This is a genomic window from Frankia sp. ACN1ag (assembly GCF_001414035.1).
GTDB classification, from domain to species: Bacteria; Actinomycetota; Actinomycetes; order Frankiales; family Frankiaceae; genus Frankia; species Frankia torreyi.
In genome coordinates, this window is the sequence record NZ_LJPA01000003.1 from 203545 (window position 1) to 261215 (window position 57671).

The 57671-nt window shown below is 73.0% G+C and carries 39 protein-coding genes, 1 tRNA gene and 12 pseudogenes (2 of these 52 only partly in view); 31 read left to right on the plus strand and 21 right to left on the minus strand.

Features of this window, described 5'->3' with window-relative positions; all coding sequences use genetic code 11:
- The coding region annotated (locus UK82_RS03530) for a hypothetical protein (protein ID WP_236705462.1) crosses the window boundary (this coding region is incomplete at its 5' end): on the minus strand, nucleotides 1-588 show 588 of its 1118 nt. Its footprint begins 530 nt before the window's first position.
- Nucleotides 589-1310: 722 nt separating this feature from the next.
- On the opposite strand from UK82_RS03530, the gene UK82_RS03535 reads away from it, so the two are divergent.
- Nucleotides 1311-2255, plus strand: a 945-nt coding sequence (locus UK82_RS03535; RefSeq protein WP_236705463.1) for a beta-mannanase, incomplete at its 3' end; no start/stop codon positions are given.
- A 1-nt stretch (nucleotide 2256) separates the two neighbouring features.
- A pseudogene (locus UK82_RS35425) lies at nucleotides 2257-2699 on the plus strand (beta-mannanase); the annotation flags it as partial.
- 121 nt (nucleotides 2700-2820) lie between these two features.
- On the opposite strand, the pseudogene UK82_RS35430 reads toward UK82_RS35425, so the two are convergent.
- From UK82_RS35430 to UK82_RS03560, 6 genes and pseudogenes are all read right to left on the minus strand, one after another.
- Nucleotides 2821-3061, minus strand: a pseudogene (locus UK82_RS35430) (short-chain dehydrogenase); the annotation flags it as partial.
- A gap of 1 nt (nucleotide 3062) precedes the next feature.
- Nucleotides 3063-3594: pseudogene (locus UK82_RS03540) on the minus strand (SDR family oxidoreductase); the annotation flags it as partial.
- A complete protein-coding gene (locus UK82_RS03545) occupies nucleotides 3591-4517 on the minus strand; it encodes a hypothetical protein (protein ID WP_044883389.1) in 927 nt (308 codons plus the stop codon). The pseudogene UK82_RS03540 and the gene UK82_RS03545, both read right to left, overlap by 4 nt.
- Nucleotides 4480-5304 (minus strand): 2-C-methyl-D-erythritol 4-phosphate cytidylyltransferase (locus UK82_RS03550; protein ID WP_396230441.1); only part of this gene is annotated, 825 nt, incomplete at its 5' end. The genes UK82_RS03550 and UK82_RS03545, both read right to left, overlap by 38 nt.
- A 31-nt stretch (nucleotides 5305-5335) precedes the next feature.
- Nucleotides 5336-6721, minus strand: coding sequence for a DUF4910 domain-containing protein (locus UK82_RS03555; protein ID WP_055406286.1), 1386 nt, complete (start codon nucleotides 6719-6721; stop codon nucleotides 5336-5338).
- Nucleotides 6722-6744: 23 nt separating this feature from the next.
- On the minus strand, nucleotides 6745-7575 hold the full coding sequence (locus UK82_RS03560; RefSeq protein ID WP_044883391.1) for a sugar phosphate nucleotidyltransferase: 831 nt from the start codon (nucleotides 7573-7575) through the stop codon (nucleotides 6745-6747).
- Between the two features lie 2628 nt (nucleotides 7576-10203).
- Here UK82_RS03560 and UK82_RS35435 point away from each other — a divergent pair.
- A complete protein-coding gene (locus UK82_RS35435; protein WP_236705464.1) occupies nucleotides 10204-11661 on the plus strand; it encodes a glycoside hydrolase family 26 protein in 1458 nt (485 codons plus the stop codon).
- Nucleotides 11662-11725: 64 nt separating this feature from the next.
- Here the strand turns inward: UK82_RS35435 and UK82_RS03570 are convergent, their stop codons facing one another.
- Nucleotides 11726-12163 (minus strand): MerR family transcriptional regulator, encoded by a 438-nt coding sequence (locus UK82_RS03570; RefSeq protein WP_055406287.1) that lies wholly within the window; start codon nucleotides 12161-12163, stop codon nucleotides 11726-11728.
- 528 nt (nucleotides 12164-12691) lie between these two features.
- Here UK82_RS03570 and UK82_RS35440 point away from each other — a divergent pair.
- The 16 genes and pseudogenes from UK82_RS35440 to UK82_RS35460 all read left to right on the plus strand — a co-directional run.
- A pseudogene (locus tag UK82_RS35440) lies at nucleotides 12692-14110 on the plus strand (transcription-repair coupling factor); the annotation flags it as partial.
- 1 nt (nucleotide 14111) lies between these two features.
- A pseudogene (gene mfd / locus UK82_RS35445) lies at nucleotides 14112-16309 on the plus strand (transcription-repair coupling factor); the annotation flags it as partial.
- A gap of 104 nt (nucleotides 16310-16413) precedes the next feature.
- Complete coding sequence (locus tag UK82_RS03580; protein WP_055406289.1) at nucleotides 16414-17181, plus strand: SurA N-terminal domain-containing protein; 768 nt, start codon at nucleotides 16414-16416, stop codon at nucleotides 17179-17181.
- A 45-nt stretch (nucleotides 17182-17226) separates the two neighbouring features.
- A complete protein-coding gene (locus UK82_RS03585) occupies nucleotides 17227-18579 on the plus strand; it encodes a nucleoside triphosphate pyrophosphohydrolase (RefSeq protein ID WP_055406356.1) in 1353 nt (450 codons plus the stop codon).
- Nucleotides 18580-18773: 194 nt separating this feature from the next.
- Nucleotides 18774-20908: pseudogene (sppA, locus tag UK82_RS03590) on the plus strand (signal peptide peptidase SppA); the annotation flags it as partial.
- 852 nt (nucleotides 20909-21760) lie between these two features.
- Nucleotides 21761-21863 (plus strand): hypothetical protein (locus UK82_RS35450; RefSeq protein ID WP_236705489.1); only part of this gene is annotated, 103 nt, incomplete at its 3' end.
- A gap of 1 nt (nucleotide 21864) precedes the next feature.
- Nucleotides 21865-23044, plus strand: a pseudogene (eno, locus tag UK82_RS03595) (phosphopyruvate hydratase); the annotation flags it as partial.
- Between the two features lie 18 nt (nucleotides 23045-23062).
- A pseudogene (locus tag UK82_RS03600) lies at nucleotides 23063-23424 on the plus strand (septum formation initiator family protein); the annotation flags it as partial.
- 123 nt (nucleotides 23425-23547) lie between these two features.
- Nucleotides 23548-24126 carry a DUF501 domain-containing protein gene (locus tag UK82_RS03605; protein WP_044883502.1) on the plus strand — a complete coding sequence of 193 codons (579 nt, stop codon included), beginning with the start codon at nucleotides 23548-23550 and terminating at the stop codon, nucleotides 24124-24126.
- Entirely contained in the window at nucleotides 24123-25391 is a 1269-nt protein-coding gene (locus tag UK82_RS03610; protein WP_044883503.1) for a guanosine-5'-triphosphate,3'-diphosphate pyrophosphatase, read from the plus strand. The genes UK82_RS03605 and UK82_RS03610 overlap by 4 nt, the downstream gene beginning before the upstream one ends.
- On the plus strand, nucleotides 25388-26212 hold the full coding sequence (locus UK82_RS03615) for a uracil-DNA glycosylase (protein ID WP_044883398.1): 825 nt from the start codon (nucleotides 25388-25390) through the stop codon (nucleotides 26210-26212). Before UK82_RS03610 ends, UK82_RS03615 begins: the two co-directional genes overlap by 4 nt.
- 165 nt (nucleotides 26213-26377) lie before the next feature.
- Nucleotides 26378-26650: FAD/NAD(P)-binding protein (locus tag UK82_RS35455; protein WP_236705465.1), on the plus strand; the 273-nt coding region annotated here is incomplete at its 3' end.
- Between the two features lies 1 nt (nucleotide 26651).
- Nucleotides 26652-27907, plus strand: a pseudogene (locus UK82_RS03620) (NAD(P)/FAD-dependent oxidoreductase); the annotation flags it as partial.
- A 422-nt stretch (nucleotides 27908-28329) separates the two neighbouring features.
- A tRNA-Leu gene (locus UK82_RS03625) sits at nucleotides 28330-28404 on the plus strand.
- Nucleotides 28405-28705: 301 nt separating this feature from the next.
- Nucleotides 28706-29303, plus strand: a 598-nt coding sequence (locus UK82_RS03630; protein WP_236705466.1) for a Bax inhibitor-1/YccA family protein, incomplete at its 3' end; no start/stop codon positions are given.
- Nucleotide 29304: 1 nt separating this feature from the next.
- A pseudogene (locus UK82_RS35460) lies at nucleotides 29305-29464 on the plus strand (Bax inhibitor-1/YccA family protein); the annotation flags it as partial.
- 23 nt (nucleotides 29465-29487) lie between these two features.
- On the opposite strand, the gene UK82_RS03635 reads toward UK82_RS35460, so the two are convergent.
- The gene (locus UK82_RS03635; protein ID WP_044883401.1) at nucleotides 29488-29898 is read right to left on the minus strand and encodes a PPOX class F420-dependent oxidoreductase; all 411 of its coding nucleotides are present in this window, start codon (nucleotides 29896-29898) and stop codon (nucleotides 29488-29490) included.
- A 124-nt stretch (nucleotides 29899-30022) separates the two neighbouring features.
- A complete protein-coding gene (locus tag UK82_RS03640; protein WP_044883402.1) occupies nucleotides 30023-30250 on the minus strand; it encodes a DUF4287 domain-containing protein in 228 nt (75 codons plus the stop codon).
- Nucleotides 30251-30359: 109 nt separating this feature from the next.
- On the opposite strand from UK82_RS03640, the gene UK82_RS03645 reads away from it, so the two are divergent.
- Complete coding sequence (locus UK82_RS03645) at nucleotides 30360-30740, plus strand: hypothetical protein (protein WP_044883403.1); 381 nt, start codon at nucleotides 30360-30362, stop codon at nucleotides 30738-30740.
- Between the two features lie 87 nt (nucleotides 30741-30827).
- On the opposite strand, the gene UK82_RS03650 is transcribed toward UK82_RS03645, so the two are convergent.
- A complete protein-coding gene (locus tag UK82_RS03650; protein ID WP_236705467.1) occupies nucleotides 30828-32045 on the minus strand; it encodes a DUF459 domain-containing protein in 1218 nt (405 codons plus the stop codon).
- Between the two features lie 120 nt (nucleotides 32046-32165).
- Nucleotides 32166-33794, minus strand: coding sequence for an MBOAT family protein (locus tag UK82_RS03655; protein ID WP_055406295.1), 1629 nt, complete (start codon nucleotides 33792-33794; stop codon nucleotides 32166-32168).
- Between the two features lie 246 nt (nucleotides 33795-34040).
- Here UK82_RS03655 and UK82_RS03660 point away from each other — a divergent pair, with 246 nt between their 5' ends.
- A complete protein-coding gene (locus UK82_RS03660) occupies nucleotides 34041-34940 on the plus strand; it encodes an alpha/beta fold hydrolase (RefSeq protein WP_044883406.1) in 900 nt (299 codons plus the stop codon).
- A 51-nt stretch (nucleotides 34941-34991) separates the two neighbouring features.
- Here UK82_RS03660 and UK82_RS03665 read toward each other — a convergent pair whose 3' ends face one another.
- Nucleotides 34992-35453, minus strand: coding sequence for a membrane protein (locus UK82_RS03665; RefSeq protein WP_044883407.1), 462 nt, complete (start codon nucleotides 35451-35453; stop codon nucleotides 34992-34994).
- A gap of 1571 nt (nucleotides 35454-37024) precedes the next feature.
- Nucleotides 37025-37357: an antibiotic biosynthesis monooxygenase gene (locus UK82_RS03675; protein WP_044883504.1), complete on the minus strand. Its 333-nt coding sequence runs from the start codon at nucleotides 37355-37357 to the stop codon at nucleotides 37025-37027.
- Between UK82_RS03675 and UK82_RS42265 the strand changes: the two genes are divergently transcribed.
- On the plus strand, nucleotides 37322-37531 hold the full coding sequence (locus UK82_RS42265; protein WP_396230442.1) for a pentapeptide repeat-containing protein: 210 nt from the start codon (nucleotides 37322-37324) through the stop codon (nucleotides 37529-37531). The genes UK82_RS03675 and UK82_RS42265 overlap by 36 nt on opposite strands.
- A gap of 73 nt (nucleotides 37532-37604) precedes the next feature.
- Entirely contained in the window at nucleotides 37605-38276 is a 672-nt protein-coding gene (locus UK82_RS03680; RefSeq protein ID WP_044883505.1) for a helix-turn-helix transcriptional regulator, read from the plus strand.
- Here the strand turns inward: UK82_RS03680 and UK82_RS03685 are convergent.
- The 3 genes from UK82_RS03685 to greA all read right to left on the minus strand — a co-directional run bounded on the left by UK82_RS03685 (nucleotide 38196) and on the right by greA (nucleotide 42461).
- The gene (locus UK82_RS03685) at nucleotides 38196-40190 is read right to left on the minus strand and encodes a VWA domain-containing protein (protein WP_044883409.1); all 1995 of its coding nucleotides are present in this window, start codon (nucleotides 40188-40190) and stop codon (nucleotides 38196-38198) included. The genes UK82_RS03680 and UK82_RS03685 overlap by 81 nt on opposite strands.
- Before the next feature lie 24 nt (nucleotides 40191-40214).
- Complete coding sequence (locus UK82_RS03690) at nucleotides 40215-41666, minus strand: magnesium chelatase (RefSeq protein WP_044883410.1); 1452 nt, start codon at nucleotides 41664-41666, stop codon at nucleotides 40215-40217.
- Between the two features lie 312 nt (nucleotides 41667-41978).
- Nucleotides 41979-42461: a transcription elongation factor GreA gene (gene greA / locus UK82_RS03695; RefSeq protein ID WP_044883506.1), complete on the minus strand. Its 483-nt coding sequence runs from the start codon at nucleotides 42459-42461 to the stop codon at nucleotides 41979-41981.
- A gap of 447 nt (nucleotides 42462-42908) precedes the next feature.
- On the opposite strand from greA, the gene mca reads away from it, so the two are divergent.
- The 3 genes and pseudogenes from mca to UK82_RS03705 all read left to right on the plus strand — a co-directional run.
- The coding region (gene mca, locus UK82_RS35465; protein WP_236705468.1) for a mycothiol conjugate amidase Mca at nucleotides 42909-43419 on the plus strand (511 nt) is incomplete at its 3' end.
- A 7-nt stretch (nucleotides 43420-43426) separates the two neighbouring features.
- Nucleotides 43427-43802, plus strand: a pseudogene (locus UK82_RS35470) (mycothiol conjugate amidase Mca); the annotation flags it as partial.
- Nucleotides 43803-44003: 201 nt separating this feature from the next.
- On the plus strand, nucleotides 44004-44360 hold the full coding sequence (locus UK82_RS03705) for a hypothetical protein (RefSeq protein WP_055406358.1): 357 nt from the start codon (nucleotides 44004-44006) through the stop codon (nucleotides 44358-44360).
- 97 nt (nucleotides 44361-44457) lie between these two features.
- On the opposite strand, the gene UK82_RS03710 is transcribed toward UK82_RS03705, so the two are convergent.
- The gene (locus tag UK82_RS03710) at nucleotides 44458-47640 is read right to left on the minus strand and encodes a leucine--tRNA ligase (RefSeq protein WP_044883412.1); all 3183 of its coding nucleotides are present in this window, start codon (nucleotides 47638-47640) and stop codon (nucleotides 44458-44460) included.
- Nucleotides 47641-48107: 467 nt separating this feature from the next.
- Here UK82_RS03710 and UK82_RS03715 point away from each other — a divergent pair.
- Nucleotides 48108-50049 (plus strand): thioredoxin domain-containing protein (locus tag UK82_RS03715; protein ID WP_236705469.1); only part of this gene is annotated, 1942 nt, incomplete at its 3' end.
- Nucleotides 50050-50288: 239 nt separating this feature from the next.
- The gene (locus UK82_RS03720) at nucleotides 50289-50864 is read left to right on the plus strand and encodes a hypothetical protein (protein WP_044883414.1); all 576 of its coding nucleotides are present in this window, start codon (nucleotides 50289-50291) and stop codon (nucleotides 50862-50864) included.
- Between the two features lie 81 nt (nucleotides 50865-50945).
- Here UK82_RS03720 and UK82_RS35475 read toward each other — a convergent pair.
- Nucleotides 50946-51309 (minus strand): hemolysin III family protein (locus UK82_RS35475; protein ID WP_236705470.1); only part of this gene is annotated, 364 nt, incomplete at its 5' end.
- A gap of 1 nt (nucleotide 51310) precedes the next feature.
- Nucleotides 51311-51641 (minus strand): annotated as a pseudogene (locus tag UK82_RS35480) (hemolysin III family protein); the annotation flags it as partial.
- A gap of 282 nt (nucleotides 51642-51923) precedes the next feature.
- Between UK82_RS35480 and UK82_RS03730 the strand changes: the two are divergent.
- From UK82_RS03730 to msrA, 3 genes are all read left to right on the plus strand, one after another.
- On the plus strand, nucleotides 51924-53747 hold the full coding sequence (locus UK82_RS03730; protein WP_055406301.1) for a phosphoenolpyruvate carboxykinase (GTP): 1824 nt from the start codon (nucleotides 51924-51926) through the stop codon (nucleotides 53745-53747).
- A 1567-nt stretch (nucleotides 53748-55314) separates the two neighbouring features.
- The gene (locus tag UK82_RS03735; RefSeq protein ID WP_011607252.1) at nucleotides 55315-56607 is read left to right on the plus strand and encodes a PhoH family protein; all 1293 of its coding nucleotides are present in this window, start codon (nucleotides 55315-55317) and stop codon (nucleotides 56605-56607) included.
- Between the two features lie 140 nt (nucleotides 56608-56747).
- Nucleotides 56748-57413, plus strand: coding sequence for a peptide-methionine (S)-S-oxide reductase MsrA (gene msrA / locus UK82_RS03740; protein ID WP_044883417.1), 666 nt, complete (start codon nucleotides 56748-56750; stop codon nucleotides 57411-57413).
- Nucleotides 57414-57502: 89 nt separating this feature from the next.
- Here msrA and UK82_RS03745 read toward each other — a convergent pair whose 3' ends face one another.
- On the minus strand, nucleotides 57503-57671 hold the 3' end of the coding sequence (locus UK82_RS03745; RefSeq protein WP_044883418.1) for an HAD-IIA family hydrolase. Its footprint extends 707 nt past the window's final position; 169 of the gene's 876 nt are visible here — the last part of the coding sequence; its start codon lies off the right edge, out of view; it ends in the stop codon at nucleotides 57503-57505.

Here is a 57671-nt window from a genome sequence, read left to right on the forward strand (position 1 = left end):
GGCCCACGCCGACCAGGGCGGTGAACGCGAACTTGGCGCCCTTGTGGACGGCCAGCAGCACACCCGCGAAGGCCAGCAGCAGCAGGCCGGTGCCGGAAACGGTGCTGAGAATCGCCAGCACGAACATGAACAGCCGCCACCAGCCGCCGTTGCGCAGGACGCAGACCACGATGCCGAAGCCCAGGAACTGCGAGCAGAACGACGCCTCCAGACAGACGAAGGCGTTCGACTTGTACAGCGACGATCCGTACTGGACCGGGTAGGAAGTGTTGAAGCCGTGCATCAGGAAGTTCGACGGCACGACGTCCTTGACCACGTCGGTGTACGGAACGCCGACAAGCTGAATCGCGAACTGGAACAGGGCCAGCCCGGCCAGCACCGTGATCATGATGAGGAAGCGGTCGAGCAGCCGGGGCAGCAGCGCCCGGGCGTCGGCGGGACGCAGGCCGAAGACGAACGGGACATACGTCGCCAGCAGCAGCAACAGCGACGTCAGGGACGTGCTGTCCTTCTGCCGCAGGAAGGAGACGAGCGCCGACAGCGAGCACGCCGTCATCGCCACCAGGTAGCCGGTCATCCGGCCCGAGTNCCGGCTCAGGCCGCCACGCCGGACCATGATCGCCGCGCACACGTAGGTGATCGGCAGGATCACCTGGACCTGTGAGCCGCCGACGGGAATGGCGATCCGCTGGAAGAAGATCTCGAAGAACAGCAGAATGGTGAGCAGCCGCAGCGTCGCGTCGTTGGCCGTCCGGCCGCTGCCCGCCTCCTGGGTCGGGATCACCCACGACCGCGGAATCCTGGTCGTGAGGGTGGTGGTTACCACTGGTTTCCCGTCCCCCGTTCTCGGTCGGCGGGCGCGCCGCGGCCGGGTGGGCGGCGGCGAACGCTGCGGACGACAGCCGGGTGACCCCGCATGGCGGCCCGGTGGGCCGTGCGTGGACGGCACCGTCGGCAAGTCTAACCGGCGCCGATCGGACGCCTCCCACCGTGGTCTTCGGTCAATTCCCGGGGCGTACGGTCGCCCGTCCGTCACCGCCCGCAGTCGTCCTCGTGGTGTCTTCCGGGAACCTGGCGCCGTCGGGTGAATAATGGCCCGGGCCGCCCGGACGGCTGCGGTCGGAGAAGTTCTCCGGCCTGGGAACTCCCTGGGTGAAGGCCCGCGTTCCTCGTATCAGGGCGGCGTTATCGGCCGCGGCCGAAGCCTGTTCTCGTACCTGTGCGGCGGGGTCGGTCGTTCATTGCTGTCGTGATGACGTCCGGTCGTTCCGGCGCCTGGCGACGATCTGTCCTCAGCGTGGAGGTGTAACGTGCGCTATTCCGGCATCGTGCCGGGAGGGCGTCCGCCCCCGTCCGACCGGTTCGGTCCGCAGCGGGGCGGCACCTCGCCGACCCGCGCCGTCTCGATCAAGGGGGGTGGCGGGCCCGGCTGGCCCGGTGCCGACACCGGCACCATGCCGCTGCCGGGCATCCGGACCTCGGGGTCCGTGGACTCTGGCGCGTCCACGGACCCCGAGCTGTCCGGCTTGACACTCTGGCCCGACCAGCCCGACCAGCCCGACGACGCGTCCGGCGGGGTCGGTCCGTCCGGTGGGGTCGGCGGCTCGGGCGGGTCTGGCGGAGCCGGCGGCTCGGGCGGATCGCGGTGGCGTCTGCCGCCGTCACGCCGCGGACGGGCGTTGGCCGTCACCGGCCTCGCGGCGATCCTCGTGGCCGTGCTCGGTGCCGTCGGGCTGGTCGTGCTCGGCGGCGGTGGCGATGGTGGCGGCGGCGGTGAGGTTTCGAGGCCGCCCGCCCCGCCGGCGGGCGGCGTCGCCTGGCCCTCGGGCGCCAACGCCAACCCGCCCCACGACCTGGCCGCGTGGGAACGCTGGCTCGGCCGCCGGACCGACGTCGCCGTCGTATTCACCGTCCGTGACAACTGGCGGAAGATTGTCGCCGACGACTGGCCGCTGTCGGGGCTCCGCCCGGACGCCTACGCCGGGAAGGTGTCCATCGCTCAACCGCTGTTCCCGAAGGACGGCAACGAGGCCGCCTGTGCCCGCGGCGACTACGACGCCAACTGGGCGACGTTCGGGCGGACGCTGGTACGCAACGGCCGACCGGACGCCTACGTCCGGCTCGGCTGGGAGTTCAACGGCGACTGGTTCTGGTGGTACCCGCGCGACACCGCCACCTGGCGGACCTGCTTCCAGCGGGCGGTGACCGCGATCCGCTCGACCTCGCCCGGCGTCCGCATCGACTGGAACATCTCGNCCCACCGGGACTCGATGCCGGGCGGCGACAATGTCTGGGCCGCCTATCCCGGTGACGCGTTCGTCGACGTCGTCAGCATCGACGCCTACGATTCCTACCCGCCGTCCTTCACCCGCGCGACCTTCGACGCCCAGTGCAACCTGGACTCGGGCGCCTGCACGGTCGCCCGGTTCGCGCGCGAGCATGGCAAGCAGTTCGCCGTGCCGGAATGGGGTGTCGTCCGCTCGGCGGGCGGCGGCGCGGACAACCCGTTCTATGTCCAGAAGATGTACGAGCTGTTCCAGGCGAACCGGGCGAACCTCGCCTACGAGGCGTACTTCACCGCGACCGATGCGGGCAACGTCCAGTCCTCGCTGGTCGACCCCCCGAGCAACCCCCGCGCCGCCCAGCGCTACCGAGCCCTCTTCGGCGCGCCGCCGCCACCGACCACACCACCCCGCTGAGGGCCTCCATGGTTCTTCCACCGGGGTCGGCGTCCGATTTATCCCTGTGGAAGAGACAGCGGGAGCCGCTCCCCCGCACACCACCTTCTGGTGGGGCGGGGGGCGGCGCTGCGGCGGCGGGTCAGTAGCTCTTCTTCGCGGGGCGCAGGTGCAGCTCGGTGATCTCGGCGGTGGGTGGGAGCCGAATGAGGTAGTCGACGAGGTCGGCGACGTCGTCGGCCTGGATGAGCAGCGCCGGCGCGTACTCTCGGCCCTCTCGGGCGTAGATCGTCTCCTGGCGTGGGGTGGCCGTGCGGCCGAGGTGGATCGTGGCGACCCGGATCCCGTCGGCGTTGATCTCCTGGCGCAGACTGTCGGCGAAGNCGCGCATGGCGTGCTGGGTCGCGGCGAACTGGCCCGCTCCCGCGCCCGCGCGAATGCCCTGCGTGGAGTTGATGAAGACGATGTCGGCGCCGCCGTCGGCCCCCGCGACCCGCAGCGCGGGCAGCAGCCGCTGGGTCAGCGCGTAGGGCGCCCGGACGTTCGCGAGGTACTGCGCGTCCAGGTCGGCCAGCGAGGCCGCGTCCACCCGGGCACTGGCGTAGGCCCCGGCGCTGTGCACCAGGTGGTCGACCCGGCCATGGCGGACGGTGACCTCGGCGACGAAGTCGGTGACGGCCGCGTCGTCGGTCAGGTCGAGCCGGACCGGCAGCAGCGTGCCCGGCCCGGTCGCCTCCTTGCCGAGGCCGTCGAGCCGGGCCTGGTCGCGGCCGAGGGCGAGCACGGTGGCGCCGTCGGCGGCCAGGCGCAACGCGGTGGCGCGGCCGATGCCGCTGGACGCGCCCGTCACGACGGCGACGTGCCCGGCGAGCGGAACCGCGTCCGCCGCCGGGCCGCCCGCGGATCCGGCCGTCACGCGCTCGACGCCTGGGAGAACACCAGCACGGCGTCCTCCCGCGGGGGCGCGGTGTCGTAGCTGAGGCAGATGTCCTCGGGGATGCGGGTGAGGTCCGTGCCGCGCAGGTAGTCCCGCATCGTGGTGCCGGTGCACTCGGAGTCGACGTTCGGCGCCCCGACGTGGTTGATGACGTCGTCGAAGTGCACCGTGCGGAAGTCCATGCTGAACCGGGTGCGCCCGGAGTTGTTCGGCACCGACGAGTGCAACTGCGCCGCGGAGAAGATCAGCATGCCGCCGGACGGCGCGACCACCCGGGTCTGCGGGAAGATCTCCACCTCCTCCTCCGGCTTGGGCTGCTTGCGGGTGTCGGACTTGATGTGCTTCGCCGCGTCCGCCCGGCTCTTGGCGTTCCACTCGTAGTAGTCGTAGTCGCGGGAACCGTTCTTCACGCCCTGGCTGAAGTAGCGCGGGTGGAAGGCCAGGCCGTTCTCCGGGACGATGTCGAAGATCGGCATCCACCAGTTGAGCTGGCAGAACGGCGCCGAGTACCAGGTGTCGCGGTGCGGATGGAAGGCGTAGGCGATGCCGGAGGTCAGGTAGTCGTCCGACGTCGAGGTCCGCAGCCGCGGCACGTCGAAGTAGGTCTTCGACGGGTCGGCGCCATGCTCGGCGAGGATCGCCGGCAGCAGCTCCTTGCAGGTCGGATGGTGGATGAACCGTGGCTTGAGCTCCGCGAGCAGGGCGGCGTACTCCTCGACGGGCATGTGGTACTGCGCCGTCTCCGGGTCGAGGCTGCCGAACGCCTCCCGGATCAGTGCGCGGCTGAACTCGACGAACTCGCGGGTCGCCGGCCTGGGTGCATAGACGAACAGGTCGCCCTGGTAAAGCTTGGCCCGTCGCTCGTCATCGGACAGCGTGGACTCGACCAGTACCGAACTCATCGGATTCCCCCTCGGAACGGACGTGGGTGAGCAGCAGCCGGGCCATGGCGAGTTCGTCCGGCGTCGTGACATGGATGTTGGCGGGTTCGCCTGGTACGACGACAACCAGGCCGCCGGCCTCGGCGACCATCGCCGAGTCCTCCACCGCCTCGTGGGCGCCTGCATGCACGGAGCGCAGCAGGTCCGCCCGGAACGCGTGCGGCGTCTGCACCAGCCGATGGGTCTCCCGCGGCAGGGATGCCCCCGCGACCAGCCTGGGGGAGGGACCGAGCCCGCCCGCCGCCGGCCGGATCTCGTCGGCGCTCCGGATCTCGTCGGCGCTCCGGATCTCGTCGGCGACCCGGATCTCTTTGACGACTTCGGTGAGTGGCAGGCCGGGCACGGCGGCGTCGGCCCCGGCCCGGACCTCGTCGACGACGCGCCGGTAGAGGGCGGGGGTGGCCAGCGGGTGAGCGGCATCGGTGATCACGATGACGCCGGCGTCCGCGTGAACGGCGGCGAGGCCGGCCCGGACCGACTCGGCCCGGGTGGCGCCGCCGGTCACCTGCCGGACGCCGGGCGGGGCCGACCAGCTTCCGGCCGTTCCCGCGGGCACGACCACGACGATGCCGTCGCTGGCCGCGCGGGCCGCCGCGACCGGGTGGGCGAGCAGCGGCTCGCCGCCGAGGTCGAAGAACTGCTTCGGCCCGCCGAAGCGGGTGCCGCCGCCGCCCGCGAGCACGATCGTCCAGACCGGCCCGGAGTTGCCGCCCCGCCCCGGCCGCCCGGACCGGCCTGAGCTGCCTGGNCCGCCTGGGCTACCTGGACTGCCGGCAAGATCATCCACCGGTCGCTCCCCCGGGGCCGGCGCCCGTCTCGGCGAGCAGGTCGACGCCAGCCAGCGCGTCCGCGGCCTCGGCGACCGTGTCGAACGGCAGCCCCGCGCGCTCGGCGATGTCGAGCAGGCTGCGGGTGCCGTCGGCGAGGTTGAGCACCCACAGCAGGCCCATCTCGATGGCCTGGCGATTCATCGTCGCGCCGATGGCCCGGTACAGGCCGCGCCGGCCGAGCTGCGGCTCGCCGTACGGGGCGGTGTTGCGCCAGGTCCGGTCCCGCTCGCAGATCTCGATCGTGCGCCGCAGGATCGCGAACGAGTCGGCGAGCGACTCGGGCGTGACGAACTCAAGGTCGTCGGCCGAGGTGTGGTACTGCGGATACTCGCCGTGCTGACCCCGGCCGAACCGGCCGACGGGCAGGTCGAAGCCGGGCGAGCAGAACTGCCGCTCGTCGTAGCCGTAGGGGGAGAACTCGACGATCCGGTGCGGCCGCTCGGTCTCGGCCAGCGCCACCGCGGCGGCCCGGTCGACGGCGGCGTCACCCCGGCGACTGCGCTTGTAGGTCGGGTCGCTGCGGTCACCGAGGCCGGTCAGGACCAGCCCGTGCCGGATGCGGCCGACGGTGTCCCGGTTGCGGGCCAGCCAGGTGATCGAGCCGATCGTCCCCGGGATGAACAGCAGCCGGAACGTGTGCCGCCGCGGCCCGGCGGCCAGCGCCCGTGCCAGCAGGGTCGCCGTGGCGATGCCCGAGCAGTTGTCGTTGGCCATCGCCGGATGGCAGGTGTGCGTGGTGATCAGAAACTCGTCGGACGTCTCGCCCGGCAGCACGATCTCGCCGTAGGTCAGCGAGCCGTCGGTGAGCGTCGTGTCGATCTCGACCTCGTACTCGCCGGCGGGCAGCGCGCCGAGGTGCCGGTCGGTCAGGCAGAAGCCCCAGTTCTCGTTGTAGTACGACGTCCGGTAGGGGACCCAGTCCGGTCGGTCGGGCATCGAGAACAGGTGCGGGCGCAGCTCGTCGAGGGTCATCCGGGCGCGCACCGGCGTGCTGTAACCCAGCAGGTGCAGCGGGTTGTCGGCGGCGTCGACGACGGTCTTGCCGTCGGGGCCGATCAGCCGGGCCGAGCCGACGTTCCACTCCCGGGGGACGGTCCAGTCCAGCACCGGCGTGCCGCTGGGCACCTCGTGCACGGTGAGCGGCACGTCGGGGCCGAGCGCGCGCGCGACGGTGCGCAGCGTCGCGCGCACGCCCTCGCCGGTGATGCTGCGCATGGGCGGCAGCAGGTCGGCGACCAGATCGTGCAGCCAGCGGCCAGGATCGGCCGGGAGCGCGGTACCGTCGCGGTCGCCGACGTGGCCGGTGGTCCCGGCCACGCTCGCGGATTCGGTCATCGTCGCGGATCCGTCCGGAATTCTCAGTCGGCCCAGACGCGCCACGGCGCGGACCCGGAGTCCCAGAGCTGGTTGAGCTCGGTCCAGTCCCGGAAGGTGTCCATGCCCATCCAGAACCCGTCGTGGTTGTGCAGGGTGAGCTGGCCGTCCCGGGCGAGCTGCTGCAGCGGGTGGCGCTCCAGCAGCAGCGCCGGGTCGTCGTCGAGGTACTTGTCGATGAACTCGCGTTCGAAGACGAAGTACCCGCCGCTCACCCAGCCGGTCTGCGGCGGCTTCTCGGCGAACAGCGTGACCGCGTTGCCATCGGTCTCCAGCTCGCCGTAGCGGCTCGACGGCCGGACGCCGGTGACGGTGCCGAGGCGGCCGGATTCCACGTGGTCGGACAGCACGGCGCCGACGTCGATCGCGCCGACGCCGTCGCCGTAGGTGAGCATGAACCGCGGGCCGGTCAGGTACTGGGCGACTCGGCGCAGGCGGGCGCCGGTGCCGGTGAGCAGGCCGGTCTCCGCGAAGGTGACCTCCCACTTCTCGTCGCCCACCGCGTTGTGGAACTGGGGCGTGTGGTCGTCGGAGAGCGTGAGGGTGAAGTCGGCGACCTGCGCCCGGTAGGCCAGGAAGTAGTTCTTGATCAGGTCGCTCTTGTAGCCGAGGCAGAGCACGAACTTGCGAAAGCCGTAGTGTTCATACGTCTTCATGATGTGCCACAGCACCGGCTTGCCGCCGATGTCCACCAGCGGCTTCGGCAGCTTTTCGCTGGCCTCCCGCAGCCGGGTACCCATCCCGCCGCAGAGGATGACGACCGGGATGTCGGCAGCGTCGGGGATTTCGGTGGTCCTGGCGCTTTCGATGCTCAAGGCTTGCGTCTCCCGTGCTCATGCCCCGGTCGGGCTCGGTGGGGCGGGGGTTGATGGCATGGTCCTCGCTGGACCGCGGTGCATTCCGGGTGACCCGTAACGGCCTGCTGCCACTCGCCGACCGATGCCGGGGCCGACGGGGACAGCCGCCGGTCGTTCCCGGTGCGCGGAATGGCACGCTCCCGCGCGTGAGGACATCGCTCGCTCGCCCGCGCTCCTGGCGCGCGCGGACGCGTGATCCCCCTCTGCCACTTCTCGGTGGATACCGGCGACGGACCGCCTTCATCGGCGCCCCCCGGCACTGCCGTCGCAACGGTACCGCACGGTCCTCTGCCTGCTGGGGGAGTCCCTCCAAGCCGGTGCAGACCCGCGCGACGACGCCGCCCGACGGGCAAGCCCGACAACCGGGTCATGTCGGGGCGTAGCCTTCCCCGCGCGCTTGGCGCCGCGTCGTCGACGCCCGCCCCGCACGTGGTCTGCGTACCGGGTGGCGCCGCCCCCGCGAGATTCCCGCCACGCCGCCGCCGGGCGCACCTCGCGCTGCCCCCGCGAACGCCGTTTCCCCAGAGCGCCGCCGGGACTCGTTTCCGCTGGTCAGGTCGCTCGCCGGCGTCATGCACCGCGCCGCTCGCCGGCCCGCCGGGCCGCCCTTGACCGGCTCGACGGCCGGCGGGCGCGGCCAGGACAGACGGCACCCCGCGGCCCACCTTCGTGGCGAATGAATGGTCAAGAGTGCCAGATCTTCGCAGGACCGGCAACGCGCCCGGTCGGTACCGCGTCCTGACTGGTGGATCCCGCGATGACGCGGGCGTCCGGCCTGCCGGCGGTCGCCGGCTGCCGGCTGCTTCCCACGGAGCGGAAGGGGTTTGGTGCCGATGCGGATGATCGTTGCTGTCCGTGATAGGCCGAGGCCGCCGACATCGCTCTTCGCGCGTTGTTGTTACGGTTCGTCCGTCACTACTGGATTGGTGAAAGAGCCTCGGCTCGTGGCGTTGCCGGTGCCGACGAATCTTCTGGCAGGTCGGCCGGGCGGAGGAATTCTCACCCCGGGTGAGAGTTGCGCGCCGGCTACGCCGAGATGTTTCGATGGGGCACAGAGCACGATCTGGGGTGATGCGGGTGCGTGGGCGCTCCTGGTCGGATGAACCTTCGGCCGGCGACCGAGAGCGGGTTGCGCCACCGTCCGCCGAAGTCGACGAGGACGGCGGGCAGCGCGGACACCGGGTCGACCGACGCCGCGCCACCGAACCTCACCGCGCCGGCCGTGACGGCTCCTCCGGCGGGGCTCAGTCGCCCGACGGGGACGCCGGCGGCGCTCGCGCGGACCACCGGACGGGCAACGGCCGTTCCGGGCGCCGGCGCCGGACGCCGCCGGTGGTGCTCCTCCCTCCGTCCATGACCGTTCCCGCGAGGGGGGCGAGGACGGCCGGCGACGGTGACCGGTCTGCGGGCGGTGCGGACCGACCCGCCGAACCTCGGCTGCCCGGCACCCGCCCACCCGGCCCCCGGCTGCCCGCAGCCCGGCCGCCCGACCTCCGCCTGCCCGGCTCCCGTCCGCCTGACCCCGAGTCCGTCGAGTCCCATCCGGGCGACCTGTGGTCCGTCGACTCCCGTCCGGGCGACCTGTGGTCCGTCGAGTCCCGTCCGGGCGACTCATCGGCCCGCGCGGGGTCGCCCGGCACCGGGCTGTCGGTGGGTCCGCCGGCGGCCCCGCGGGTCGGCGCCCCGGCTGCTGCCCCGATCGGTGCGCCGACCGATCCGCCAAGGGAGCCACCGGCCGATCCGCCCCTCGACGCGCCGACCAATCCGCTCTCCGAGCGGGCCGTCCTGGTGAACGGTCGGCCTTCGGCCGGGCGGCCGGTGAACCCCACCCTCCCGTCCGGCTGGGACGAGGGCACGGCGCTGTTCCAGATCCGCCGGCCCGGTGCGCGCGGCGATGACCCCGGGTGGCCGGGCGACGATCGGGCGGACCCGCCCTCGTCCCCGCCGCCGGACCATGCGCTCCCGACCCCGCCGGTGCGGACGCCACCCCATGGCGCGCACCCGGCGGACGAGACGGGCGTCCTGCGCTGGTCCGAGACCGGCGCCCCGCCAGGCGACGGTCGTCGCCGCGACGCCGCGGACCAGGACGATCATCGCCCCGGGAGATGGGACGACCATGGGTCCGCCCAGGGGATACCGCGCACCGGCGCCTGGTCCGCCGCCCGCGACGCCTGGCTGGCCGATGATCCTCGCAGCGGCGGCCGGTGGGCGCCGTCACAGCCGTCCGGTCCCGCCTTCGGTGCCCCCGCAGACGGCCCCGCGGCCACCCGTGGCCATGGCGGGGACGGCTTGCGCCCGCGGACGGACCGGGCCGGAACCGGTCCCGGAGGCCGGCAGGCCGAGGGCTGGGCCCCCCGGACCGGCCTGGCCCGGGGCGGCTCGGATCGGACCGGAAGCGATCGGGGCGGGTCGGACCGGCCTGCGTCGGACCGGGCTGTGTCTGACCGGGCTGTGTCGGACCGGGCTGTGCCGGACCGGGGTGTGTCTGACCGGGGTGCGGCTGACCGGGTTCGGTCGGACCGAGTCCGGCCGGACCGGGGATCGGACCGTGGGGCGCCGGGCCGTGGGGCACCGGATCGGGTCGCGTTGGATCGGGCCGGACCAGGTCGAATCGCGCCGGAGCGGATTCGAGCAGGCCGGTCGGGCTCGGCCCTAGCCGGCTCGGGTCAGGCCGGCTCGGGTCAGGCCGGCTCGGGTCGCGGCGCGGCAGAGAAGCGCGGGGCGGGGCGGGGCGGCCGGGCCGCCTGGACCGACGACGAGGTCTGGTCCGACGAGATCGGCTCGGCGCGTGCGGCCGAGGCTGCCCGGACTGCCAGGGGCGGCGCCCGCCACACCGGCCGGTCCGACGACCGCGCGGCGCCGGCCTCCGGGCGGGGGGCCCGGGCGGCCTCGTGGATCACCGCCCACTGGGGCGGGAACGCCAGCCGCCTCCCGCACCTGCCCGTCATCGCGGTCTCGGTCGCGGCGGTGCTGACCCTGGTCGCGGTGACGGCGCTGCTGCTGGTGCCCTCCGGCAGCGACGGGGGATCCGACCCGATCGCCACCACCGCGGGGCAGGGCGCGTCGCCGACCGGGCAGCCGGGCACCGCGGCCCGGCCCACCCAGAGCGGGGTGCCGGCGGCCGCCGTCCCGCAGGTCCAGCGGGCCGCGACCACCGGGCTGTTCCCGACCGGCGTCGCCGCGCACACCCTGGCCCAGGCGAATGCCTGGGCGAGGTTCCGCGGCCGGCCCAATGACGTCATCGTGATGTACACCGACCGGTCGAGTTGGAGCGACGTCACGAACCCGTGGATGGGGCGAAGCGCGTCGACCTTCTCCGGGTACGCCGGCACCTGGGTGATCACCCAGCCGCTCTTCCCCGACTCGGGGCCGGAGAAGGGCAACCTCGCCGACTGCGCGGCGGGCAACTACGACGCCAAGTGGCGGCAGTTCGGGCGCTGGTTGGTGAACATGGGCCGGGGCGACTCGTTCGTCCGGCTGGGCTGGGAGTTCAACGGCCTGTGGTTCGCCTGGTCGGCGACGGATCCACAGCAGTGGATCCAGTGCTTCCGCAACGCCTCTTCGGCGATCAGGGCGACCAGCCCGAAGGTCCGTATCGACTGGAACCTCAACGCCCACGGGTCGACCACGCCGGTCGGCGCGTTCGACCTGTACCCCGGCGACCAGTACGTCGACGTCATCGGCATCGACAGTTACGACCAGTACCCGCCCAGCCCCACCTACGCCGACTTCGACAACCAGTGCAACGGTGACGCGGGGCTCTGCCAGGTCATCACCTTCGCGCGGACCCACCACAAGCTGTTCTCGGTGCCCGAGTGGGGAGTGGTCAGCCAGCAGGGCACGAAGGCCGGGCGGGGCGGCGCCGCCGGCGGGGATAACCCCGCCTACATGGAGAAGATGTACGAGACGTTCTCGCGCAACGCCGACATCCTCGCCTACGAGGCGTATTTCCCCGACGCGGAGGAGGGCAACGTCCGTTCCTCGCTGGTGAATCCCGATCTCAATCCGGCCTCGGCGGCCGTCTACCAGCGGCTCTGGGGCTGAGGCTCCGCCATGGGCGCCCCGCGTGTCCCCTCCTGGCCACGCGGGGCGTCGAGCCGGCGGCGGGTCACACTGCGTCGCCGCCGGTGCGCTCCGCATCGTCGTGTAGCCCGCCGACGAAGGACTCCGCCACGCTCACCTGCTCCCGCAGCGTCGCAAGTTTCTCCTCGGCGAGTAGCACCCAGGTGCCAAGCCGCTCCTGCAACGCGGCGCGGGCGTCCGCGGCCAGGCCGGGCGTGGCCAGCTCGTCGCGCAGGATCAGCAGGGAACGCATCTCCTCCAGGGTGAAGCCCAGCGGCTTCATCTTCCTGATGAGCAGCAGCCGCTCGATCGCATCCACGTCGTAGAGGCGGAACCCACCGACGGTGCGCCCCACCGGCATGAGCAGGCCCGCTTCTTCGTAGTAGCGGACTGTTCGCAGCGAGAGGCCGACCCGCTCGGCGACGTCCCCGATCTGATAGACGTCGCCGCGGGCCGCGTCCGATCTCGAAACGTTGCGGCGCATGCTGGACAACTCGACCCTAACGTCAGCGTAGGTATCGGGCGGCCGGACTGGACGCCAGGCAGTCGACTGTACGTCGACCGGCCGGCCGGCCGGGCGCGCTCGGCCCTACCGGCCCGTCCGCCGCCCTCCCCCCGGCCGCCGGCGACGAGCGTCGGCGCAGGTCCGCAGTGGTGCGGGTGTAGGTGCGGGGTGGGTGCGGGTGTGGATGCGGGGGCAGGTGCGGGCGGGCTGCGGGGGCGGGATGCCGTCAGCGGCGCACGGTCGGCGCGGCGGTGGGGGCGGGCATCGGTGTCGTAGGCTGGTCATATCGTCTGTGCCGACGGGGTCGGGCCGGTGCCGGCCGACCGCCCGGGTCATCTCCGGGGGCGGGTCGGGCGGCGGGCCGGCCCCTCGGGCGAGCGGGTCCGGGCCGTGGTGGGCCCCGTTGCGCCAGGTCGTCGTGTTCCGCGGCGGCGGTTTTCGTGCCGCGGCGTCTGCTCCACGCCTGTTCCGTTCCGCTCGTTTCCGAGAGGCACACCGGACGCAACCATGACTCTCGCGCCGCTGCTCGACGCATTGATCGCCCGGCCGGGCGGCGATCCTGCCCTGGGGCGGGCGATCGGCGCGGCGGGCGAACCCGCGCTCGACCTCGCCGGTCCGGCCGCCCTGCGACCCTTCGCCGCCGCCGCCCTCGCCGCCGCCCACGGAGCCGGGCGTCCCGTCCTCGCCGTGGTGGCCACCGGCCGCGAGGCCGAGGACCTGGCCGCCGCGCTGGCCGACCTGCTCGGTCCCGACGTGGTGGCCGTCTTCCCGAGCTGGGAGACGCTGCCCCACGAGCGGCTGTCCCCCCGGGCGGACACGGTGGGCCAGCGCCTGGCCGTGCTGCGTCGGCTGGCCTATCCGGCGAGCACCGGTCGCCCGCCGCTGCGGGTCGTCGTCGCGCCGGTTCGTTCCGTGCTCCAGCCCCAGGTCGCCGGGCTCGGCGAGCTCGCCCCGGTCAGCCTCACGGCGGGCGACACCGCCGACCTCGACGACGTGGTCGCCCGGCTGGTGGACATGGCCTACCACCGGGTGGACCTGGTGGAGCGGCGCGGCGAGATCGCCGTGCGCGGCGGGATCCTCGACGTCTTCCCGCCGACCGAGGAGCACCCGCTGCGGGTCGAGTTCTTCGGCGACGAGGTGGAGGACATCCGCCGGTTCGCCGTCGCCGACCAGCGGGCGCTGCCGGAGGACGACTCCGAGCCGGCCGCCGCCGGTGGGCGCGGGCTGTTCGCGCCGCCGTGCCGCGAGCTGCTGCTCACCGCGGACGTCCGCGGCCGGGCCGCCGAGCTCGCCACCCGCTACCCCCAGCTCGTGGACATGCTCGACAAGATCGCGAACGGCATTCCCGTGGAGGGCATGGAGGCGCTGGCCCCGGTCCTCGTCGACGGGATGTCGCTGCTGCTCGACGAGTTGCCCGCCGGCACCCACGTCCTAGTCTGCGACCCGGAGCGGGTCCGCTCGCGGGCGAGCGAGCTGGTGCGCACGAGCCAGGAGTTCCTGGAGGCGTCCTGGAGCGTCGCGGCGCTCGGCGGCGGCGCGCCGATCGACCTCGGCGCCGCGGCCTACCGCTCCATCGCGGAGGTCCGCGAGCACGCCGGTGCGCTCGGGCTGCCCTGGTGGTCGGTCACCCCCTTCACCTCGGCCCCGACCGGCGCCGAGGCTGCGGGCCCCGACCAGGCCGACGCGGTGGCGGGGGTGGCCGGCGGGCTCGTCGTCGAGGGCGACGACACGGTGGTCGCGAGCCTGCGGCCGGCGCCGCTCTACCACGGCGACACCGCCGCCGTCATCGCCGACGTCAAGGGCTGGCTGGCCGAGTCGTGGCGCGTGCTGCTCGTGACCGAGGGGCACGGCCCGGCCCAGCGCCTGGTGGAGATGCTGCGGGAGGCCGACCTCGGCGCCCGCTACGCCGAGGACGCCGAGCTCGCCNCCGGGGTCGCCGTGGTGACCCGCGGGCAGCTCGTCACCGGCTTCACCAGCGACACGCTGCGCCTGGCGGTTCTCACCGAGAGCGACATCGCCGGCGCCCGCGGGGTCACCACCAAGGACATGCGCAGGATGCCCAGCCGGCGGCGCAAGGGCATCGACCCGCTTGCCCTGGTCCCCGGCGACATGGTCGTCCACGACGCGCACGGCGTCGGTCGCTACGTCGAGATGGTGACCCGCACCGTCGCCGGGGCGAAGCGCGAGTACCTGCTGCTGGAGTACGCCCGGGGCGACCGGCTCTACGTCCCCACCGACCAGCTCGAACAGATCACCCGCTACGTCGGCGGCGACGCGCCGAGCCTGGACCGCATCGGCGGCGCCGACTGGGCCAAGCGCAAGAGCCGCGCCCGCAAGGCGGTCAAGGAGATCGCCGGGGAGCTGATCCGGCTCTACAGCGCTCGAATGGCCGCCCCCGGGCACGCCTTCGCCCCGGACAACCCGTGGCAGCGCGAGCTGGAGGACGCCTTCCCCTTCCGGGAGACCCCCGACCAGTTGGCCGCGATCGACGAGGTCAAGGCCGACATGGAGAAGCCCGTCCCGATGGACCGGGTGATCTGCGGCGACGTCGGCTACGGCAAGACCGAGATCGCCGTGCGAGCGGCGTTCAAGGCCGTCCAGGACGGCAAGCAGGTCGCCGTGCTGGTCCCGACGACGCTGCTGGTCCAGCAGCACTTCCAGACGTTCTCCGAGCGGTACGCGGCGTTCCCCGTCATCGTGAAGGCGATGAGCCGGTTCAACTCGGCCGGCGAGCAGAAGGCGGTCCAGGAGGGCCTCGCCGACGGCACCGTCGACGTCGTGATCGGCACCCACCGGCTGCTGTCGGGGGAGAACCGGTTCAAGGACCTGGGGCTCGTGATCGTCGACGAGGAGCAGCGCTTCGGCGTCGAGCACAAGGAGCAGCTCAAGAAGATGCGCACGGCGGTGGACGTGCTCACGATGAGCGCCACCCCGATCCCGCGCACCCTGGAGATGTCGATCACCGGCATCCGGGAGCTGTCGACCATCGACACCCCGCCGGAGGAGCGCCACCCGGTGCTCACCTCCGTCGCCCCCTACGACACCCGGCAGGTCGCGGCCGCGATCCGCCGGGAGCTGCTGCGGGAGGGGCAGGTCTTCTTCATCCACAACCGGGTGGAGTCGATCGACCGGGCCGCCGCTCGACTGCGTGAGCTGGTCCCCGAGGCGCGCATCGCCACCGCGCACGGCCAGATGAACGAGGACGCCCTCGAACAGGTGATGGTCTCCTTCTGGGAGAAGAAGTTCGACGTCCTGGTCTGCACGACGATCGTCGAGTCGGGGCTGGACATCTCCAACGCCAACACCCTCGTCGTCGAACGGGCCGACGTGTTCGGCCTGTCCCAGCTCCACCAGTTGCGCGGCCGGGTCGGCCGGGGCCGTGACCGCGCGTACGCGTACTTCCTGTACCCGCCGGACAAGCCGCTGACCGAGACCGCCCATGACCGGCTCGCCACCATCGCCCAGCACAACGACCTCGGTGCCGGCATGGCCGTGGCCATGAAGGACCTGGAGATCCGCGGCGCCGGCAACCTGCTCGGCGGGGAGCAGTCCGGGCACATCGCCTCGGTCGGCTTCGACATGTACGTGCGGATGGTCGGCGAGGCAGTCGCCGAATACCGCAAGGACAAGGTGGAGGAGCCACCGGAGGTCAAGGTGGAGCTCCCCGTCGACGCGAGCCTGCCGCACGACTACGTGCCCAGCGAGCGGCTGCGCCTGGACGCCTACCGCCGTCTCGCCGGCGCCGTCACCGACGCCGACATCGACGAGGTGCGCGGGGAGCTGGTGGACCGGTTCGGCCCGGTGCCCGAGCCGGTGGAGAACCTGCTCGCCGTCGCCGGCCTGCGGGTGCTCGCGCGCCGCTTCGGCGTCACCGAGATCACCGCCGCCGGCCGGCAGATCCGCTTCGCGCCGCTGGAGCTGCGGGAGAGCCAGACCCTGCGGCTGACCCGCCTGTACAAGGGCGCGGTGGTGAAGCCCGCGGTGCGGATCGTGCTGGTGCCGGCCCCGACGGAGACCGGCCGCATCGGCTCCCGGCCGCTGCGGGACCGGGTGCTGCTCGCGTGGGCCGGTCAGCTCCTGACCGCCGTCGCCGGCGATTCGGTCGCCGCGGCGGCCGCTGGCTGAGCGGCGGTCGGGACGGGTTTCGTCGGGCGGCGGGGCGGGGAATTCGGCGGTGTCGGGCGGGTGAGGTGTGCTTCGCCACACGCGAGCGGATAGCGTCTGGAGTCGTGAAGCTCTCCCGCCTCCTGGCCGGCGTCGGGTTTGTCGTGCTCGTGGGGACCGCCGGGACGGCCTGCACGACGCATGCCGGAGCCGCCGCCCAGGTCGGATCGCAGTCCATCGAGACCTCGCAGCTACGCGGCATCGTCGATCGCGGGCTCGCGGCCGCCGACGGCGTCCCGGTCTCACAGTCCGGGCAGACCGCGTCGAGCGCCCTCAACCGCCTCGACCTCCAACGCCGCACGCTGACCACCCTCGTGCAGCTTCAACTGCTCTCCGACGAGGCCGACCGGCGTGGCGTCACGCTCAGCTCCGGCGACGTCGCCTCCTACTACCAGGCGTACGCCATCCTCCAGTTCGGCAGCGTGCAGGCGTTCGAGCAGCGGGCGGCCGCCGCGGGGTTCGCGCCGCGCGACGTCTCCGTCATCGTGCGCTCCGGCGCGCTGGAGTCGGCGCTGAGCGACCGGGTCAGCCCGCACCTGCTCGCCACCGAGGCGGAGACCCGGGAGCAGTACAACAGCATCGTCGACCAGGTCGGCCGGATCCCGCTCACCTACGCACAGGCGAAGCCGTACCTGGCCCGCTTCATCGTCAGCCAGGAGCGCTCCGCGAAGCTGCGGCCCGTCCTCGCGCAGGCCGAGAAGAAGGACCCGATCTCGATCAACCCGCGGTTCGGCACCTGGAACACCGGCCAGTTCGCCGTGATTGCCGCGGATGGATCGATCGCCAGCCGGCCCGCGCCCACCCCCACGGTGGACCTGACCGCCCAGTCCTGACCGCCCAGTCCCGTCCCCGACCAGCCGAAGCGAGTGGATGAGGTCATGCTGCTGCGGATCACCGTGGTCGTCACCAGCCCGCGGGTCGCGCCGGGCGTCCTCACCGCGCCGGCGTGGGACCTGATGCGCCGCGTGCCCGTGCTGACCGCCACCCCGGCCCACCCGCAGCTCGCCGCCCTGCGCGCCGCCGGCGCGACCGTCGTCGTCGTCGACGGCCACCCGCCCGCGGTCGATCCGGCGGGGGTCGATCCGGCGGGGGTTGAGCTGGCTGCCTTCCTGCGGGCCGGCCTGCCCGATCCGGCGGCGACCGAGGTCGCCTGGCTGCCGGACCCGTCCGCGCCGACGCCGCTCGACCGGGTGCTCGACCGTCTCGTTCAGCCCCGTTCGCCGGCCGGCGCCGGTGCGGCCGCGCTGCCCGCCGTCGGCGTCGTGGTGGACACCCTCGCCGGCACGGCGGAGCTGCCCGGGTCCATCCTGCTCGACGCCGTGGCCGTGATGGACCGGCTGCGCTCCCCGGGTGGCTGCCCGTGGGACGCCGAGCAGACCCACGAGTCCCTCGCTCCCTACCTGATCGAGGAGACCTACGAGGCGTACCAGGCGATCGAGGACGGTGACCTCGCCGAGCTGCGCGAGGAGCTCGGCGACGTGCTCATGCAGGTGCTCTTCCACGCCCGGATCGCCGCCGAGCGCGCGGGCGACGGCTGGGACGTCGACGATGTGGCGGCGGGGCTGGTCGCGAAGCTGATCCGGCGGCACCCGCACGTGTTCGCCGATGTGGTCGTCGACGGGTCGGCGAACGTCGCCGTCAACTGGGAGGCGATCAAGGCGGAGGAGAAGGGCCGCGCCTCGGTGACCGAAGGGGTGGCGCTGTCCCAGCCGGCGCTGACGCTCGCGGCCAAGCTGCTCAAGCGCGCCGGCGGGATCGGCGTGCCGGCGGACCTCGCGCTAGCCGGGGTCACCGAGGAGACGGGCGGCGCGTTGGCTGCGGCCGGCGGGTCGGCTGCGGCCGGCGGGTCGGCTGCGGCCGGTGAGGTGGCTGCGGCCGGCGGGTTGGCTGCGGCTGGTGGGCTGGCGGGGTCCGGCGGGGTAGCCGAGGCCGGCGAGCGGGTCGCGGCGATCGCGGCCGACGCTGTCGCGGCACTCGGCCGGCCGGACGTGGCCGCCGACGACGTTCTCGGCGATCTGCTCGTCGCCGCCGTCGCGCTCGCGCGCGCGGCCCGGGTCGACCCGGAGCGGGCCCTGCGCACGTCGGCGCGGCGTTTCCGGGACCGGCTAGCCGCCGCCGAGCGTGCGGCCCGGGTGGACGGCGCCGCCCCGGGGGTGCTGCCCGGCGCGCGCTGGCGGGAACTCTGGGTCGCCCCGGCCCGCTCGGGTGACCGCGTTACGCCGGATGGGTGACGGTAGGACGACCGTGAGGTTGATACGACCGCGGAACCGGGACGGTCGGTGGTACTAGCCTCTGACCATGGCTGCCACCCCACGTAAGGCGCTGGCCGACGTCCGCCAGATCGCGGCGCGGCGGACGGCTCCGATCGTCCTGGAACTCGATCTGACGGTCGATCCGCTCGAAGGCGTTCCCAACGACCCGGTCNCCCTCGCCCTCGCCCACCGCCGCACCACGCTGCGCGATCTGGTGGAGGCTTTGCGCTACGCCACCGAGGACCCGCGGGTGTCGGTGGTGGTCGCGCACATCGGCGCCGCCGGGACGCCGCTGGCCCGCATCCAGGAGATCCGAGCGGCGATCGGCGCCTTCCGGGCCGCCGGCGGCACCGCCATCGCCTACGCGGACACGTTCGGCGAGTTCGGCGGCGGCACGGGCCCGTACTACCTCGCCTGCGCGTTCGACGAGATCTGGTTGGCCCCGTCCGGGGACTGCGGGCTGACCGGCCTGGGGATGGAGACGCCGTTCCTGCGCGGCGCGCTGGACCGGCTCGGCGTCGCGGTCGAGATCGGCCAGCGCTACGAATACAAGAACGCGGTCAACACGCTCGTCGAGCGGGACTTCACGCCGGCGCACCTGGAGGCGGTGAGCCGGATCATCGAGTCCAGCTCGGAGCAGGTGGTGGCGGGCATCGCCGAGGGCCGCCGGATACCGGCCGACCGCGTCCGCCGGCTGATCGACCTCGGCCCGCTGGCCGGCACCGTCGCCCTCGACGTGGGGCTCGTCGACCGCCTCGGCTACCGCGACGAGGTGTACGCGGCCGCGCGGGCCCGGGTCCGGCGCTCGTCGGCGGGCGGCGGGTCTCCGGCGGCTGGCGGGTCCCCCGCGGGAAGCGGGTCCCCGGTCGTCGGCGGGTCCCCCGTCGTCGGCGCGGCTGACGCCGACCTCGCCCCCACGGCGGACACCGACCTCGCCGCCGCCGCCGGCCTGCCGGGCGGCGCGGCTGCGACCGCGGCCGGGGACGCAGGCGCCGAGCCGGTGCTGATGTACGCCACGGCGTACCGCCGACTCGCCGAACGGCGGGAGAAGTCGCCGGTGCGGCGGGTCGCGACCCTCACCGCGCGGGGTCCGGGTGCCTTCTTCCTGCGCGAGACCTCACCCACGCCGCAGCGCCGGTCCGCCGACGCCGGCACAGGCTCGGCGGGGGGGCACGCCGGGGCGCTCGACGACGGCGCCACCGTGGACACCCAGGGCGTCCCGCTGGCGCCGTCGGCCACCGCACCGCATCGCGACCCCCGCCGGTCGGTCGTCGCGCTCATCCACGGCACCGGCCAGGTCATCCTCGGGCAGGGCAGCCCGGGGCCGTTCGCCAGCCCGGTGCTCGCCGCGGAGGCCGCCGCGGCGGCATTCCGGGCCGCCGCGCGCGACGAGGATGTGGCGGCGGCGGTGTTCCGGGTGAACAGCCCGGGGGGTTCCTACGTCGCCTCGGACCTGGTGCGCCGGGAGGCCGAGCGGTTCCGGGCCAGTGGCCGCCCGCTCGTCGTGTCGATGGGGGACGTCGCCGCGTCGGGCGGCTACTTCGTCTCCCTGGCCGCGGACCTCATCGTCGCCAATCCGGGCACGCTGACCGGGTCCATCGGGGTGTTCGCCGGTAAGCAGGTGGTCCGGGAGCTGCTCGACAAGGTCGGGGTGGGGTTCGGGGCGGTCGCCGAGGGCGAGCACGCTCTGATGATGTCGCCGCGGCGTCCGTTCACCGTGGGTGAGCGGGAGAAGCTGGAGGAGTTCCTCGACCGCGTCTACGCGGACTTCGTCGACAAGGTGGCCGCGGCCCGACGGCTGACCCGGGAGCAGGTGCACGAGCTGGCCCGGGGCCGGGTGTGGACGGGGGCCGACGCCCACGCCTACGGCTTGGTCGACGAGCTCGGCGGGCTGACGGACGCGCTCAGGCTGGCCTGGACGCGGGCCGGGCTGCCCGCGGGGGACACGCCGCGGGTGCGGCTGGCGCCCAAGCCGTCGGTGCTGGAACGGGTCCGGACGCCGAAGTCCAGCGAGGACCGCGGCGCCGCCGCGACGGCCCGGCCGGGGATCCTGGCCGGCGGCCTGGCCGCCCTGCTCGGCGCTGGATCCGGGCTCGGTGGTTCCGGGGCGTTCGGTGGTGCGGGCGGGCTCCTCGGTTCCGTCGGGCTCGGTGGTTCCGTCGGGCTCGGTGGTTCCGGGGCGTTCGGTGGTGCTGGCGGGCTCGGTGGGTTCGCCGCCGGCTGGGGACCCTGGGCGCCGCTGGCCGCGCGGCTCGGCCTGCCCGTCGGCGGGCCGCTGATGATGCCGCCGCTCGGGCGCATCGGCTAGGGGACTCGGTCCACGGTGGTCCGTGGCCCTGCGGTCTGATCGGGCGACGGGTACGGGGTTACCGGGCGGGCTCGGCGTCCCTGCTACTGGGCCGCCGCTGTCGCGCCTTTCCGTAATCTTCTGTGCACAGAATCGTGCCGAGGGGTATGTACGGTTTTTGGCCTGAAAACCGTACCGAAGCCTCGGCACGATCTGGCCTCGATCTGGCCGGAACCGGGCTTGCCGGGGGGCAGCTGCCGGCAGGCCGCGAACCGGCGGCGTCCGGCTGGCGGCGTCCGGCTGGGGGCATCCGGCCGGCGGCATCCGGCCGGCGGCATCCGGCTGGGGGCGTCCGGCCGGCGGCCGTGGGTCGTACGGGGCAGGCCGCTGCCGCGTCCGAGGGAGTTGGACAGGCGCGCCTGGCGCGGGAACACCATGATCGATCGGGCTGGCGGGACGGTTCCGCGGAAACCTCACGATGGCCGGCAGGTCGGCTGTGGGCCGGGCGCTTGCCCGGCCCCACCTGGGTGCCCGGGGCCGCGGCGGGTCGCGGCCCGCGGGGCTGTGGGATGCGTGACACCGCGTTGCCCGCGTCGGGGCTGGCTGGCCGGCCAGGGCCGGTCGCGTGGCGGGGCCTCGCCGGAACCTTCCGCGACGCGCCGGGATCAGCGCCGCCCCTTGGGAGCGGCGACGGTAGTCTCGCACCGACCGGTTCGTCCGGACGGCCCCGCTCGTCCCGCGGTATTGGGTCCGCCACGCCGTCGGGCGTGCTGCGGGGTCCGGCGCGGGTGCTCGCTGGGCGCCGGTTCGCGGCGGTCCGTTCGGTGCCATCGTGTCGTCGCGTTCGAGTCGTCGCATTCGGAGGTCCTAGCCGTGCCGTCCATCGAGGCTGTCGGAGCCCGCGAGATCCTTGACTCGCGTGGCAATCCCACCGTCGAGGTCGAAGTCGTCCTGGAGGACGGGACGCTGGGCCGTGNCGCGGTGCCCAGCGGGGCCAGCACCGGCGCCTTCGAGGCCGTGGAGCTGCGCGACGGGGAGGACCGTTACGGCGGCAAGGGCGTCCGCAAGGCGGTGGCCGCGGTGATCGAGCGGATCGGCCCGGCGATCATCGAGCTGGAGGCCACCGAGCAGCGCCTGCTCGACCAGACGCTCATCGACCTCGACGGCACCCCGGGCAAGTCCGCCCTCGGCGCCAACGCCCTGCTCGGCGTGAGCCTCGCGGTGGCCAAGGCGGCCGCGGCCGCCAGCGGGCTGCCGCTGTTCCGCTACCTCGGCGGGCCGAGCGCGCATCTCCTGCCGGTGCCGATGCTGAACATCCTCAACGGCGGCGCGCACGCGGACACGAACGTCGACATCCAGGAATTCATGATCGCTCCGATCGGCGCGAGCACCTTCTCCGAGTCGCTGCGCTGGGGCGCCGAGGTCTACCACGCGCTCAAGAGCGTGCTCAAGGCGCGGGGCCTGGGCACCGGCGTCGGCGACGAAGGCGGCTTCGCCCCGAGCCTGCCCACCAACCGGGACGCGCTCGACCTCATCGCCGAGGCCGTCGACAAGGTCGGCCTGCGCCTCGGCTCGGATGTCGCGCTCGCTCTCGACGTCGCCTCGACCGAGTTCTACTCGGACGGCTCGTACACCTTCGAGGGCAGCACCCGCACCGCCGAGGACCTCAGCGACTACTACGCGGAGCTGGTCGGCGCCTACCCGATCGTCTCCATCGAGGATCCGCTGGCCGAGGACGACTGGTCCGGCTGGGTGGCGCTGACCGAGCGGCTCGGCAGCAAGGTGCAGCTCGTCGGGGACGACCTGTTCGTCACCAACCCGGAGCGGCTCGCCCGCGGGATCGCCTCCAAGGCCGCGAACGCCCTGCTGGTCAAGGTCAACCAGATCGGCACGCTCACCGAGACCCTCGACGCGGTCAACCTCGCCCATCGCAACGGCTACCGGGCGATGATGTCGCACCGCTCCGGTGAGACCGAGGACACCACGATCGCCGACCTCGCGGTCGCCGTCGACTGCGGCCAGATCAAGACCGGTGCCCCCGCCCGCAGCGAGCGGGTCGCGAAGTACAACCAGCTCCTGCGGATCGAGGAGGAGCTCGACGACGCCGCCCGCTTCGCCGGCGCGGCAGCCTTCCCGCGGCACGGGCAGCCCGCCTGATCCGCATGCCGCCGCCGNGCGCCGCGCTGACCACGAGGGCGACCCTGCTCGCCGTCGTGATCTGTGTGCTGGTCCTGACCCTCGCCTATCCGCTGCGGTTGTACCTGAAGCAGCAGAGCAAGCTCTCGGAGCTCGCGCGGACGAACACGCAGGCCCAGGCCCGGGTCAACGAGCTGCGCTCCACGGTCGAGCGCTACGACGACCAGGCCTGGGTCTCCGACGAGGCGCGTCGGCGGCTGCACTACATCAAGCCGGGCGAGCGGGCGTACCTGATGCCCGCCGCGCCCACCCCCGCGTCCGGTGACGGGGGCGAACGCGGTGGATCGTCCGGCGGCTCGGCCTGGTACGGGCGGCTGTGGTCGGAGATCGCGACGCCTTAGCGGCGCGCCGGCGGACGGGCCCGGGTCCTGGGCCCGTCCGTGGATCTGCGGTGCCCCGTGGATCTGCGATGCTAGGCGGCGGTGCCGGTGCGCGGTCGCCGTCCCGGGGAGGAGAGCGTCGCGGTGCGGGAGGAGAACGTGGTGTCGACGGCAGCGACGGCCGAGGAGGTCGAGATCGTCGGGCGGCAGTTGTCCCGTGCGCCGCGCGGGGTCGTGGCCGTCGCCCATCGTTGTTCCTGCGGGCTGCCGGACGTGGTCGAGACCGCTCCCCGGCTGCCCGACGGTTCGCCGTTTCCCACCCTGTACTACCTCACCTGCCCGCGCGCCGCGGCGGCGGTGTCGCGGCTGGAGGGGGCCGGGATCATGCGGGAGATGACGGCGCGCCTCGCCCACGACCCCGATCTCGCCGCCGCCTACGCCACGGCGCACCGGGACTACCTCGCCCGCCGCGACGCCCACGAGGTCCTGCCCGGCACCCCGAGCGCCGGCGGCATGCCGGAGCGGGTCAAATGCCTGCACGTCCTCGTCGCGCACAGCCTGGCGGCGGGCCCGGGAGTGAATCCCTTCGGGGACGAGGCGCTCGCCGCCGTCGACGACTGGGGCCGGCGGGGGCCGTGCGTGGCCGCGAGCCCGGCCGCAGCCTGCGCAGCGGGCGGAACCGCGGCGGGTTCCGCGGGGACGACGGAGGAGGTGCCGGCGTGAACCGCGTCGCCGCGATCGACTGCGGGACCAACTCGATCCGCCTGCTGGTGGCGGACTACGACGGGTCCGGGCTGCGCGAGCTGACCCGCCGGATGGAGATCGTCCGGTTGGGCGCCGGGGTGGACCGCACCGGTGAGCTCGCCCCCGAGGCGCTGGCGCGGACTTTCGCCGCGCTGCGTGACTACGCCGCCGAGATCGAACGCCTGGGTGCCACCAGGGTGCGGATGGTGGCCACGAGCGCGACCCGCGACGCGCGCAACCGAGACGAGCTGGTCACCGGTGTCCGCGCGATCCTCGGGGTCGACCCCGAGGTGATCAGCGGGGACGAGGAGGCGGCGCTGTCGTTCGGTGGCGCCATCGGCGACCTCGTCGGCGGATCCGGGCAGTTCGGAGCGCCGGGTCGGGTGGGGGCGCCGAGCCAGCCGGGAGCGTCCGACCGGTCGGGAGCACCCGGGCAGCCCGGAACATCCGGCGATCCCGGCCCCTCGGACGCGCGCGGAGGATCCGGCCGGGCGCCCGGCGCGCCAGGCCTGGCGGGAACGCCCAGCCAGCTCGGAACGCCCAGCCGGCTCGGAAAGATCGGCCAGCTCGGAAAGATCGGACTGTCCGGAACAGGCGGCTCGTCGTCGGTCGCCACGCCGATCCTGCTCGCGGACATCGGCGGGGGCTCGACGGAGCTGGTGCTCGGGGACGCGCGCGGCGTGCGGGCGGCCCGCTCGGTGAACGTCGGCTGCGTCCGGCTGGCAGAGCGGCACCTGCGCGACGACCCGCCGACCGCGGCGCAGGCCGCGGCGATCGTTGCCGACGTGCACGCCGCGCTCGATCTCGCCGCCGCGACGGTGCCGCTGACCGAGGCCGCCACCCTGGTGGGCGTCGCCGGGACCGTCACCACGGTGGCCGCCCTCGCCGCCGGACTGGCGGAGTACGACGCGGACCGCATCCACCTGTCGGTGACGAGCGCCGAGCAGGTTGCCGCCGTCACCGAGCGGCTGCTCGGCATGACGCACGACGAGCGGGCGGCACTGCCGGTGATGCACCCCGGGCGGGTGGACGTCATCGCGTCCGGCGCGCTCGTGCTGCGCACGCTGGTCGAACGCACCGGCGCCGCGGCGGTCGTCGCGAGCGAACGGGACATCCTCGACGGGATCGCGCTGGCCCTGGCCATCTCCCCACCGGCCGCGAGCGGCTCGGCGGCCGAGAGCCTCGCGTCGCCGCTGCCGACCGCGCCGTCCCTGCCGACCGGGGCCGGTCCCGCCGCGGGATGACGGCCGGTCCGCAGCGCGGTCCGGCGCGGCCGGGCGGCGGCTGGCCGGGGGACCTCGCCGACTCGACCACCCCGGTCGCGGCGACCTCCGCGCGGGTGCGCGAGCTGGCCGCCGGCGCCGCCGACACGGGGGCGCTCGATGCTCGGATGTCGGTCTGCCGGGCCTGCCCGCGCCTGGTCAGGTGGCGGGAGGAGGTCGCGGCGGTCCGCCGGGCCGCGTACGCCGACCAGCCGTACTGGGGGCGGCCGGTGTCCTCGTTCGGCCCGGCCGACGCCCGGATCCTGATCGTGGGCCTCGCTCCCGCCGCCCATGGTGGCAACCGCACCGGGCGCATCTTCACCGGCGACCGCAGCGGCGACTGGCTGTTCGCCTCGCTGCACCGGGTCGGGCTCGCCACCCGGGCGACGTCGCACTCCGCCGGGGACGGCCAGCGCCTGCCGGCCACCCGGATCGTCGCGGCCGTGCGCTGCGCGCCGCCGGCGAACAAGCCGACGACGGCGGAACGGGACGCCTGTCGTCCGTGGCTGGTCCGGGACCTGGAGCTCGTCCGGCCGACACTGCGGGTCGTCGTCGTTCTCGGCGGGTTCGCGTGGACGGCGCTCTGGCCGGCCCTGGAGCAGGCAGGGTACTCCGTCCCGGCGCCCAGGGTGCCGTTCGGCCACGGGACCCGGGTCGAACTTCCCGGGACGGGCGTCCGGGTCGTGGGTTGCTATCACCCGAGTCAGCAGAACACCTTCACCGGTCGGGTCACCGAGGTGATGCTGGACACGGTTTTCGGTTCCGCGGCGGCGCTGGCGGAAGTGGTTGAGCGGCTCGACTAAGCCCACGCCTTGTGGCCACGGACACAGCGCGTGAGCCACGGCACTCTTCCGTCGGCGACAAGACGGGCCGAAGGTCGTCCGTATTGGTGTCCTGCATCACGGAATAGATGGGGTCAGCCGGCTCCACGCCGGGTGTAAGCCGGCCCCCGCGGGTACCGTTTTTGCATGGGCTATGGGCAGGCACCGCACATCCTCATCGTCGGCGGGGGATACGTCGGCATGTACACGGCCCTGCGGCTTCGGCGGAAGCTGCATGGGGACGAGGCGACCATCACCGTCGTCGAACCCAACTCATACATGACCTACCAGCCGTTTCTCCCGGAGGCGGCTGCCGGTAACCTTGAGCCACGGCACGTTGTCGTTCCGCTACGCAAGGTGCTGAAGGGCTGCCGGATCATCAGCGGCCATGTCGTGATGGTGTCGCACGAGCAACGCACGNCATCCATCCAGCCGCTCCTCGGGGATGCTTTCGACCTTAAGTACGACATTCTGGTGATCTGTCCCGGTTCGGTGGCCCGGACGCTCCCGATCCCGGGTCTCGCCGAGCAGGGAATCGGATTCAAGAGCGCGGCCGAGGCCATCTATCTCCGAAACCAGGTCATCAGCCGCCTCGACGCGGCCGCGTCGGCCACCGATGCCGCGGTCCGGCGGCGCGCACTCACCTTCCTCTTCATCGGTGGCGGATATGCCGGAATTGAGGCGCTCGCCGAACTCGAGGACATGGCGCGTGATGCATGTTCTTATTACCCGGATCTGGCGCCCGCGGACATGCGCTGGGTGCTTGTCGAGGCGACGGGTCGCATTCTCCCCGAGGTTTCGCCCGCAATGGGGCTGTATACGGTCAAGCAGCTCGAACACCGCGGAATCCAGGTGAAGCTGAACACCAGGGTCGAAAGTCTGCTCGATGGAAATGTCGTTCTCGACGACGGCGAGCGATTCGAGGCCGGCACCGTGGTGTGGACGGCCGGTGTCAAGCCCAATCCGATGCTCGCCCGGACCGATCTGCCGCTCGACGAGCGCGGCCGGCTGCGGGCCACCGCCTTCCTCCAGGTCGACGGGGTGGCGGACGCCTGGACCGCCGGCGACTGCGCGGCCGTGCCCGACCTGACCAAGGGCGAGGGGGCGACGACCGGACCGTCCGCCCAGCACGCCGTGCGGCAGGCTCGCCGGCTGGCGGAGAACCTCCTCGCCGAGCTGCGGCACGAGCCCATCAGGCCCTACGAGCACAGCTATGCCGGCAGCGTGGCGTCCCTGGGGCTGCACAAGGGCGTGGCCGAGATCTACGGGGTCAGGCTGCGGGGCTGGCCCGCCTGGCTGATGCACCGGACGTACCACCTCAGCCGGGTGCCCACGGTGAACCGCAAGGCCCGCGTGGTGGCCGACTGGACCCTGGCGCTGTTCTTCCGCCGCGAGATCGTCTCGCTGGGCTCGTTCGCCGACCCCCGGGCGGAGTTCCGCCGGGTGGCGACCCCCGCGTCCGCCCCGGCCGCCGGCACGCACGCGGCCCCCGGCATGCCGGCCGCGGTCGACGGCCCCGCCGCGGACTCCGCCGCCGACTCCACCGCGGACAAGGCCGTGCCCGCCGCGTCCACCTTCCCCGGGACGCCCGCCGCCGCGCCTGCCCCGCCTGGGACGCCCGCTCCCCCCGCCACGGCGGCAGAGGCGAACTCGCAGGCCGCGCAGCGGCGGAGCTGACCGTCGCCCGCGCCCGCGGGCCCCGCCACGACCCCACGGCGGCCGGTGAATCCCCGCCTCCTGTGGGGTTCACCGGCCGTCGCTGCTTCACGGGCCGTCGCTGCTTCACGGGCCGTCGCTGCTTCACGGGCCGTCGCTGCTTCACCGGCTGCCGCTGCTTCACCGGCCGCCGCTGCTTAACGACACCAAGGTGGGGGCGGGATTCCGGCATCTCCGGACTGGCCCGACGCTGCTAACGAGCCGCGAGCTCGGCTTTCCGACGATCTGGGTCGTCCACTGATCGGCGGGGATGGCAATGCGGCAGCGCCCTAGTCACGATGAGTCACGCTTTCGTGGGGGCCGCCATCTCCGGACCACTTTTTCCGCGATGTGTTATTCCCAGACCCTACGCAGCATGGTAGAAACATCAGCGATGTAGACGAGCCGGTGTATCCCAACTGGTAGAGGAGGCTGTCCTAAAAACAGCTCGAGTGTCGGTTCGACTCCGACCACCGGCACAATCCATTGCCGATCGCCCGCGTGCGTTGATGAACGCCGCGGGTGGTCGGCATGGAAGGCTTCGTCGCCATGGTGAGGTGCGCCCCCGTGTGGGGGCGCAATGATTCCTTGCATCGCCGAATCCGCTACTATCCGTTCTAGATTCGTTACAACATCAGTGTGTGGTGGTCGAGCCCGCCAGCCCACGGCGCCGACCGGGCGGCGGGAACCTCGCCGACAGTGGGTTCGTTGCGTGGTTGACGTGTGCACCAACTGATGACGGTGGCGCCGCCCCGGCGGCGACCGAGAGGAGCCGGCTCGATGGCCGACCTTCGTTCCTCGAACCCCGTGCTGCGGCGCGGCGGGTTCGCGCCGCCGCCGACGCCCACCCCGGAGGAGCTCGCCAGCCACTACCGGCAGCCGACCACCCTCACCGTCGACGACGTGGTCGTGCACACGCTGGGGCTGTTCGCCCTGCTGGGTGTCGGCGGTGCTGTCGGCTGGGTGGTCGGGCGGGACGCCCCGGGCATCGCGCTGGCCGCCGGTCTCGTCGCGCTGGTCATCAGCCTCGTCGTGTCGATGCGCAATCGGCTGCGCCCGTCGCTGGTCATCGCCTTCGCGCTGATCGAGGGCGTCGCGGTGGGGGCGATCTCGCGCTTCTACGAGGACGACTTCGCGGGCATCGTCCCGCAGGCGCTGCTCGGCACCGGGCTGATCTTCGTCGCGATGCTCCTCGCCTACCGCAGCCGCCGGCTGCGGGCCACTCCGCGGATGGCCCGCATCGTCACCGGCGTGTTGTTCGGCGTCGTCCTGCTCAGCCTGGTCGACCTGGTCGTCAGGGCGGTCAGCGGGAGCCATCTGCCAGTGATCAACGACGCGACGCCGCTGGGCATCCTGTTCAGCGTGCTGGTGCTCGGTGNCGCGAGCCTCCAGTTCATCCTCGACTTCGACTACATCGAGCGGGCGATCGCCGCGGGCGCGCCGCGCTCCGAGGCCTGGCGGGCCGGCTTCGGCCTGCTGATCGGCTTCGTCTGGGTCTACCTGGAGATGCTGCGGCTGCTGTCCAAGCTGCGCCAGTAGCCCGGCGCCCGCCCGGACCGGGCTCAGCCGGAACGGTCCGGGCCGGCGGCGGTGGGTGTGACCCGCAGGATGCAGCGCTGATCGCGGACCATCGCCGCTCGGTAGTCGTCCCAGTCGGGATGCTCGCCGGAGATGTCGCGGTAGTAACCGACCAGCAGTTCCATCGCCGCCGGTAGCCGGACGATCTCCGCGGTGCCGGTGATCTGCACCCACGGTCCGAAGAAGTCGTCCGGCAGCACGCACAGCCGCACGGTCGCGTCGCGCTCGACATGGCCGACCTTGTACGCGGTGAGCCTGGTACTGATCAGCAGACGACCCTCGGCGTCCACCCCGACCGTCACCGGCGACATCTGCGGGCTGCCGTCCCGGCGGGTGGTGCTGAGCACCGCCCGGTGATGATCGCGGACGAACTCGGTGGCGGCATCAAGGTCCATCCGCACATTCTGTCCGACGGGACGTGACTCCCGCGACGTGGACCGCGGAAGGTGACCGAGGCCGGACGGGGCGGAGCGGCGGCGCCGTGGCGGCCGGCCAGGCCCGCCGCGACGCCCCGGGGCCTTACGCCCGGCTTGCCCGCCGCCGCAGGTCCGCCTCGTGGACGAGGGCGGCCGCGAAGCTGTGCGGCAGGTTGTGCTCGGCGCGTAGCCAGTTCACCCGTTCGGTGAAGCGCAGCAGGCCCGGACCGTCGTCCAGCCGGCTTAGCCAGTGGTTCACCCCGTGCCCCGTTGCCTTCGGAATCCGCTCGATGAGGCTCTGGTGGGTCTGCGGGGAGCGGTTGAGCGACATGCGCGCCTCCAGAAGTGAAACCCGACGTCAACGGCTCATGTCGCCAGCGTGCCCCATGCCACAGCAAAGGGCAAGGCCCCGTTCGGGCCTCGTGGGGTATCCTGCCCGGATGTCCGATGAGGTCAGTGATCTCAGTCGGGAGGTGGGTCTGCTCATCCGCCGTATCCGGGGATGGGCCGGCTCTTCCTGGGACGTCGCGGTGGGTTCGGGGATGACCCGGGCGGAGCGCACGGTTCGGCTGCTCGACGAGCTGGCCGCGCTCGGCGAACGGATCGGCACGGGTGCGCCCGTCGAGATGCGTCCGCCGAGGCTCGCCACCCACGCCCTGCCCGACCAGCTCGCCGTGCTCGCCGAGGACCTGCTGGCCGCGCTCGACGCCGCCGGCGCCACCCTTCCGTCCACCCGCGAGGTGCTGACCGACGCCCGCGCGGCGGTGACCCGGGCGCGTGCGGACCTCGACGGCGCCGGCTTTGGGTTCCGCGTGCGCTGATTGCGGCCGCCACCCCAGACCGACCGTTCGACCCGAGCGCATCGGCCGACCTGAGCGCGGCCGTCGGCTTCGGTGCACCGTTCGGTGTCAGTGCAGCCGCCAGGTGCTCCGGACGGCGTCGAGCACGTGCGCCGCGGCGATTCGCGCCCCGTCGAGGGTCAGGTGCACCCCGTCGCGGGACCGGGCGAGCACGTCCCGCCCGTCGGCGGCGGTCAGGTAGTCGCTGTAGGCGCCGCCGTGCGACAGCCACGGGGTCAGGTCGAGGTAGCTCGCGCCGCTCACCCCCGCCGCCGCGGCCGCCGTCGCCGCGTTCAGCCGATGGAAGTAGCCGTTCAACCGGTTGGAGCGGGCCGGGGGCAGGCTGAGCCACAGCAGCCGCCTGGCGCCGTTCCCGGTCCAGATTCGCATGACGACGCTGGCCCGCCGCTGGTACTCGGCCTCCCACTCGGCCGATCCGGCGGGCAGCACCGTCCTGTCGGGGAGCGTGATGCCCTGCCCGTCGTTGCCGCCCATGGCGACGATGACCAGCTCCGGGCTGCGCGCGGTGACCTGGTCGCGGGCATGGGCGGCCCAGTCGAAGAAGTCGGGCCGGACCAGGCCGGTGCCGAACCGGGTCTCGGTCTGTGCCCGGACCGTGCCCGGCGCCGTGTTCGTGATGGTGGGGCCGAGGGACTCGGTCAGGGAATCGCCGGTGACGAGCACCCGCAGCGGGTCGGCGGTGGTGGGCAGGCGCAGTGGGGCGGGGGCGGGCGGGGCGGTGGGTAGCTCGGCGGTGCCGGGGCGGCCCGGCACCGCCGCGTCCGCCGCGGCGCGGCTCGCCGCGGTCGCCAGCTCCGAGTCGCCGCCGCGCGGCGCGGTCCCGTGGCCGAAGGCGCGGGCCAGCCAGCGGTCCGGCGCGTCCAGGCGCGCCGTGTGCGTCACCCGCTCGATCGGCCGCGCCGCGCTCAGCACGAGGGTGCGGGTGAGCCCCGGACGCATGCCTTCGCCGGCATGGACCATGGCGGGGGCGCGCAGCACGGCGAGCAGCCCCAGCACGGCGACGACCAGCAGCAGGGCGCGGCGCGCCGGGACGGCGTCCGCCCCGACCTGCGGCGGGCGGGCGCGATGGCGTGGCTGGGCCGGCACCTCCTGCCTGGCTGGTTGGTGCGATGGACGGTCCTGGGCGAAGCGACGGCCCCGCGGTCCGCGGGGGATCCGCGGTGGCGGTCCGGCGGGCAGGGGTGCCGGGGCGGGCGGGGGCGCGGGGGCGGGGGTGGGGGCGGACGCCGGCGGCCGGGTCGGCACCGCATCGTCGCGCTCGGTCATGGTCGCGGGCTCCGTCGGCGGCTGGGGGAGGGGGAACCGGACCTCGTCTTCCGTGGTGCGTCGATTACCTTAGGTGATTTACCTCGCCCTGTTGGTCCTCTGCGCCCCGGCGGGCCGTCCTCAGAAGCGGAAATAGATGAAGGGGGCGACGTCCTGTTGCCCGACGACCGCGTAGATGACCATCATCGAGACGGTCAGCAGGACGATCTGCGGGCCGAGGCTCACCCGGGCGAACCGGGCCCGCGTCCCGGCCCACCAGCTCGGCGGGATGGCCGCCGTGGCCAGGCCCACCACGATCGCGGCCAGCACCGCGGGGGTGACCAGCGGCGCCGGGCCGCCCGCGGTGAACAGCCGCGCGAACAGCCGGCCCGCCGTGTCCAGATCCGGGGCGCGGAAGAGCACCCAGGTCGCGCAGACGAAGTGAAAGACGGCCAGCCGGGCCGCCCAGCCCCGCACGGGGCCGCCGACCCGGGCCGCACTCCCAGCGGCACTCCCAGTCGCACTCCCGGCGGCGCTCCGAGCGGCGTCGGCTGGCAGGGGAGTCACCACCACCCCGACCGGCTGGGGCGTGGGCGCCGGCGAGACGGCGCCCGCCCCGGCGTCGGTGGCTGCGCGCTGGGCGGTGAGGGGTTCGCCGAGGGGGGCGGGGGCGGCGGCGCGCGGCAGCGGTATGCGGACGAGCCCGGCGGCGGCCGCCCGCCTCGTCCGCCAGATCCGCAGTCGGCGCTCGGTGACCAGGGCCGCGCCGTGCAGTGCCCCCCACAGCACGAAGGTCCACGACGCGCCGTGCCACAGGCCTCCCAGAGTCATAGTGATCATGAGGTTCAGGTAGGTCCGGCGACGTCCGCGCCGGCTCCCGCCGAGGGGCAGGTACACGTAGTCGCGCAGCCAGCGCGACAGCGTCATGTGCCAGCGTCGCCAGAACTCCTGCAGGCTGCGTGACGCGTACGGCCGGTCGAAGTTGTCCGGGAAGCGGAAGCCGAGCAGCAGCGCGATCCCGATGGCGATGTCGGAGTAGGCCGAGAAGTCGCAGTAGATCTGGACGGCGTAGCCGTACACGGCGGCGAGGATCTCCGCGGACGAGTGCTGGCCCGGGGCGTCGAAGACCGGGTCGACCAGCCGGGAGGCGAGGACGTCGGCGAGCACCACCTTCTTGATCAGTCCCCCGAGGATGAGGAACGCCGCCCGGGTGGTCGGCACCCGGGCCGGGTCGCGCGGCGTGGCGAGCTGCGGGAGGAACTCGCTGGCCCGCACGATCGGACCGGCCACGAGATGCGGGAAGAACGCCTCGTAGACGGCGAAGTCGAGCAGCGGTGCCGGCGCGTTGATCCCCCGGTGGACGTCGATGACGTAGCTCAGCGCCTGGAAGGTGAAGAACGAGATCCCGATGGGCAGCGCCACCTGGAGCAGCGGGAGCGGCGCGGGCAGTCCGACGTCGGCCAGGGCGCGATCGACGGACAGCGCGAAGAAGCCGTAGTACTTGAACCAGCCGAGCAGGCCGAGGTCGCAGGCGATCGCGGCGGCGAGGATGCGGCGGTCCCGGAAGCGGTGGATCGCCCGCGCGGCGGCCTGGTTGATCAGGGTCGAGGCGACGATGAGCAGGACGAACCGGGCGTCGGCGAAGCCGTAGAAGAAGTACGACGCGGCGAGGATGAACGGCTTCCACAGCGCCGGCCGGGGCATCAGCAGCCAGGACAGCGTCATCACCACGACGAAGAACGCCGCGAACTCGATCGTCGGAAAGATCACGTATGGCCGTCCAGGGAGATCGGGTGGGCGGCGGGTGGCGGGTGGCCCTTCGGGGGCCACATCGATACTCTATGAAGCTAAGAAGATACATAAAGTAGTGACCAGCCGGAGGGTGCGCGCTGACGCGTGGCGGGACGACCGGTGAGATCGGTCGCCTCGGCGGGCGCAGCGGCCCGAATGGGTGAGGTTGGCTCGATTCAGCCGGGAAGGCGTGCACGTCAGCCACGGGATGGCTACCTTCCGACCATGGGCATCGTCACGGTCAACGGCATCGACCTCGCCTACGAGATCCACGGCGACGACGACGGTCTGCCGTTGCTGATGATCGGCGGCCTTGGGCAGCAGCTCGTCGGCTGGCATCCCGACCTGCTCGCCGCGCTCGCCCGGCGCGGCTACCGGGCGATCGTCTTCGACAACCGCGACGTGGGCCTGTCCACCCACCTCGATCACCTCGGCCGGCCCGACCTCGGGGCGATCATCGCCGGACGCTTCGACCTCGCCCCCTACGGGCTCGCCGACCTCGCCACCGACGCGCTGGGCCTGCTCACCGCGCTCGGCGTCGAGTCGGCGCACCTGCTGGGCCTGTCGATGGGCGGCATGGTCGCCCAGATCGCGGCCCTGCGCAGCCCGGAGCGGGTCCGCAGCCTCACGTCGGTGATGTCGCACCCCGGCGACCACCGGGTGCAACCGACGCCGGAGGCCATCGGGTTGTTCCTGCGCCCGGCGCCGGAAGACGTGGAGCAGTCCGTTCTCGCCGCGCACGAGGCGCATCGGGTGCTCGGCTCGCCGGAGTTCGCGCCGGACGAGGCGTGGCTGCGCCGGCGCGCCGAGATCTACTGGGACCGCCGGGCCAGCCCCGACGGTGTGCTGCGCCAGGTCGCCGCGGTGCTCTCCGCCCCGGACCGCACCGCGGAGCTCGCCGGGCTGCGCCCGCCCACCCTCGTCGTCCACGGCGGCGCCGACCCGCTCGTTCCCGTGATCGGTGGCCGGCTCACGGCCGCGGCCATCCCGGCCGCGGAGCTGTTGGAGATCGACGGGATGGGCCACGACCTGCCCCGGCAGGTGTGGGACCGGGTGCTGGACAAGCTGGAGGACGTCGTCGACCGCGGGGAGGCCCCTCGGCGCCCCCTCGCCGCCGCGAGCTGAGCGGACGCGAGCTGAGCGGACGCGAGGCCCGTCGGGTCGCCGCCCACCGGCTCACGCGCCGGGTTTGACCACCATCAGGGCGACGACCACGACCCAGCAGGCGGAGCTCAGCACCGCGCCGCCGGTGACGGTGCCGAGCCGGCGCCGAGCGTCCCCACCGGCGTCGATCTCGGCGACGGCGTGCGACAGGCCGGGTGCGATGACCGCCAGGCAGATCCCGCACGCCACCACCCACAGCACCAGCGAGCCCAGCAGCCAGGAGTCGCTGAACGACCGCACGCTGCCGAACGACCCCTGGTGCACCATCCCCGCGCCGGTCACCGCGATGAGCAGCGACGCCAGCCCGAACCCACGCACCAGTCGGGCGGCGAGCCGCAGCATCGGCAGGGCGCTCGGCCCGGCCCGCAGCAGCCGGGGGACCGCCGCGCAGACCAGGGTCAGCGGTCCGATGACGAAGATCGCGAGAAGGACGTGCAGGGTGAGGAGGAGCCCGAAGCTGCCCGGATGCGGCATGCGCAGACGGTACCGACTGACTCCTCCCGCTTGTACACCGACCGCTTGTACACCGCCTTTGGGCCGACTGTGCTGGTCCTGTGCCCCGTGTGCCCCGTGTGCCCCATGTGCCCCATGCACCTCGCCGGGGCTCGCGGGGCTCGCGCCTCAGAGCGGGTAGGACTGGTAGTAGAGCAGTTTCACCGCCTCGCCGAAGTGCGTCCCGTACAGGCGGTCGGTGGATCCGGCGTAGGCGTAGCTGACCACCCCGTCGATCCAGCCGTGGCCGGGCCCGAGCCGGCCGAACCCGGTGATGAACGGGCCGCNGCTCGCGCCCGCCGTCATCCGGCAGTGAACTCCGATCGCCGGGCCCCCGTACGGGTCGGCCGACCCGGGCCCGGCGCAGTAGATGAGCTGGTTGCCGTCGTACGGCAACAGGCGTGGATAGCCGAAGCTGTACTGCGGGTAGGTGTTCGGCAGGCCGAACGCGATGCCCTGCCCCCCGACCACGTCCTCGATGTGCCGGCCGCCGTGGGTGTTGAACAGTGCGAAGCCGGCGTCGACGTCGAAGCTCGAGCCGCTCGCCCAACCCGGTGTCACGGTCAGCCGGCGGGCGGTCCAGATGCCGTACGGCATGGTCCCGTCGACGTAGCCCGGGACGAAGGCGACCTGCTGGGCGAACTGCGCGCCGGTGCCGCCGTGCAGGCAGTGCCCCGCGGTCACGACGAGGTCGCGGACCGGGCTGGTCACCACGCTCGCCGAACACGCGAAATCGGCGCCGCCGATCGTGGTGAACAGCCGGCCGGTGGTCGCCGTGACCAGACCGCCCCGGGTGTACGGCGTGCCGTCGCTGGGCGGCGGCGGCGTGCTCGACAGTCCGGGGCTCGGGTCGTCGGCGAACGGCGTGCCCGCCGCCGCCGCGCCGGCGTTGGCATCGGCGCGGTCGGTGGTGTGGGAGCCGAAGGCCCGGTCGCGACGTTCGGTCGTCCAGTACCGTTCGACCGCGCGCTGCTCGGCGGCGGTCACCGCCCCGGGCGCCGACAGCGGCGCCGGCCGACCTTGGGTGATCTCGGCGGCGGGGTCGGCCGGCCGGACCGGCCCGGCGTCGGGACCAGCGATCGGCGGGCCGCCGGCCGCCGGCCGCACATCCGCGCCCGGTAGGCCGCCCAGTGCGTCTGGGCCGGGCAGGCCGTCCGCGAGGATCGCGCCGCCCGGCGCGGCCTGGGCGGGGTTGGCCGGCATGGCCGTGGGGGCGAGCCCCACGCCCGCGGCCAGCAGCACGGCGGCGACCAGCCGCGAACGGGCCGGTGGCCGGGGCCGCTGCTCGCGCTGCCGCAGGCTCGCCCGGTGCCTCGCGCCCGTCGCGCCCTCCCCTGCCCTCCGTGACTTCACGATCGCGCAGAGTAGCAGAATTCGAGATCTGGATGGTCGGGGCGCGACGGCCGCCTGCCGGGTGCCGGTCAGATCCCCCGCGGCGGGTGAGGGTCACGGGCCCCGGCCCGGGCGGTCGGCGGCGGGCCTTTCGGGTGCTGTGGGTGCGGCCGACCGTGACCCCGGCGGAGCGTGGCCGGTTGTGGGCCCTGTGGGTGTGGTCAGTCGGCGGGCGCGGCGAGGTGCTCGTGGGCCTGTGCCCAGGTGGGGGCGCCGGCGCCGGCCGGCGGGTGCCAGAAGACGAACCGGGACTGGGCCATGGCGGGTCCGAGGCGGCGCATCGCCTCCCGGTGGTGGGGGTCGCCGACGAACGCGTCCAGCGCGGCCCGGTCCGTCCACGCGGACAGGGTCAGGTATTCACGCCGCAGCGGCCGGGCGACGAGCGAGACGCCGAGGGCGCCGGGCGCGGCGAGCAGGGCTCGCCGGACGGCGAGTGCCGAGCGCAGCATCGTGACCGAGTGTCGGGCCGAGGTGAGGACGAAGCGCGAGGCCATGACCTCGATGGCACCGTCTTCGATGGCACCGTCTTCGATGGCGCCGACCTCGATGGCGCCGACCTCGATGGCGCCGACCTCGGCGCCGGTGCCCGCGGGCTCGGCCGCGCCGGCCTTGCGGCCGGGCGGGGTGGTCCAGGAAATCGTCGGCACGGTGACCCACCTCCACAATAGTCTGACTCGGACCGTTGCTGGGGTCAGGATAGTCTCAAAGAGACGGTATGAGTCAAGCCGTATGATGGAGACCATGGCGGAGATCGTGCTGACACCGGTGTCGTATCTGGTCCTCGGGGAGGTGGCCCGCCGCGGCAGTGCCACGCCCTACGACCTCAAGGTGTCGGTCGCCGAATCGGTCGGGAACTACTGGTCGTTCCCGCACGCGCAGCTCTACAAGGAGCCGCCGCGCCTTGCCGAGGCCGGGCTGCTGGCCGAGGAACGGGAGGCCGGGGGGCGCCGCCGGCGCATCTTCCGGATCACCGACGCCGGTCGGCGCAGTCTGCAGGACTGGCTCTCCTCGGCCGATTCCGGGCGCACCGAACTGCGCGACCTCGGCCTGCTCAAACTCGCGTTCGCCGACCTCGGCCGTCCCGGCGACGTCGCCCGGCTCGCCCGTGCCCAGGCTGCCGCGCACCGGGCGCACCTGGAGGTCTACCGCACGCTGGCCGCGCTGCCGCCGGACGCCATGGTCTGGACGTTGCGGCGCACGCTGGACCTCGGGCTCGCCTACGAGCGGCTCGTGGCGGAGTTCTGGGAGCGGCTCGCCGCCGACCCCGTCGTCACTCGTATCCCCCCGCCCCCCGCCGAGCCCGCGCGGCCGGCGGGGGACACCCCGGGCGGGTCAGCGGGCGACGCGGTGGCGTCCCCGGGAACGCAGGTAGTCCCGGATGACGTAGCTGCCGAGGGCGGTGGGGTCGGGTGACAGGACCCGCCCGCCGTTGCGGCGGGCCATCTCCTCGACGAACTGCACGAGCCGCGGCTCGTCGTCGAGCATGAACACGTTGATGGTCACCCCGCGGCGGGTCAGCCGGTCCACCTCGGCCAGGGTCAGCTCCAGGGTCTCGGGCATCGGCGGCCAGGAGAACGACGGAGTGCCGTCGCGCAGCAGGTGCGCGGTGGGCTCCCCGTCGGTGACGACCATGACGACCGGCTCGGCCTGCGGGTACCGGCTGAGCAGCCGGCCGGCGATGAGCAGGGCGTGCTGCAGGTTGGTGCCCTGGACCATCTCGGAGTCCAGGCCGGCGAGCTCCACCGGCCGCAGTTCGCGGGCGTAGTCCGAGAAGCCGATGATGTGGATCTTGTCCTGTGGGAACGACGTGCTGACGAGGGTGTGCAGCGCCAACGCCGTCGACTTCGCGATCCCCCACGTCCCGCGCAGGGCCATCGAGTAGGACAGGTCGACGAGCAGACAGACCGCGGCGGTGGTGCGCCGCTCGGTCTCGGCGACCTCGAAGTCGCCGACCTCCAGCCGCACCGGCCGGCCCTTGCCGGTCGGCCCGGCGCGCAGCACGGCGTTACGCACCGTGCGGACGACGTCGATCGGTTGGGTGTCGCCGAACTGCCAGGCCCGCGAGGTGCCGAGCAGGTCGCCGGCGGAGCCGGCGTCGGTGAGGTTGTGGTCGCCGCGGCCGCGGGCGGAGACCTGGCGAAAGATCCGGGCCAGCGCCGCCTGCCCGATCCGGCGGACCGCGCGGGGGGTGAGCTCCAGGCTGCCGGCCCGGCGGGTGATGAACCCCTGCTGCTCCAGCTCCCGCTCGATCTGCTGCAGGCTGCGCAGGTCGTCGACGGCGGAACGGCCCAGCGCCCGAGCGACCGCATCCGGGTCGATGTCCTCCAGCGAGGCCCCGGCGTAGTCCTGCCCGAGCGCGGCGGCGAGCTCGTCGAGTTCCGCGAGTTCCTCCAGCGCCGAGGTGGCGTCGCCGAGGCCCAGCGGCTCGTCTCCGGTGAGGCCCTCGCCGAGCCGGCCGCCGCGCCCACGGGCCCGGCCGCCCCAGTTCAGGTCCGGGCGGGAGGCGCGCAGCGCCTGGGCGAGCCGGGACATCTCGGCGGCCAGGCCCAGGTCCTCCATGGCGGTGGACATCAGATCGGCGAGCTCGGAGCGCTGCTGCGGGGTGAGCCCGGCGAGCAGCCGGGCGGCCGCCGCCGCACGGCGCGCCAGCGCGTCGACCAGCTCCTCGAGCGACTGCGGGTTCTCCGGGAAGAAGTCGCCGTACTGGGACATGAACTCGGCGAACGCGGCGTCGGTGTCCTCGCCGCGGGCGTCGGCCTCCAGCAGGGTGTTCAGCGACCCGATCATGTCCCGGATGCGGGCGAAATCCTCCGGCGTCGCCCCTTCCAGGGCCTGCTTCATGCCCCTGAACTGGCTGTCGAGGACCTCTCGGCGCAGCAGCTCGGAGATCTTCTCGTAGGTCTCGCGGGCCTGCGGGGAACGCCAGTCGTACTCGGCCAGCGACCGCACCGCGCGCGCCGGGTCGGCGGGCAGCGCGTCGAGCTCGGCCTCCCGCAGGCGGGCCTCATCCGACGGGTCGGGGAACAGCGCCGCCCGCTCCTGCCCGACGGCCGTGTCGAGCAGTCGGCGGACCTCCTCCAGGGTGCCGTCCATCCGGCCGCGGGACCGGGCCTCGCGTCGGCGCCGCTCGATGGCGCGGCGCATGTCGTCCAGCCCGCGACGGCCCGGCATGCCGCGGCGCAGCAGAGCCTCCAGCGCCTCCCGGGGGGTGCGCCCCTCCAGGATCTGGCGGGACATCTCGTCGAGCGCGCCGGCCGCGGTGAAGGGGGAGGCGAGCGGGTCGGGCCCCCCGTCCCAGGGGCCGTAACGGAATGCGCCGGAGCTCACCGGGGTCCTCCCACGGGGGTCATGTCAGGAGCCGTAGACCGTCCGGCCCGGCAGCTCTTCCTTCGCCAGCCGGCGGTTGAGGTGCAGTCCCTCCATCGCCAGCTCCAGCGCCGCCGCGGCGAGGCCGGGCGACTCCGCGCCATCCACGCCGAGTCGGTTCAGGATCGCCGCGAGACCGGGCACCGGACCGACCCGGCGCAGCAGCTCGGCGGCGGGCACCATGTCGCCCGTCTCGACCGGGCCGTCGGCGTCGAACCGGTTCTGCAGCCCGGTGAGGTCGGCCCCGGCGAGGCGGGCCCGGAACGTCTCGGCGATCGCGCGGCGCAGCAGCAGCGCGAGCACCTCGTCCTCGCGCCCCTCCTCGAGCTGGTCGAACTCGACCTTGCCGCGCACCGCCGGCACGATCGCGGCGAGGTCGACCACCCGGGCGGTGGGCGTCTCCTCCCCGGTCAGCGCCGCGCGGCGGACCGCGGAGGCGGCCACCGTCTCGGCCGCGGCCACCGCCAGCCGGGCCGACACCCCCGAACGCTGGTCGACCTGTGGGGCGTCGCGGACGAGCCGGGTGAACCGGGCCACGATCTCCAGCAGGTGATCGGCGAGCTCGGGAGTGCCCAGCGGCGAGCCCGCCCAGGAGATCACGGACTCCTGGCGGATCAGCGCGAGCTCGTCGGCGAGCTGCAGCGGGTAGTGGGTGCGCACCTCGGCGCCGAAGCGGTCCTTGAGCGGGGTGATGATCCGGCCGCGGTTGGTGTAGTCCTCGGGGTTCGCCGAGGCCACCAGCAGCAGGTCGAGCGGCAGGCGCAGCAGGTAGCCGCGGACCTGGATGTCGCGCTCCTCCAGCACGTTGAGCAGCGACACCTGGATGCGCTCGGCGAGGTCGGGCAGCTCGTTGACGCTGAAGATGCCGCGGTTCGTGCGCGGCACCAGGCCGTAATGCACCGTCTCCGGGTCGCCGAGGGTGCGGCCCTCGGCGACCTTCACCGGGTCGACGTCGCCGATCAGGTCGCCCACGCTGGTGTCCGGCGTGGCGAGCTTCTCGCCGAACCGGTCGGAGCGGTGGCGCCAGCCGATCGGAAGCTCGTCGCCGAGCTGGGCCGCCAGCGCCCGGCAGCGGCCGCAGACCGGCGCGTACGGGTGGTCGTTGATCTCGCAGCCGGCGACGGCGGGCGACCACTCGTCGAGCAGGCTCACCAGGGTGCGGATGAGCCGGGTCTTGCCCTGGCCCCGCTCGCCCAGGAAGACGATGTCGTGACCGGCCAGGATGGCGCGCTCGACCTGCGGCAGGACGGTCTCGTCGAACCCGACGATGCCCGGGAAGCGGGGCGTGTCGCCCTTCATCAGGGCGACGAGGTTGTCGCGCAGCTCCGTGCGGACGGTTCGGTGAACGTGCCCGCTGCGGCGAAGCTCACCCACCGTGGCATAGGGCGGAGCGGTATCCGCCGGCGCGGTGGCCGGGGATGTCGCGGTCGGTGGCATGGAATGACGGGGCGGTGCCGGCAGATCCTCCACGCGTCGACGGTACGTCGACACCGCCCGCGACGCAGCCAAGTCGGCTGCCGTCCGCTGCAGGCGTAGTCGGGGGTACGCCGCCCGCCCCCACCCGAAGGAGCCCGCCCCCGCCCGAAGGAGCCCGCCCCCGCCCGAAGGAGCCCGCCCCCGCCCGAAGGAGCCCTCTTCCCGCCGACCGGCCCAGCCGGGCGGGCCGGCTCCTAGGTGCCGGCGCGCCAGCCACGATGGGTGACCCCCGGTCCGGCCGAAGTGGCATGGCCGAACCAGGCTCCGGTGCCGTCAGGAGCCGTAAGGTGCGACCGAGACGATCTCGACCTTCGCGGAGCGGCCGTTGGGAAGCGTGTAGCTGACGGTCTCGCCTGCCTTGTGGCCGTTCACGGCACCGCCGAGCGGGGAGGCGGGGGAGAACACGTCGATGGGAGTGCTGTGGTCCTCGCGGGAGCCGATGAGGAACTTCTCGGTCGCCTGCTCGCCGGGGAAGCGCACCTCGACGACCGTGCCCGGACCGGCCTCACCGGTGGTGTTGGGCGCCTCGCCCACCTGCGCGTCGCGCAGCAGGTCGGCGAGCTGGCGGATCCGGGCCTCCTGCTTGCCCTGCTCCTCCTTGGCGGCGTGGTAGCCACCGTTTTCCTTGAGGTCGCCCTCCTCACGGGCCGCCTCGATCTTGGTCGCGATCTCCGTGCGCCAGGGGCCGGTGAGGTAGTCGAGCTCGGAGCGGAGCCGGTCGTATGCCTCCTGAGTGAGCCAAGTCTGCTGCGTCACGCGGGTCACGCTCCTCGGTGAACATCAAAAGGGTCACGATATCAAGGTGAATCAAGGAATCCAGGGTCGAGCCCGCTGACTCCTCACGGCGGCTGCTCCACCACCGGGAGACCCCAGACCAGCGGTTCTACCCTCCTGGGTGAACCGTCAGTCCGTGGTTTCGACCATGACCGCACGCCTGGCGGAGCGGGAGCGTGGCGAACGGGTGCCGCACTCCATCGGTCCCCCGGGGCCGGACCGACACCGATGTCGGTACGCCGGCCGGCGACGTCGCACCCGTCACTGCATGCGCGGACGGTGCATTGTGCCACGTCGTTGGGTGACTTTTCCAGATCAAACGTGGAGGCGGGCTCCATGGTTCCGCACAGTGGTGTAGCACGGCGGTCACGTCACGGCCACCCGGGTCGATGGCCGCGGTCTGGCCCGGCCGTCAGCGACAATGGTGGCATGCCTTCGGTCGACGAGCGGCATGGCCTGCGTCTCATGGCCATCCATGCCCACCCCGATGACGAGTCCAGCAAGGGCGCGGCCACGATGGCGCGTTACGCGAGCGAAGGCGTGGACGTGCTGGTCGTGACGTGTACCGGTGGTGAGGAGGGCAGCATCCTCAACCCGGCGATGGACTCACCCGGCGTCGCCGAGCGCATCACCGAGATCCGCCGTGAGGAGATGGAGAACGCCCGGCGCATCCTCGGCGTGCGCCAGGAGTGGCTCGGCTTCGTCGACTCCGGCCTGCCCGAGGGCGACCCGCTGCCGCCCGTGCCACCGGGGCGCTTCGCCACCACGCCACTGACCGCGGCGGCCCAGCCCCTGGTCAGGCTGATCCGCACCTTCCGGCCGCAGGTCATCACGACCTACGACGAGTCCGGCGGTTACCCGCACCCCGACCACATCATGACGCACAAGATCAGCATCGAGGCGTTCGAGGCGGCCGGCGACCCCGAGCGCTATCCCGAGGNGGGGGNGGAAGCCGGGTTCGCCCCCTGGCAGCCGCTCAAGCTGTACTACCACCTCACCTTCCACAAGGAGCGCATCCTGGCGCTGCACGAGGCGCTGCTGGCCCGCGGACTGGAGTCCCCCTACACGGAACGCCTGGACGAGTGGGCCGACCGGGCGGCGGACGCGGGCCGGCTCACCACCCGGGTGCCGTGCGCGGACTGGTTCTCGACCCGCGATCGAGCCCTGATCGCGCATGCCACCCAGGTCGACCCCACCGGATGGTGGTTCCGGGTTCCGCTCGACGTGCAGCGGGAGGCCTGGCCCACCGAGGACTACCAGCTCGCCCGCTCGCTGATCGAGGTCGGCACGCTGCCCGAGGACGACCTGTTCAACGGCGTGTGATCGTGCGCACGGCGGGTGGCCGGCCGGCCGGCGGGGGCCGATCGGCGCCCACCTCGGGCGGTCCAGCGCGGCGTAATGTCGGGGGTGGGTACCGCCGGGAGCCCACGGCGCACCGCCCGCTGGGGCGGAGCCGGCCGCGCGCTCGCGCGGCGCAGCGGCGGGCTGACCGCAGAGTTTGGACCCGGGTGTGAGGACGTCACCGTGAACGAGATCTTCGCCGGTTCGGTGCTGGCCGAGCAGGAGCACAGCGCGGGCGGTCTTGGGTTGCTCATCGTCGTGGGGCTGATCGTGGTCTCCACCGGGCTGTTCTTCATGCTCTCGAGGAGCCTGCGCCGAATGCGCGCGAACGTGGCGAACGGTGATTTCCTCGGGGTCGAGTCCGACCGGCTCAGCGGCCCGGTCGATCCCCGCCAGGCGATCCGCCGCCGGTCGGTGCTGGCCGGCCGGCGGGGCCCGGTGATCGACGGCGAGGTCGTCGGCGATGCCGCGGCCACGGGTGGCGCGGGCGAGCATCTTGACCTGCCCGTCCAGCCCGGCCCCCCGTCCTCCGGCGGCTGAGCCGGGAGCCCCACCACACCATCGCTGCTTCCCTGCCCTTTCAGAGGGTTCTGTGCCCGATTGATCCCTCTGGAAGGGCAGGGTAAGGCCGGAGCGGTCAGCCCAGGGCGATGTTGACGATGCGGCCGGGGACGATGATGACCTTCTTGATGGAGCGGCCCTCGGTCTGGCGCGCGTAGTCGGGGTGCGCGGTGAGCAGCTCGCGGATCACGGGCTCCGCGGCACCGTCGGGCACCTGGAGGGTGAACCGCACCTTCCCGTTCACCTGGACCGGGATGGTCCGCTCGGACTCGGCGGCCAGCGCCGGGTCGCCCACGGGGAAGGCCGCGCGGCTCACCGACTCGCTGTGCCCGAGCCGGGTCCACAGCTCCTCCGCGATGTGCGGAGCCAGCGGCGCGGCCATCAGCACCAGCGGCTCGGCCAGCGCCCGGGGGGTCGCGGACTGGCCGTACCGCTTCGAGACGAAGTTCGTCAGCTCGATGAGCCGGGCGACGGCCGTGTTGAACCGCAGGCCCGCGTACTCCGCCGCCAACGTGATGATCGTCCGATGCAGGACGCGGGTGGCCTCGGCGTCCAGTTGCTCGTCGGAGACGGCGACCGTCCCGCTGCCCTCGTCGACGACCGCGCGCCACAGGCGCTGCAGGAACCGGTGCGAGCCGACGATGTCGTCGGTGTGCCAGGGCCGGTCGGCGTCGAGCGGACCCATCGCCATCTCGTAGACCCGCAGGGTGTCGGCGCCGAACCGGTCGTACATCTCGTCCGGGCTGACGCTGTTCTTCAGGCTCTTGCCCATTTTCCCGGAGCGGCGGTCGACCGGCGCCCCCTGGTGGGTGAACCGGCCGTCGCCGCTCGCCTCCACCTCGGCCGCCGGGACGTACATCCCGCGGGCGTCGGTGAACGCATCGGCCTGGATGTAGCCCTGGTTGAACAGCCGCTTGAACGGCTCCTTGGACGAGACGTGCCCCAGGTCGTAGAGGACCTTCTGCCAGAACCGGGCGTAGAGCAGGTGCAGCACCGCGTGCTCGACGCCGCCGACGTAGAGGTCGACGCCGCCGTCGCCGGCCGCCGCGCCCGGCTTGGCCATCCAGTACCGCTCGACGGTCTCGTCGACGAACCGCTCGGTGTTGGTCGGGTCCAGGTAGCGCAGGTGGTACCAGCAGGACCCGGCCCACTGCGGCATCGTGTTCGTCTCGCGCCGGTAGCGCTTCGGGCCGTCACCGAGGTCGAGGGTGACGCTCGCCCAGTCGGCCACGCGGGCCAGCGGCGGTACCGGATCGCTCTCGTCGTCCTCGGCCATCGCCGTCGGCCGGAAATCGGTCATCTCGGGCAGCTCGACGGGCAGCAGCTCGTCCGGGACGGCATGCGGCAGGCCGTCGTCGTCGAAGACGATCGGGAACGGCTCGCCCCAGTAGCGCTGCCGGGAGAACAGCCAGTCCCGCAGCCGGTAGGACCGGGCCGACCGGCCCGCGCCGAGCTCCTCCAGCCAGGCGACGGTCGTCTTGATCGCGTCGGTCTTGCCCAGGCCGGTGAGCACCGGGGCTCCCGCCGGGCCGGGCAGGTAGGCGCCCTCGCCGCTGAACGCGTCCGGCCACGCCGACGGCGGCGCGCCGGGTGTCACGTCGCGCTCGGCGTACCACGGCTCGTCGGGCGCCAGCACCGCCGGGATCGGCAGGTCGAAGGCGCGCGCGAAGCTGAAGTCCCGGCTGTCGTGCGCCGGCACGGCCATGATCGCGCCGGTGCCGTAGCCGACGAGGACGTAGTCGGCGAGGAAGACCGGGATCTCCGCGCCGCCCACCGGGTTGCGGACATAAGCGCCGGTGAACACGCCGGTACGGTCGATCTCCTCGCCGCGTTGGCGGTCGCTGCGCTGCGCCGCGAAGGCCCGGTAGGCCTCGACCGCGGCGCGCGGCGTCCAGGTCGGGTCGGCGGCAGCGGTCTCAGTAGCGGTCTCAGTAGCGGCCTCGGGGGCGCCGTGGCCGGCCGGGAAGCGCCAGCCGGCCGGGGTGCCCGCCGGCCAGGCGTCGGCGACCAGCGCGTCGACCTGCGGATGCTCGGGCGCCAGCACCAGGAAGGTCGCCCCGGCGAGGGTGTCCGGGCGGGTGGTGTAGACCTCGATGCGCGGCGCGGGGGAGGACCCGGCGGTGCCGGTGACCGCGTCCGTCGTGCCGGCTGGGCGGGTCGTGCCGCCTGCGCCGGTAGCACCGGGGGTGACGAGGGCGAATTCGACGCTCGCGCCGTCGCTCGGGCTGATCCAGTTGCGCTGCATCTGCTTGATCGAATCCGACCAGTCGACCAGGTCCAGGTCGGCGACCAGCCGTTCGGCGTAGGCGGTGATCCGCAGCACCCACTGCCGCAGCGGCCGGCGGAACACCGGGTAGTTCCCGATGTCGCTGCGGCCCTCGGCGGTGACCTCCTCGTTCGCCAGCACGGTGCCGAGCCCGGGGCACCAGTTGACGAGCTGTTCGGAGATGTAGGCCAGGCGGTGGGCGTCGACGACCCGGCGGCGGGCGACCCGGTCCAGCTCGGCCCAGGGCAGGCCCGCCGGGTTCGCGGCGCGCACGGCGTCGACCGACACGGCGGTGGTGCCGGCGGCGGGGCCGGCCACCGGCGAGCGGGTGCCGGCCTCGAACTCGGCGATCAGCTCCGCGATCGGCCGCGCCCGGCCGGCCTGCGGGTCGTACCAGGCGTCGAAGATCTGCTCGAAGATCCACTGCGTCCAGCGGTAGTACCCGACGTCGGTCGTGGCGATCTCGCGGCGGGTGTCGTGGCCGAGCCCCAGTCGGGAGAGCTGCCGACGCATGTTGGCGATGTTGGCGTCGGTGGTCGTGCGCGGGTGCTGGCCGGTGTTGATGGCGTACTGCTCGGCGGGCAGGCCGAAGGCGTCGTAGCCGAACGGGTGCAGCACATGGCGGCCGGACATCCGCAGGTAGCGGGCGAACACGTCGGTGCCGATGTACCCGAGCGGATGCCCGACGTGCAGGCCGGTGCCGCTGGGGTAGGGGAACATGTCCATGATGTAGAACGGCTCGCGCCCGGCGACCTCGTCGAAGCCCGCGGCCAGCGGCCCGACCGGGTTCGGCGAGTTGAACGTCCCCTCGTCGGCCCACCGACGCTGCCAGCGGCGCTCGATGTCCGCGGCGAGCCGGGCGTCGTAGCGGAACCCCGGCTCGTCGCCGGTCCTGGCGGTGGGCGTGGCGCCGGATGAAGATGCGGCGCCGGACGGGGCTGCCGTGGCGTTCGCGGCGCCGGCGTCGGTGCCGTGCTCGGCCGTCTCACTCATTCGCTCGTGCCACCCCAACTCGTTGGTACTCCGACCCTGCGACAACCCTTCCGAGCGCCCGCGACGACCCTTCGACCGCTCTCGCGGCGCAACGGCGGCCTGGCGGACGGCGATCGAGCGAGTGGACGGCGGACGGGCGAGCGAGCGGAGGAGCCGGGATCGTGCCTTTCTCCGAGCGTATCCGGTCCCGTGCACCCCGGTTCCGACCGCACGCCACCACGAGCGGACCGGGCCGGTCGACCCGCCCCGGTTGCGGCGGTGGTCTGGCCTGAGCTCGGTTGGGTGCCGAGAGTGCACCAGCCGACACGCCAGAAGCTGGCCGGGCAGGGTCCGGTCGGGGGTGCCGATGGCCACAGTCGGCGCGCCGGGGCACGGGTGGGGGCATAGCCGCTCGCCGCTTTGGTTGCATAGCCAGTGACCCGGGGCTCCACAGACCCGGGCGACGCCAGACCCTGAGGAGTTGCCCGGTGCCGAACAAGCTGGCGGAGCAGACGTCTCCGTACCTGCTCCAGCATGCGGACAACCCCGTCGACTGGTGGCCGTGGTGCCCGGAGGCGTTCGCGGAGGCGGCCCGCCGCGGGGTGCCCGTGCTGCTCTCGGTGGGCTATGCCTCCTGCCACTGGTGCCACGTCATGGCGCACGAGTCGTTCGAGGACGTGGTCACCGCCGCCTACATGAACGACCACTTCGTCAACATCAAGGTGGACCGGGAGGAGCGGCCGGACGTCGATTCCGTCTACATGGACGTCACGGTCGCCCTGACCGGTCACGGGGGTTGGCCGATGACGGTCTTCCTCACCCCGACCGCCGAGCCGTTCTTCGCCGGCACCTACTTCCCGCCCCGACCCCGGCCGGGCATGGGGTCGTTCCGCCAGGTCATGGAGGCCGTGGTCGCCGCCTGGCAGACCAGGCGGGCGGAGATCGAGGAGTCGGGCGCCGACATCGCCCGCCGGCTGGCGGAGGCGGCGGCGCGCGGCCCGGTGGCCGGGCTCGCCGCGAGCCCGACGTCCGGCGTCGCCGACGAGCTGAGCCCGCCGCTGCTGGACACGGCCGTCGCGGGCCTGTCCGCCCGGTTCGACGCTCGGCACGGCGGATTCGGCGGGGCGCCGAAGTTCCCGCCGTCCATGGTCGCGGAGATGCTGTTGCGCCACGCCGCCCGCACCGGCGACGAGCACAGCCTGGAGATGGTGGCGCTCACCTGCGAGCGGATGGCCCGCGGCGGCATGTACGACCAGCTCGCCGGCGGCTTCGCCCGCTACAGCGTCGACGCGACGTGGACCGTCCCGCACTTCGAGAAGATGCTCTACGACAACGCCCAGCTGCTGCGGGTGTACCTGCACCTGTGGCGGGCCACCGGCTCGCCGCTGGCCCAGCGGGTGGTCCGGGAGACCGCGGCGTTCCTGCTCGCCGACCTGCGTACCCCGCAGGGCGGGTTCGCCTCGGCGCTCGACGCGGACGCGGTGCCCGCGGGCGTCCCGGCGGCGCACGCGCAGCCCGAGGAGGGCGCGAGCTACTCGTGGACGCCCGCCGGCCTGCGCGCCGCCCTCGGCGCGGACGACGGCGCCTGGGCGGCGGAGATCTTCGGCGTCACCCCGGAGGGCACGTTCGAGCACGGGACGTCCGTGTTGCAGTTGCCGGCGGACCCGCCCGACGCGGTGCGCTTCGCGGCGGTGCGCGCGACCCTCGCCGCCGCCCGGGCCGGCCGTCCGCAGCCCGCCCGGGACGACAAGGTGGTCGCCGCCTGGAACGGGCTGGCGATCGCCGCCCTCGCCGAGGCCGGCGTGCTGCTCGATGAGCCGGCCTGGATCCGCGCCGCCGAGGACGCGGCCGTGCTGCTGCGCGACGTCCATCTCGTGGCGGGCCGGTTGCGGCGCACCAGCCGGGACGGCCGGGTCGGGACGAACGCCGGTGTGCTGGAGGACTACGGCGACGTCGCCGAGGGGCTGCTGACCCTGCACCAGGTCACCGGGGATCCGGAGTGGCTGACCCTGGCCGGCGAGCTGCTCGACGTGGTCCGGGCCCGGTTCGCCGCACCGGACGGCGGCTTCTTCGACACCGCGGACGACGCGGAGGCACTGCTGCGCCGCCCCCGCGACGACTCGGACTCGGCGACCCCGTCGGGCCAGGCGGCGGTGGCGGGTGCCCTGCTCACCTACGCGGCCCTGACCGGCTCGGCCGAGCACCGGCGCACCGCCGAGGCGACCGTCGCCCGGTTCGCGCCGCTGCTGTCCCGCGACGCCCGGTTCGCCGGCTGGGCCGGGGCGGTCGCCGAGGCGCTGCTCGCCGGGCCGGCCGAGGTCGCCGTCGTGGACAGTCCGGCCCTGGAACGGCTCGCCCGGCTGGGCACCGCGCCGGGGGCCGTCGTGGTGACCAGCGGGCCGTTGGTCGCCGGGCGGGGGGCCCCAGGGGNGTACGTCTGCCGGGACTTCGTCTGCGAGCTACCCGTGCATACCGCGGAGGAGGTCCGCAGTCAGCTCGGCGTGAAGGTCGCCACCTGAGGCCCCAGGCACTTTCACTCGTGACCCGGTAAGCGTGTAATCGTCGGCGGGGTGTGTCGGCGCGCACCCCGGCGGGGCCACGGCTCCGGACCAGTTCGGCAGGCCGGGCCCGTCCGCGGGCCCGGCCCGGGGGACCTGAGGAGACTCGTCATGTCCGGTCCGCGTGGGCGCGGTTATGGCAGGCCGGGGGACCGGGCGGAGTCGGTGCCGGCGCAGGACGCGCCGGACTGGTTCGCGGCCCACATCCCCGCCGGGTGGTTCACCGGCCCGCCGGCCGTGGTCGTCGACCGGGACGAGATCACCGTCGTCGGGGAGCTCCCCGTCGAGGAACCCCTCCTTCACTCCGGAGGGGTGGAGCTGCCGGCTGGGCGTGATCCGGAGGCCGCCGCCCTGATCCGCCGCTTCCGCGAGCGCACCCGGGACGAGCGGATCGCCATCGCCGCCGAGGCCGAGCGGCGCTACGGGCGCAAGGTCGCGTGGGGGGCGACCGCCGGCACGGCCAGCGAGCTGTTCACCGTGCTGTCCGTGCCGGTGATGACGCGGCTGCGCCAGCCGGAGCGTCAGGTGCTGGACACGCTCGTCGAATCCGGCGTGGCACGCAGCCGCAGCGAGGCGCTGGCCTGGTGCGTCCGGCTGGTCGGGGACAACTCCGACACCTGGCTGCGCCAGCTTCGCGAGGCCCTCGAACAGGTCGAGAAGATCCGCTCCGAGGGCCCCGGCCGCTGACCTCTCCTCCTGCGCCGCCGTGTGTCGGGCGGGTTGGGCGGGTTGGGCGGGTCGGGCGGGTTGGGCAGCGGGTCGGGCGGGTCAGTAGATCGCGAACATCAGGGCGATGTAGTGGCAGGCCGCGGCGACGAGGGTGAAGGCGTGGAACACCTCGTGGTAGCCGAAGGTCGCCGGGGCCGGGTCCGGTCGCCGCGCGGCGTAGACGACGGCGCCAAGGCTGTAGCAGACGCCGCCGACCAGCAGCAGGACCATCGAGGCGATCCCGGCCCGGTGGGCGAGCTCCGGGATGACGAAGATGGCGACCCAGCCGAGGGCGATGTACAGCGGCACGGTCAGGTACCGCGGGGAGTGCAGCCACAGCATCCGGATGGTCACGCCGAGTGCCGCTCCGCCCCACACCACGGCCAGGACCACGCGAGCCGTGCTCGCCGGCATCGCAAGGAGGNCAAAAGGGGTATAAGTCCCGGCGATGAAAATAAAGATCATTGAATGGTCGAGGCGTTTCATGCGCGCTCGAGCACGTGACGTCGACCACATCGTGCGATGGTAGAGCGCGCTCGTTCCGAACAGCGCCGCAATACTCAGTGCGTATATCGCGATCCCCAGTCGGGCACGGAGCGTGGTGGCCAGCGCCACGGCAAGGAGACCCAGTGCAAGGCTTACGGGGAATGCCCCGGCATGTAGCCATCCCCGCATACGTGGTCGCACCAGGTCACGGGGGTGGGCGGGGCCGTCCGCCTGCGGAGGCCCGGCGGGCTGCTGCGTGAGGGAAGCCACGCCGAGGACGATAACCCGAGGCTTCCGCCAGCCACGAGACGGAGTCACCCGGCGGCGGTCCGTCCGTACCGGTGCGTGATGGATCCGACGCTTCTGTCCACTCGCTATCGCGCGACTGCGGGGGGAACGCGCGGTACAGTCTAATGATCCTGAACGCGGCCTCGAACTGCCCCTGTACCGCGGGTTTTGTCAGCGCGTGAACGAATACGTTCGAGTACTGAAGTCGGCACCTGCGCACGGGGCAAGAACGCGGCGGGTTCGACTCGACCGGAGGTGTGAGCTGTGACGACCGCGGCACAGATTCCGGGGCTGGAAGCGGCCCCGACGAAGCACGCCAGGCTGGTCGCCTGGGTGCGTGAGATCGCCGAACTCACCCAGCCGGAACGGGTTGAGTGGTGCGACGGATCGGAGGCCGAGTTCGACCGGTTGACCAGTCTCCTGATCGAGAAGGGGACCCTGGTCCGGCTGGACGACGAAAAGCGTCCCAACAGCTTTTACGCCGCCTCGGACCCCAGCGACGTGGCCCGGGTCGAGGATCGCACCTACATCTGCTCCGAGAAGGCCGAGGACGCCGGCCCCACGAACAACTGGATGGACCCGGCGGAGATGCGGGTCAAGCTCCAGGGCCTGTTCGAGGGCTCCATGCGCGGTCGCACGATGTATGTCGTGCCATTCTGCATGGGTCCGCTCGGATCGCATATCTCGGCCCTCGGGGTCGAAATCACCGACTCGCCTTACGTTGTCATTTCAATGCGCACCATGACCCGTATGGGAGCGCCCGCACTCGAACAGCTCGGTGAAGACGGCTTCTTTGTGCCGGCGGTGCATTCGCTTGGCGCTCCGTTGGAGTCCGGTGCGGCCGACGTCGCTTGGCCGTGCAACACGACGAAGTACATCACCCATTTCCCGGAGACCCGCGAGATCTGGTCTTATGGATCGGGTTACGGCGGTAACGCACTGCTCGGCAAGAAATGCTACGCACTGCGCATCGCGTCCGTCATGGCGCGCGACGAGGGCTGGCTCGCCGAGCACATGCTCATCCTCAAGCTGACGTCGCCCGCGGGCAAGGTTCACTACATTGCCGCGGCTTTCCCGTCGGCCTGCGGAAAGACCAACCTCGCGATGCTCATTCCCACCCTTCCCGGGTGGAAGGCGGAGACTGTCGGTGACGACATCGCGTGGATGCGGTTCGGTGAGGACGGCCGGCTCTACGCTGTCAACCCCGAGGCCGGCTTCTTCGGTGTCGCCCCCGGCACGGGTGAGCAGACCAACCCGAACGCGATCAAGACGCTGTGGGGCAACACGGTCTTCACGAACGTGGCCCGCACCGACGACGGCGACGTCTGGTGGGAGGGGCTGACCAAGCAGGCCCCGGGGCACCTCACCGACTGGAAGGGCCACGACTGGACCCCCGAGTCCACCGAGCCCGCCGCGCACCCCAACGCCCGCTTCACCGTCCCCGCCGGGCAGTGCCCGACCATCGCCTCCGAGTGGGAGGACCCGAAGGGCGTGCCGATCTCGGCGATCCTGTTCGGTGGGCGCCGGGCGACCGCGGTTCCGCTGGTCACCGAGGCGCCCGACTGGCGGCGCGGGGTCTTCTTCGGCTCGATCGTCGCCTCCGAGACGACCGCGGCCCAGGCCGGCGCGATCGGCAAGCTGCGCCGCGACCCGTTCGCGATGCTCCCGTTCTGCGGCTACAACATGGCCGACTACTTCGCCCACTGGCTCGAGGTCGGCCAGAAGGCCGACCAGGCGAAGCTGCCCCGGATCTACTACGTGAACTGGTTCCGCAAGAGCCCGGAGGGCAAGTTCCTCTGGCCCGGCTTCGGCGAGAACAGCCGCGTCCTGGCCTGGATCGTCGGCCGCCTCGAGGGCCAAGCCGACGGTGTGGAGACCCCGCTCGGTGTCCTGCCGACCAGGGACGCCCTGCCGACCGAAGGCCTCCAGATCGACGAAGCCGACCTGGACGCCCTGCTCACAGTCGACATCGACGTCTGGAAGCAGGAGGCCGACCTGATCCCCGAGCACTACCAGACGTTCGGCGACCGGCTCCCCGCCGCTCTCTGGGCCGAGCACGAGGCCCTGGTCAGCCGTCTCGACGGCTGACCCGCGACACCAGCGTCACCCCGGCCCGCGCCGGGCGGTTCCCCCGCCCGCGCGGGCCGTCGCATGTCCGCCCCCAGCCGGTTCCCGCCGGATGCCCGCCCCGACCGGCTTCCCCGACTGGTTGCGCTCTGTCACGATTCCCGTGTACGGCGCACGCACTTGTGCGCCCGTTATGCCGTGGCCGGCGGCCCCGCATTCACCGGAAAACGGGCCCGCTCTCCGCTCCCTGGGCCCGGCGGCCCGCATGTTCCACGGGCACCTGCGCGTGTCGTCGCGGGGATTTCCTGCAACGTCCGTGACTGATCGGCGGATTTCCGTCAAGGGGGCGTGAGGGTCGGTCGGCAGGAGAATCGGACCCCGCCGGGCCGCCCGCTCCTCGGAAATTGTGGTCCGTCCAGCCCCGTGCCGCCCGATCCATCCGGCCCGAGTCGTTCCATCCACATTTCCCGGTGTTGCCGGGCCACCTCGCCATGTTTCCGAAAGACTTCCGGCCACCCCGTACGCGCCCGGAAGGGCACTCGCGTTACCTGGGTCCCAGGCCGGAGCCGCCCGATTCCTTGCTCCTGGTCCGGAGCTGATCCCGGCGGCCGGCAGATTCCCGATCACCGTCCCGTGGCACCCGCCCCGAGGATCCGGGTCGGTTAGGTACTCCTAACCTTTCCTGGTCTTCTCGGGACCATGGCATCCTCGACCCCACCGGCAGACCGCACCGCCCGCCCTTGTCGCCCTGGCGTGTTCTCCGCTTCGCCGCATCCGGTACCCTCCGCTCCCTTTCCGTGATTTCCTCACCTCTCCGTGACGCCTTTCCGCCTTCGCGGCCGGGAGGACGCGCCCCCTGCTCCCGGCTGCCCGCTCCGCCCGCCGGCCCCCGTGGCCCTGCCGTGCGGGTCTCCATCCCCTGCCGGGCCCCGACCCCACCGGTCCTACGCCGCGCAGCCGAAGATCACAGTGTTCCGCGGAACCGCGCCCGGCTGCCTGACCTCGACGGGAACGATGAGCCCCACCTCCACACCTCGACAATCTGGAGGGGAGCGGAACTGCTGGAGGTTGATGGCGGGCCGAGGGCCTGGGGTGGTGATCAACCTCCAGCGATTGCTGNCGTGCGGGGAGGTTGATCACTTCTGATGGGTTCCGGGGGATGGTGCTCCGGGCTTGGGGCGGGGATCGACCGCGTGACGGGGTTGTTGCTCGGGTGCGACTCTATTGATCTTGTGGTCTGGATGTGGTGCGGCTTGCGGGAAGGTCGGTGAGTGCTGGCCGGCGCCCTGGGGAGGAGGGCTGCTGCGGGGCGTCACGATCGGGGCGCTATGTCACCGAAAGGGACACAGTAGGCACCCGAGGAGGCAAAACGTTTCCCGTTCTTAACGCAACGTGTTGCTCGAAGTGGGTCGCCATCCTGGGAGGTGGCAGCTACCGTGAGAGCCCTAGCGTCTCAAGCCGTGGTCCGGCGTGGTGCCGGACCTCTCGGGAGGCCCCTCGGTGCCGCAAGCGCGACTACACCAGGAGGCCGGTGCCCGGCTCCTGGAGGGGTCGGTCCCGGACTACCTCCGAGTAAGCGGGTGGGCGTGTGCCACGAACGCATGTCGTCGACACAAGCGTGCTGCTTTCTGATCCTGGCGCGCTGCTGCGGTTCGCGGAGCACAATGTCGTGCTCCCCCTCGTCGTCATAGGGGAGCTGGAGGGCAAGAGGAACCACCCGGAGCTGGGCTGGTTCGCCCGGGAGGCCCTGCGCCTGCTGGACGACCTGCGCATTCGGCACGGTCGCCTCGACCAGCCCATCCCGCTGGCGGGTGGGGGAACGCTTCGGGTGGAACTTAATCACACCGACGCGGCGGTGCTTCCACCGGGGTTCCGGGTGGACACGAACGACTCGCGGATCCTGTGTGTCGCGATGAACCTCGCCCGCGAGGGCGCGGACGTCGTGCTGGTCACCAAGGACCTTCCGCTGCGGGTCAAGGCCTCGGTGCTGGGGCTGCCGGCGGAGGAGTACCAGGCGTTGTCGCCGGTGGACACCGGCTTCTCCGGCATGGCGGAGCTCACCGTCGCCCAGGAGGACCTCGACCGGCTCTACTCCCGTGAGTACACGGAGATCCTGGAGGCCGCCGATCTGCCCTGCCACACGGGTCTGGTGCTCACCACGGCAGGCGGCAGCGCCTCGGCGCTCGGCCGGGTCACGGCGGACAAGCAGGTCCGGCTGGTGCGCGGGGACCGGGACGCGTTCGGGCTGCACGGGCGGTCCGCGGAGCAGCGGGTGGCGCTCGACCTGCTGCTCGACCCGGACGTCGGCATCGTCTCGCTCGGCGGTCGGGCCGGCACCGGCAAGTCGGCGCTGGCCCTGTGCGCGGGTCTGGAGGCGGTGATGGAGCGCCGGGCCCACCGGCGGGTCGTCGTCTTCCGGCCGCTCTACGCCGTCGGCGGTCAGGAGCTCGGTTACCTGCCGGGCAGCGAGAACGAGAAGATGGCGCCCTGGGCGCAGGCCGTGTTCGACACCCTCGGTGCCCTGGTCTCCCAGGAGGTGATCGAGGAAGTCGTCGACCGGGGGATGCTGGAGGTGCTCCCGCTCACCCACATCCGCGGGCGGTCCCTGCACGACGCCTTCGTGATCGTCGACGAGGCGCAGTCGCTGGAGCGTGGAGTCCTGCTCACCGTGCTGTCCCGGCTGGGGCAGGGCTCTCGGGTGGTGCTCACGCACGACGTGGCGCAGCGCGACAACCTGCGGGTCGGTCGGCATGACGGGGTCGCGTCGGTCATCGAGACGCTCAAGGGTCACCCGCTGTTCGCGCACGTCACGCTCACCCGCTCGGAGCGTTCGCCGATCGCGGCGCTCGTGACCACGATGCTGGAGGACCTGGTTCTCTGACGCGCCGCACCCGGACCGGGCCCGCGTGGTGGCCCGGTCCGGGGTCCAGTCCGCGGATCCGGCCGGGCGCCGGCGGGCCGCGGGAACGCCCGGCCGCCCTGGATGGTTGTCAGAGGAGACACTCACCGGAGGTGGCACAGATGTTCTTCGGTCGCCATAAGACCACGCTGCCCACGCCCGAGGAGGCGCTCCCCGGCCGGGATCGCCCGGTTTTCGTGGGCGACTCCCGGCACACCGTCCTCGGCACCTCGTTCACCGGGCCGTTCCCGGACGGGCTGGACACGGCCGTGTTCGGCCTTGGCTGCTTCTGGGGCGCGGAGCGCGCGTTCTGGCAGGTGCCCGGCGTGTACACGACCGCGGTCGGCTACGCCGGCGGATCCACCCCCAACCCGACGTACGAAGAGGTGTGTTCCGGGCAGACCGGGCACACCGAGGCCGTGCTGGTCGTGTTCGACCCGGCGAAGGTCTCCTACGCCGAGTTGCTGAAGGTGTTCTGGGAGGGGCACGACCCGACCCAGGGCATGCGCCAGGGCAACGACGTGGGCACCCAGTACCGCTCGGCGATCTACACGACGTCCGAGGCGCAGGCGGTGGCGGCCGGCGCGAGCCGGGACGGGTTCGAGAAGGTCCTGCAGGGCGCGGGCTTCGGCCCGATCACCACCGAGATCGCCCCGGCGGGCCCGTTCTACCTTGCGGAGGAGTACCACCAGCAGTACCTGTCGGACGCCAAGAATCCCTACGGCTACTGCGGCCTCGGCGGCACCGGGCTGTCCTGCCCGGTGGGCGTCGCAACCGCGGACGGCTGACCGCGGACGGCTGACAGCGGCCGGTGGTCTGGGCCACCGGCCGGTCATCGCCTTCGCCGAGCGCGGCGGATCAGCCTGAGGCCGTGGGATCAGCTCTGGGTGGCGTGGCGTGGTTCCGCGTCGTCGGGGGCGGCTGCCGGGGCCGGGCGGCGGGCCGGCGCGGTGGGCGCCCCGTCGATGGTGTGGACGTCCCGCCCGACCGGGATCCGGGCGATGCTGTCCACGACCGCGGTCGGACGGTAGGGGAACCGCTCGATG

What these genes read in the sequence shown, in the direction of transcription:
- msrA (WP_044883417.1), top strand. Translation starts at nt 56,748, where the DNA reads ATGTTCTTCGGTCGCCATAAGACCACGCTGCCCACGCCCGAGGAGGCG.
- UK82_RS03665 (WP_044883407.1), bottom strand. Translation starts at nt 35,453, where the DNA reads ATGCCGCATCCGGGCAGCTTCGGGCTCCTCCTCACCCTGCACGTCCTT.
- UK82_RS03680 (WP_044883505.1), top strand. Translation starts at nt 37,605, where the DNA reads ATGGCGGAGATCGTGCTGACACCGGTGTCGTATCTGGTCCTCGGGGAG.
- UK82_RS03585 (WP_055406356.1), top strand. Translation starts at nt 17,227, where the DNA reads ATGCTGCTGCGGATCACCGTGGTCGTCACCAGCCCGCGGGTCGCGCCG.
- UK82_RS03720 (WP_044883414.1), top strand. Translation starts at nt 50,289, where the DNA reads ATGTCCGGTCCGCGTGGGCGCGGTTATGGCAGGCCGGGGGACCGGGCG.
- UK82_RS03645 (WP_044883403.1), top strand. Translation starts at nt 30,360, where the DNA reads ATGTCCGATGAGGTCAGTGATCTCAGTCGGGAGGTGGGTCTGCTCATC.
- UK82_RS03690 (WP_044883410.1), bottom strand. Translation starts at nt 41,666, where the DNA reads ATGCCACCGACCGCGACATCCCCGGCCACCGCGCCGGCGGATACCGCT.
- UK82_RS03675 (WP_044883504.1), bottom strand. Translation starts at nt 37,357, where the DNA reads ATGGCCTCGCGCTTCGTCCTCACCTCGGCCCGACACTCGGTCACGATG.
- UK82_RS03635 (WP_044883401.1), bottom strand. Translation starts at nt 29,898, where the DNA reads ATGGACCTTGATGCCGCCACCGAGTTCGTCCGCGATCATCACCGGGCG.
- UK82_RS03660 (WP_044883406.1), top strand. Translation starts at nt 34,041, where the DNA reads ATGGGCATCGTCACGGTCAACGGCATCGACCTCGCCTACGAGATCCAC.
- UK82_RS03650 (WP_236705467.1), bottom strand. Translation starts at nt 32,045, where the DNA reads ATGACCGAGCGCGACGATGCGGTGCCGACCCGGCCGCCGGCGTCCGCC.
- UK82_RS03555 (WP_055406286.1), bottom strand. Translation starts at nt 6,721, where the DNA reads ATGACCGAATCCGCGAGCGTGGCCGGGACCACCGGCCACGTCGGCGAC.
- UK82_RS03570 (WP_055406287.1), bottom strand. Translation starts at nt 12,163, where the DNA reads ATGCGCCGCAACGTTTCGAGATCGGACGCGGCCCGCGGCGACGTCTAT.
- UK82_RS03710 (WP_044883412.1), bottom strand. Translation starts at nt 47,640, where the DNA reads ATGAGTGAGACGGCCGAGCACGGCACCGACGCCGGCGCCGCGAACGCC.
- UK82_RS03640 (WP_044883402.1), bottom strand. Translation starts at nt 30,250, where the DNA reads ATGTCGCTCAACCGCTCCCCGCAGACCCACCAGAGCCTCATCGAGCGG.
- UK82_RS03545 (WP_044883389.1), bottom strand. Translation starts at nt 4,517, where the DNA reads ATGAGTTCGGTACTGGTCGAGTCCACGCTGTCCGATGACGAGCGACGG.
- UK82_RS03615 (WP_044883398.1), top strand. Translation starts at nt 25,388, where the DNA reads ATGACGGCCGGTCCGCAGCGCGGTCCGGCGCGGCCGGGCGGCGGCTGG.